Genomic DNA, 46,435 nt, shown 5'->3' on the forward strand with positions numbered 1-46,435 from the left:
GGTGGATCTGGAGGTGGTGGAGGAATATTAGACACTTCACCTTTTTTTACTTTTGTATTATACCACTTATTGTATTCGTCAATTGTTTTTTGATATTTAACCTTTTCTTCTGGAGTTGCATCTGCTGGAATTGGAGGAGGTGGAGGAGGCATGTCTTGATTCATTTGTATCTCAGGGGCTTTTGGTGGTGTTGGAGGAGGTGGAATGTCACTTTTTTCACCTTTTTTTACAATTGGAGAATGTGAGTAATTCTCATCGTTTTTATCTGCCAATTGAATTAAAATGGGCATTTTAATATGTGAGTTCGTGGTTTTTATATTAAAAATCTGAATCATTTTATCAGATTCATTTTCATTCAATAAAGCAATGGCTTTCTTGTTTAGTTTGTTGCCAGAAACAGAAACCGTTGGTTTACCAATAAATTTAATCATAAAGTCAGTTATGGCTTCTCCTGTATTGGTTCCTAAAATCAATTGTTCGATGGCATCTTTTGTTAAATTCACCTTGCAGCCGTTGCAAATAATGCCATTTATGGTGGCTAAAGGTTGTTGTGATAGTGTTGTGTTTTCATTTTTTGTTGCAGTGTTTCTTTCAACTTCTTTTTTAGAGCTAAAACTATAAATTAATATAGCTAATAATGGGAGAAGCACTAGACTTCTTATCCAAATTCTTGTTTTTGATGATGATGTTTTCATAACTGTAAATCGTTTTTTGATGGATGAATAATTAATGGCTGTTGCCAATTGTGGTTCTAAGGCATTTGATGAGAATGCCAATAACATTTGTTGATATTTTGAGAGTGTAACTCCTTTTTTAATCACTTCTTGGTCGGCCAAGAACTCATGATTTAACTTGATGCTTTTTTTTAGGATGTAGATAAGTGGATTAAACCAAAATATAATCTGAAATAATTCAATATATAAAATGTCTAGCGAGTGTTTTTGTATGACATGTGCTTCTTCATGAATCAATACTTCTGCTGGAATTTTCCGGGTTTCGAAATGTGTTTTATTTAAAAAAATATAACTTAAAAATGTATGTGGAACTATTAATTCTTCTAATAAAACATGAATAGATTTTTGAGTTTTCAACTTTGGATTTTGTTTTATTTTTTTCAAAATTTTAGATAAATTGAAAATGAATTTAAGGCTAAAAACGACAACGCCTAAAACATAGATACTCCAAAGAATTAAGGGAAAATTATTAATAGATTCCTCTTGGATAGTTGTTGGATTAGTTGAGTTACTTATAATAAAATCATTCGGTTTAACTGGAACTTCAATAAATTGTGTGAAAGTGATAAAAGGAATCCCAATAGAAATCAATAAGGATATCAATAAGTAAAACCGCTTGAAAACATGCATGCTTTCCTTTTCTAAAAACAGTTTATAGAAAAGCATAAAAACAGCCAGACAAGCACTGGATTTTATAAGATAGTCTACCATGGTTACTTGTTTTTGATTTCCTTATCTATTAATCTTTTTAAATCCTCCAGTTCTTCTTTTGTTAGGTTGGTTTCTTTTGTAAAAAAAGAGGCGAATTGTGATGCACTATCATTAAAGAAATTTTTTATGAGTCCGTTTACATGCTTGGAAAAATAATCCTTCTTTTTCACCAAAGGAAAATATTCCCTGGACTTTCCGTACAATTTATAATCTACGAATCCTTTTTCTGTCATGCGTTTTAATAAGGTTGCAACAGTAGTGGTTGCAGGTTTAGGATCTGGATAAGCATCCAGTAAATCTTTCATAAAAGCTTTTTCAAGTTTCCATAAATAATTCATCAAATCTTCTTCGGTTTTGGATAAACTTTGCATTGTTCTACAGATTTAGAGATTGCTCTACAAATGTAGAATAAATTTAGCATAATCAAAATAGTTTCACAATATTTTTTTAAAAAACCTATCTTTGCATCTAATTTACCACACTTAATTATAGATGAAAAAACTTATTATCCTTGCATTTGTGTTGCTTTCCGTAAGCTCTTTTGCTCAAACCGTTCAAGAGCTCATGAACCAAATAGATGTTGATAGACTGGAAACAACAGTTAGCGAATTTTCTGGCGAACAACCTACTATGGTATACGGAACTGAAGTAACCATTATTAACCGTCAGCATGCTAACAACGATTTGGCAGCAGATTATATTAAAGAGAAACTTGAGCAATTTAACAACCTAACGATTGAAGAGCAACTTTTTAATACTACAGGCAAAAACATTATAGCTACACAATTGGGCAATACCAATCCAAACAATATTTATTTGGTAAGTGCCCATTATGACGCCATTGCAGATTACTGTGCAGACGATAACGCAACTGGTGTTGCAGCCATATTGGAAATTGCCAGAGTGCTTTCAACTCAATGTATGGAAAACACTATTGTTTATGCTTTTTGGGATGAAGAAGAAATTGGATTGCGTGGTTCCAGACACTATGCCAATTTAGCCAATGCCGATAATTTAAACATTCTTGGTGTTGTTAATTTGGACATGATGGGTTACGATGGAGATGAACCTGGACAACCAGGTGATAACGATTTTGATATTGATGTAAGGGATTTACATGGTTCCTTAACCATTAAGGACGATTTGTTAAACCTGTTAAATACTTATACTTTTAACTTGAATCCCATAACTGTAAATCCAGGAACTTCAGCAAGCGACCATGCCTCTTTTTGGGTTAACAGTTTTCCAGCTGTTTTGGTTGGGGAATCCTGGGAAACCAACGATGAAACACCATTTTACCACTCCTCTGCAGATAGGTTAAGCACTTTGGACTTGCCGTATTTTCAAGAAATCACAAAATTGGTGACAGCCTATTTGCTTACAAAAGGAAATTTGCAGGCCATAGACAACACTTTAACAAGTACAGCAGCCTATTTAGAGGCCAATCAAAATGGTGCCAACTATCAATGGTATAATTGCGATACAAATACTTTAATTGCAGGAGCAGTAAACCAAACGTATTATCCAGCAACCATTGGGTCTTATGCTGTTGAAATAACTGTGGGTTCCTGTGTGGAAATGAGCGATTGTATTTTATTTACAAATTTAAGTATTGAGGAATCCAATGCTGAGCATTTTAAGATTACTCCAAATCCGGTTACATCTACCTTGCAAATCGATTCAGATCTAGAAACTGCTTTTGCTATTCAATTATATAACGTCTCCGGACAATTAATTTTGGAAACCACTTCAAAAACAAAGCAACTAAAAATAGACATGTCTGATTATCAATCAGGAATCTATTATTTAAAAATAAAAGGCACTCAAAAATCGGGCGCCTTTAAAGTGGTGAAACAATAAGTTTATTCTAATGAAAATCTCATCTTGAGCGCAGTCAAAATGCAGTTAAAAATTAAAATTTACATTTTTTGACTGCGCTTAAAATGATAAGATGATTTTTTTTTCAGACAGTTTTATTAGTTTCGTTATTCACTCAATTCAGTGAAATACTTATAAAACAAAGGAATGGTTTCTATGCCTTTGTAATAATTGAACAAGCCATAATGTTCGTTAGGAGAATGAATGGCATCACTATCCAAACCAAAGCCCATTAAAATGGTTTTGCTTTTTAATTCCTGTTCAAATAAAGAGACAATTGGAATACTTCCTCCACTACGTTGTGGAATAGGTGTTTTGCCAAAAGAATCAAAATATGCCTTGCTTGCTGCTTGATACCCTATACTGTCTATAGGAGTAACATAACCTTGTCCACCATGATGGGGTTTTACTTCTACCTTTACACCCTTTGGAGCGATACTTTCAAAATGAGTTTTAAAAAGTTGCGTAATGTTTTCCCAATCTTGATGAGGTACCAGCCTCATGGAAATTTTGGCATAGGCTTTACTGGCAATAACCGTTTTGGCCCCTTCGCCAGTGTATCCTCCCCAAATGCCATTTACATCTAGTGTTGGGCGAATGGAATTTCGTTCGTTGGTGGTATAGCCTGCTTCGCCATAAACGGCATCAATATCCAAGGATTTTTTATAGGCTTCAAGAGAAAAAGGCGCTTTGGCCATTTCGGCACGTTCTTCTTTTGAAAGTTCTTCCACTTTGTCATAAAAACCTGGAATGGTAATATGGTTGTTTTCATCGTGCAGGGAAGCAATCATCTTAGCTAAAACGTTTATAGGATTGGCGACGGCTCCACCATATAAACCTGAATGTAGATCCCTATTGGGACCAGTAACTTCCACTTCCACATAGCTCAAACCACGTAAGCCTGTTGTAATGGACGGAACATCCTTGGCTATCATGCCTGTATCAGAAATTAAGATCACGTCGTTTTTTAATTTCTCTTGATTTTCTTTAACAAAAATGGCCAAATTGGAACTTCCTACTTCTTCTTCACCTTCAATCATGAATTTTACATTACAAGGCAACTGGTTGGTCTTGGTCATAAACTCCAGGGCCTTAACATGCATGTACATTTGTCCTTTGTCATCGCAAGCACCACGAGCAAAAATGGCGCCTTCTGGATGCAGTTCGGTTTTCTTGATTACAGGTTCAAAAGGAGGTGAATTCCATAAATTTAAAGGGTCTGGTGGCTGTACATCGTAATGTCCATAAACCAAAACAGTTGGTAAATCCTTATCAATTATTTTTTCGCCATAAACTATTGGGTAGCCAGCTGTTTCACATATTTCTACATGGTCGCAACCAGCTTCCTCCAATCTGGTTTTTACAACTTCGGCTGTGTGCAAGACATCTTTTTTATAGGCAGAGTCTGCACTTATGGATGGAATTTTTAGTAAATCTATAAGTTCCTCTAAGAACCGATCTTTATGTTGATTAACGTAAGTGGATATGTTTTTCATAAGATATATTTGAATTTCCTCAAAAATACAAAAACATGAAGAATTTTTTATGATAAGATGCGTTTGTATATTAAAACTAATTTTTATATTTGCACTCCTTATTGCGGGTGTGGTGGAATTGGTAGACACGCCAGACTTAGGATCTGGTGCCGCGAGGTGTGGGAGTTCGAGTCTCCCCACCCGCACGAAATAAGTAGAAGCTTCAACATTATGTTGGAGCTTTTTTGTTTTCAGTAGCTTTGTTTTGTAAGTCAAAATGATATTTTACGACAAACAAAAGCTAATAAGCATGATATGTTAAACAAAAAAGAAAGAACCATTAAAATGCTAACTTGGAAAGATGTTATTGATTATTCGGTAAATGGTAATCCTGCTCCAGATAAACGTGTTGAAAAGTCTGAAGCGGAATGGCAAACCCTTTTAACACCAGAACAATATAGGATTACCAGACAGAAAGGAACCGAGCGTCCACATAGTGGAGCTCTTTGTAAAGCTCATGATGCTGGAAAATATAATTGTGTGTGTTGCCATACACAATTGTTTGACTCTACCATAAAATTTGAGTCCAATTCCGGTTGGCCAAGTTTTACACAACCCATTCAGCCAAACGCCATTAAGTATGAAAAAGACACCTCTTTTGGAATGGTTCGTGTGGAAGTGATGTGCAATACCTGCGATGCGCATTTAGGGCATGTGTTTCCAGATGGTCCTGAACCAAGTGGGTTGAGGTATTGTGTAAATTCTGAATCCATTATTTTAGAAAAGGAAGTATAAATGACTGATAAAAATTTACAATTAGCCACTTTTGGAGGTGGTTGCTTTTGGTGTACGGAAGCTGTTTTTCAAGAGGTTAAAGGTGTGGAAAAAGTGGTTTCGGGTTATTCTGGAGGAACGGTTCCAGGTAAACCTACTTATCGGGAAGTATGTTCTGGCTTAACAGGTCATGCCGAAGTGATTCAAGTCACTTTCAACCCTAATGTTATTTCCTATAAAGAGATTCTAATCATTTTTATGACAACGCATGATCCAACAACTTTAAATCGTCAGGGAGGAGACACAGGTACTCAATATCGTTCGGTTATTTATTATCACAGCAGTACTCAAAAAGAAGTGGCCGAACAAGTGCTTAAAGAAGTGGCTTCTTACTACGAAGATAAGATTGTGACCGAGATAAGCCAGTTGGATGTGTTTTATGAAGCAGAAGACTATCATCAAGATTATTATAAAAACAATAAAGAACAAGGATATTGCAGTTTTGTAATTACGCCAAAATTGGCGAAACTGCGAAAACTACATGCAAACAAGTTGAAATAATTTTTTGTGAAGGTTAGTCAATTTCAATCCTGTAAATATTGCCTCCAATAAACCATACGCGTTCGTCTGTAACATAAATGGTATGATTGTCTTTGAAACAAATACCTTCTTTTTGGGAAAAATGATTGAATGACCTGTTTTCAATGGTTGCTTCACAAAAGTTATCTGAGTGAAATTCTGTTATTTTCCATAGCATGCTTTTATTGAGGAGCACAATGGTTTTATTGTCTTGACTTATGGCTGCAGAGGTAATTTTGGTGTCTTCACAATCCAAATCAAAAGAACACACAAATTCGGCTGTATGGTTTCCAATAGTGTTGGGCACCTTAAACATTTTGGTTTCTTTATTGGCTTTGTTGATGATGTAAAAATGATGTTGATAAATAAAAAAAGCTTCAAAATTCATTGGTTTGAAATTAGGCGGGAGCTTAAATGTAATGACATCTGCCATGGTGGAATGTTCAATAGCCATTGGGTCTGTTACTTTGTAAATGGTAAAATGGTCTCTTTCTTTTTTATTGTTGCCAAAGTCACCTATGTAAATGTTTCCATAAGTGTCACTGGTTAAATCTTCCCAATCTATGTTTTTGGCATTGCTAATTTCTATTTCCTTGATAAGGGTTCCATGCTCATTTACACCATAAAGCACATTCCGGTTCCTGGAATCCTCAATGGTCCAAATAAGTGAAGAGCCAGGAATCATTTCAGCAGCAGAAGCTTCCTTAAGGGATAAAGGAAAACTGGCTACTTTTTTTAAACCTCCTTTCCTACAAGATGTTATTGTAAAAAGCAATAAGACGATATACAGTGTTTTACGAATCATAAAAGGTAGAAAACAGGTTTTTTTCAAAACTAATTATAAAAATAAGACCAACCCAAAAATGATTTTAATAGTTTTGATAAATTAAAGAATAGAATTCCATTTTTATGACATCTGTAAACGATTTATTAGATATTTTAATTTTAGAACAACTTTCTGAAAACGAGTTTGAAGGCACAAGCGAAACAGTTGGCAGCCCCAATGTTTTTGGAGGTCAGGTTTTGGCTCAAGCCATAAATGCAGCTTATAGGACCATTACAAACAATAGAGTGTTGCATTCCATGCATTCCTATTTTTTGGAAGCTGGAAATTTATCCTTGCCTATACGCTATCAAGTAAGCATTATGCGAGATGGAGGCAGTTTTTCTGTAAGACGTGTTACGGCAAGCCAAAATGGTACCGTTATATTTATTTTATCGGCATCCTTTCATAAAGACGAAAAAGGTTACGAACATCAAATCCAGATGGAACCAAATGTGGCACAACCAGAGGATTTAATGAGTTGGAGCGACTTACTTGAGCAATTTGGTGAGATGTTGCCTAAAAAAACAAAAACATTTTTAGAAATACCCAGACCTGTAGAATTTAAGCCTACCCAAATACCAAATCCTTTTGAAAAGAAGAATTTACCTCCTTATGCAGACATCTGGTTTAAATTGAAAGGTGACACTTCAAGCCTGGATTTGCCTACCAAGCAAAAAATCCTGACCTATATTTCAGATTACAATATTTTATCGGTTGCCATTCAGCCACATGCCAGTGAGGCGCATTGGGGAAATTTGCAAACAGCCAGTTTGGACCATTCCATGTGGTATTTTAGGGACTTTGATCTTGACGATTGGCTCCTTTTTTCATTGGAGTCGCCAAGCACATCAAATGCCAGAGGCTTTGCCAAAGGACATATTTTTACGCGTGATGGCAAATTGGTGGCTTCGGTTGCTCAAGAGGGTTTAATGCGTCCCATAGTTTAAAAAACCAAATTTTTTAATTCATTTAAATATGAATAATCCCTTTTTAAAAATAGGCCATCGTGGTGCCAAGGGCTATGTTCCCGAGAATACCTTGGAATCTATTCAAAAAGCATTGGAACAACAGGTTGATGGCATTGAAATAGATGTCCATGTTTGTGCCACTGGAGAACTGGTTGTGTTTCATGATTTTACCTTGGATAGGATGACAAATGGCACAGGGGAAATAGGGAAAACAAGTCTTTCAGAATTAAAACAATTGAAAGTAAACAATCGGTTTTCAATTCCAACTTTGGAAGAAGTTCTTGATGTGATTGATAAAACATGTATTTTAAACATAGAATTAAAAGGAAGGAATACGGCTTTGGCATGTTGTGAAGTTATTCAAAAATATATCAAAGAAAAAAAATGGGACTACAGTCATTTTATAGTGTCCAGTTTTCAGCATCATGAATTGGAAGCCATTTACAAATTGGATAAACAAATACCGTTGGGAGTGTTAACCAAGGCCAGTGTGACTGAAGCCATGGAATTTGCCAAAACCATTAATGCCATGGCCATTCATCCAAATTTTGCCCTGTTAACTTCAGAAAATGTAAAAATGGCTCAAGCCAATGGCTATAAAGTGTATACCTGGACAGTAAACGACAGGAAAACCATAAAACGCATGAAACGCTATGGAGTAGATGGTATAATTTCAGATGTCCCAGATAGATTATGATACAAAAAGACGTGATAATAGTTGGAGGTGGAGCAGCCGGTTTTTTTGCAGCAATAAATATCGCTGAACAAAACCCGAACTTGACCATTGCCATTTTGGAACGTGGAAAAGAAGGCTTGCAAAAAGTTAAAATTTCTGGAGGTGGACGCTGTAATGTTACACATGCCGAATTTATTCCACAGGAATTGGTTTTGAATTATCCTCGAGGGGAAAAAGAGTTGTTGGGACCTTTTCATCAGTTTATGACTGGAGATACCATAGCGTGGTTTGAAAACAAAGGTGTTCCTTTAAAAGTTGAAGCAGATGGTAGGATGTTTCCAGAGTCAGACAGCTCACAAACCATCATAGATTGTTTTTTAAACGAAGCCAAAAAACACAAGATTGAGGTGATGTACAATCATGTGGTAAAAGCATTTGAAAAAGAAGGTGTTTCTTGGTACATTAAAACAACCGAAGGAGAATTTACAACCGGAAAATTAGTAATAGCCTCAGGAAGCAACCCAAAAATCTGGAAACTACTCGAAAACTTAGGGCACAACATTTTAAATCCAGTGCCTTCGCTTTTTACTTTTGACATTAAAGATGAGCGTATTCAAGATATTCCTGGAGTTGTGGCTCAGCATGTTACCATTAAAGTTTTAGATACTGATTTATGTAGTGAAGGTCCATTGCTTATTACACATGTTGGGATGAGTGCACCTTCAATCTTAAAATTGTCTGCTTTTGGTGCCATTGAATTAGCTGAACGCGATTATAAATTTGAAATTGAAATTAATTTTATAAACCATTCGTTTCAAGATTGTTTCAACATGTTAAAGGAATTCAAACATAACCTGGCTAAAAAAACAGTTTTTAAATCCACACAGTTTGATTTGCCAAAACGATTATGGCAAAAACTGGTTTTAGCTTCAGAAATGAATTCAAATACGCGTTGGGCAGATTTAAACAAGCAGCAACTGGAAAATTTAAGTTCGCAATTAACCCAAGCAGTTTTCAAGGTAGATGGAAAAAGTACCTTTAAAGAAGAGTTTGTTACGGCTGGAGGTGTTGATTTAAAAGAAATCAATTTTAAAACTTTTGAAAGCAAGCTTCATAAAAACCTATATTTTGCCGGCGAAGTTATCAATGTAGATGCCATTACAGGAGGTTTTAATTTTCAAAATGCCTGGACAGGAGCTTATATTGTTTCTAAATCCATTTTAGAATGAAGACATACATTGTATTGTTAAAAGGCATTAATGTTGGTGGACATAAAAAAGTGCCTATGGCAGACTTGAGGGGCTTGTTAAGCAAATCAGGTTTTGAAAATGTGCAAACGTATATTCAAAGTGGGAATGTGATTTTGGAATCTTCTGAAAATGCAAATTCTATAGAAAACAAGATCCAAAAAGCCATTTTGGCTCAATTTGGTTTTGAAGTTTTGGTGATGGCAAAAACAAGACCAGATCTCGAACGTATGTTTGCCAATTGTCCATTTTCAGAAGATAAAAAGAAAGCCAGTTATTTTTTGATGCTTCACCAAACTCCAAAAGATGATTTGGTAAAAACAGCTTCGGAAATAGTATATCAAGCTGATGAATACCAAATAATTGACGACTGTCTTTACCTGTTTTGCGATAAAGGTTTAGGAAAATCCAAATTCAATGTTAATTATTTTGAACGTACACTTAAAACATTTGCAACGGCAAGAAACTACAATACCATGCTAAAGTTATTATCTTTGTCACAATAAACTGCAATAATGACAGAACAAGATTTTATTCCAAAACCATATCGCACAAAGTTGGAAAGTGGAACAGTTACATGGGAATCCCCAAGTAATATAGCATTGGTAAAGTATTGGGGAAAAAAAGAGCATCAAATTCCTGCAAATCCATCCATTAGCTTTACTTTAAATAACTGCAAAACAACCACCACACTTACATTTTCCAAAAAAGAGAACACGCAGCATTTTTCTTTTGAAGTGTTTTTGGATGGAGAAAAAAAGGAGGAATTTAAACCAAAAATTGAAACGTTTTTTAAACGTATAGAAAGCTATTTGCCCTTTTTAAAAGACTATCATTTTAAAATTGAAACGTCCAACACGTTTCCACATAGTTCCGGAATAGCATCTTCGGCTTCTGGAATGAGTGCTTTGGCTTTGTGCTTAATGAGTGTTGAGAAAGAACTTAGTGCCATTCAGGGCGATAGTGTAGAATCTCAAAAATATTTCAACCAGAAGGCATCATTTTTAGCGCGTTTAGGCTCTGGATCTGCTTGCAGAAGTATTGAAGGCGATTTAATTGTTTGGGGAGACAGTACAACGGTTGAGGGCAGCACAGATTTATTTGGGGTTAAATACCCTTATCAAGTCCACGATAATTTTAAAGATTACCAAGACACCATTTTATTGGTTGATAAAGGCGAAAAACAGGTGAGCAGTACTGTTGGCCATAATTTAATGTACATGCATCCTTATGCCGAAAACCGATTTAAACAAGCACACGAAAATCTTGAAAAATTAAAGCCTATTTTCAAGTCTGGAGATTTAGATGCGTTTATTGCCATTATTGAAAGCGAAGCTTTAACACTACACGCCATGATGATGACCAGCATGCCTTATTTTATTTTAATGAAACCCAATACGCTTAAAATAATCAATAAAATATGGCGTTTTAGACAAGATACTGGGTTGCATATCTGTTTTACCCTGGATGCTGGAGCTAATGTTCACGTGCTTTATCCAAAAAAAGAAAGTAAAGTTATTTTGGATTTCATTAAGAATGAATTGGTGGCATATTGTCAAAACGGACAATTTATTTGTGACCAAGTAGGTTTTGGAGCTAAACTATTAAGTAGTTAAAAGTTAAAAATGAATAATTATAAAGGGCGACTTTAAAAAAGTTTAACCAAAATTATTCAGCATATAACCAAATATTATAGAAAAGAGGTTCCATTTTGCACTGGATATCTTAATCTAAATCAAGATTTAGCATACAATAAAAAAGGATGTGCGATGTTAATACAACTCTTAAAATCCTGAATTCTAAAGGGGCTAATTTGTGAGAAATTGAATTTGCTTAAACTAATTCCGGTTTTACAAACAAAATGTCGATTAGCTTAAAAATTGCTATCGAAAGCGAGTTTTGGATTGATTTGCTTCATGCTACAGGTTTTTTAAATGAGGAGGAATTTGAAAAATTTAAGCTTAAATCGCAGAAAATGTTGCGATTATTAGTTAGTATTGTAAAAACATCTAAAGATTAATTATTAACTTTGCATTATTAATTGTTCATTAAGAAAATGAAAGGACCACTTTTTTATTCGAAAATCTTACTCTTTGGAGAATATGGAATTATCAAAGATTCCAAAGGCTTGTCTATACCTTATAATTTTTATAATGGTGCGTTGAAGATGAACAATGATGCTTCTGAAACAGCCATTAAATCCAATGAAAGTTTAAAACGTTTTGAAGCGTATCTTCATACCATAGATGCTTCATTGGTAACTTTCGATTTTAAAAAATTACAACAGGACTTGGAAGCAGGTATGTATTTTGATTCCTCTATTCCTCAAGGTTATGGCGTAGGAAGCAGTGGAGCTTTGGTTGCTGCCATTTACGATAAATATGCCTTTGATAAAATTACGGTTTTGGAAAATTTAACAAGGGAAAAGCTTTTAAAGTTAAAAGCCATTTTTTCTGCCATGGAATCTTTTTTCCATGGTAAATCGTCTGGATTAGATCCCTTGAACAGTTATTTGAGCATTCCTATCCTTATCAACTCCAAGGACAACATAGAAGCTACAGGTATTCCTTCGCAAAATACAGAAGGCAAGAATGCCGTTTTTTTAATAGATAGTGGTGTTATAGGAGAGACTGCTCCCATGGTTAGTATTTTCATGGAAAGCATGAAGCAGGAAGGCTTTAGGAAAATGCTTAAAAATCAGTTTATAAAGCATACAGATGCCTGTGTGGACGATTTTTTAAAAGGCGATATCAAATCTTTGTTTGGGAACACCAAAAAGCTTTCCAAAGTAGTGCTGAACCATTTTAAACCAATGATCCCACAACAGTTTCATGAACTCTGGAAAAAGGGTATTGAAACCAACGAGTATTATTTGAAACTCTGTGGTTCTGGAGGTGGAGGTTATATTCTTGGGTTCACCGAAGATATTGACAAGGCTAAACAATCCCTTAAAGATTATAATTTGGAAGTGGTTTATAACTTCTAAACCCTATTTTGTACAGAGCCTGTTCAAAAAAACCTAAAAATAGTTTATGTTAACCAGAAGACAGAAACACATTCTACTTAAGTTTTTTAGCATGTTTTCTGTGGTAAGGGGCTACAACATATTAATTGTTGTTATTGCCCAATATTTAACATCCATCTACATTCTTGCACACGACCTGCCTTTAAGGGAAGTGGTGTTGGATTTGAATCTTTTAATGTTGGTTTTGGCATCTGCAGCTACCATAGCAGGAGGTTATATCATTAACAATTTCTACGATTCTGAAAAAGATTTGATTAACAGGCCCAATAAATCCAGGTTGGACAGATTGGTGAGTCAGAATACCAAGCTTTCTTTTTATTTTGTACTTAATTTCATGGCTGTGATTATGGCAAGCTATGTGTCTTTTAGAGCAGTAATTTTCTTTTCATTATATATTTTTGGTATTTGGTTTTACTCCCACAAGTTAAAAAAACTGCCTTTTGTAGGAAACTTAACATCAGCCATTTTAACCATCACACCTTTTTTTGCCATTTTCATGTATTACAAAAATTTTGAGCATGTTATTTTTGTTCATGCTGCATTTTTATTTTTAATTATATCCATGAGGGAACTTACCAAGGACTTGGAAAACATAAAAGGCGATTTGGTTTTAAATTACCATACCATTCCTATTGTGTATGGCGAGAATGTATCTAAAATCATGCTTACCATTTTAGCGCTTTTAACAACCGTTCCTGCTTATTTTCTATTATTTCATTTTCATGTTGGACAAATGGTATATTTCTTTTATTTAAGTGTGGTTTTGTTGTTTGTGTTTGTTTTGTTGTTATGGGCTTCAAAAACCAAAACACATTATTTAATATTGCATAACATCCTAAAGTTTATAATTTTAGCAGGTGTTTTCAGCATCATGCTTATAAACACCAATTTACTTCTTAATAGAATATAAGATTTGTTTGTTAGATGCTTGAAAGCAATTGCTCTTTCTGTATCTTTGCAAAAAAAATAACGAATTATGAGCAGACATCAAGGTAGCAGTAGCAAGGGGAAATCATCTGGTAGAGGACAGCAAAAGTCGGGAGCTAACCAATCGAGTCGTGGAGGTAGTTCGCAACAGGGTAAAAGTTATGCCAGAGGAAATTCGCCTTTAAGAAAGAATTCATTTTCTGCATCCAAACCACAAGTGGAGAAAAAAGCAGCTCCAAAAAAATCCAATCCAAATGAGATTCGCTTAAATAAATACATCGCTAATTCTGGAATTTGTTCACGTAGAGAGGCAGATGAGCACATTGCCATAGGCCTGGTTTCCGTTAATGGGCAAGTGGTAACCGAAATGGGTTACAAGGTAAAGTTGGAAGATGAGGTACGTTATGATGGCAGACGTGTCAATCCTGAAAAAAAAGCATACGTATTGCTTAATAAACCAAAAGGTTTTGCCACTACAACAGCCGAAGGTAAAGGCAGAACCGTTATGGATTTAGTGGCTAACGCAACCTCTTCAAGGATAAAGCCCATAGGACGTTTGGGAAGAAACTCCAAAGGGTTGTTGTTGTTTACCAACGATGAAGCCATTGTAAAAAAATTCACCAATTCCAAACATGGTGTACCACGTTTGTTTCATGTGGAATTAAATAAAAATTTAAAGATAGACGACCTAAAAAAAATTAGGGATGGCTTTAAGGTAGATGGTAAATTAATAGCTGTTGAAGAAATAAGCTATATTGATGGAGCTTCCAAAAAAGAAATAGGTTTAAAAATTAAAAACACGGGAAATACCATTATTAGGACTATTTTTGACGAGTTGAAATACGATATTATTAGTTTGGATTGTGTGGCTATAGGTCACTTGACCAAGAAAGATATTCCTCGTGGCCATTGGAAACACTTGACAGAGCAAGAATTGAACACGCTAAAAATGCTATAAAAAACCACTAAAAAAGCCATCAATTTATTTATTGATGGCTTTTTTTTAAATAGCGGGCTTTAAAGCTCACTGCTATCTCCAATAATTGTTGGCAGCTGCAATGGTAGCAAATTCCGTAGCTACGGTTTGGCCCACAGCAATAAGCAGACCAGCATCCTCTGCATATTCTGGTCGTAATTTCTCCCTAATCTCTGCATCTGGTTGTGTTACCTTAATAATTAGTCGCGCCATCTTTACGGCCAACTGTCTTCCTTCTTCAGGAGTTTTAGTGATTAAGGAATTATTTGGTACTAATTGAACTTGATCTGACATATTTAATAATTTTAAAAGTTTTACAAAAATCTTCTGTCTACACAAGATACTAATAATAGCACAAAGAATAAAATAATACCAAATTCGATTAAGTTTTAAAACTTGCGTTTGTATATATTTTAATGGCCATAAACAGCTAAAAATAAAGCTGTAATTTTAAGATTAAAAAATAATTTAAAACCAGTTGTATTTTTAAAAAAAAGTATTTCTTTTGCACAGTATTTAGCTGAACAAATTGAATTATGTTTTTATGTTCGGGCTTTTGAATATTAGGAAGTTACAATCAAAAGCAGCTTACAGATTAAGCAACCGGATTTTAAAGCTCACTTCCATGTTAACCATATATGCCAGTCAGCATCAATATGGCTTTGTTCCAACAACACAAAGTCAAATTCAAATTTGATTTGTACTCATTATTGTTTACTTTTAAACATTTCGTTTTAAAAAATTAAATTATTTACATTTTAAAAACACATAATGAATACAAAATACATTGATTTAATCAATCAAACTTTTTATTTTCCACAAGAAGAATTTAAGCTGGAAGACAAACACCTTCAATTTCACGATATAGATTTAATGGGCTTGGTAGAAGAATATGGAACCCCTTTAAAATTCACTTATCTGCCTCAAATTTCCAATAATATTGGTCGTGCCAAGGAATGGTTTGCAAAAGCCATTAAAAAACATAAATACAAGGGCAAATACCATTATTGTTATTGCACAAAAAGCTCTCATTTTAAACATGTTTTAAACGAAGCTTTAAAAAACGATATTCATATTGAAACCTCTTCGGCTTTCGATATCGATATTGTGGAAAGCTTAAAGGCCGAAGGGAAAATTACAGATAAAACCTATGTTATAAGCAATGGGTTCAAGCGTTCTCAATATGTTACAAATATTGCCAGGCTAATCAATAATGGTCATAAAAACTGTATTCCCATTATTGATAATTACGAAGAAATAGATTTGCTGTCTCAAGAAATAAAAGGCAAATACAATATAGGGATCCGAATAGCTTCTGAAGAAGAACCTAAATTTGAATTTTATACCTCACGCTTGGGTATTGGTTACAAAAACATAGTACCTTTTTACAACAGACAGATAAAAGACAATAAAAAAGTGAAACTTAAAATGCTTCACTTCTTTATCAATACGGGAATTAGGGACAATGCCTATTATTGGAACGAACTTTCTAAATGTTTGAAGGTTTACACCAGCTTAAAACAAATTTGCCCTTCTTTGGACAGTTTGAACATTGGAGGGGGTTTTCCTATAAAAAATTCGTTGGCTTTTGATTTTGATTACGAATACATGGTGGATGAAATCATAAATCAAATCAAACTGTTTTGCGAACAAGAAGAAGTGCCTGTACCTAATATCTTTACAGAATTTGGTAGCTTTACGGTAGGTGAGAGTGGAGGAGCCATTTACGAAGTGCTTTACCAAAAACAACAAAACGACCGTGAGAAATGGAACATGATCAATTCGTCGTTTATAACAACCTTGCCAGACACTTGGGCCATAAACAAACGCTTTATCATGTTGCCAATTAACAGGTGGAACGATAGTTACGAGCGTGTGCTTCTAGGAGGTTTAACCTGCGATAGTGACGATTATTACAACAGCGAACAGCATATGAACGCCATTTATTTGCCAAAATACAATAAAGAAAAACCTTTATACCTAGGCTTTTTTAATACAGGAGCTTACCAAGAGACCATAGGTGGATTTGGAGGCTTGCAACACTGTTTGATACCGTCGCCAAAGCACATATTAATAGACAAAGACGAAGATGGAAACATCACCACAAAATTATTTAGTGAACAACAAAAAAGTGAAGACTTACTTAAAATTTTAGGTTACCATGAACAATAAAACGTATGCTGGGATTCCAGAAGAATATTCAAAATTAGATAGTTCAAAAATTGTTTTGATTCCTGTGCCTTATGATGGTACAAGTACTTGGCAAAAAGGAGCGGATAAAGGGCCAGAAGCCTTTTTGAACGCTTCTGAGAATATGGAGCTTTACGATATTGAAACCGGAACGGAAGTGTACCAGCAAGGTGTGTTTTTGGCTGATGCGGTTACAGAAAGCTCGTCGCCGGAAGCTATGGTGGATGCCGTACACCAAGTCACCAAGAAATATATTAAGCGCAATAAATTTGTGACAGCCTTTGGTGGAGAACATTCCATTTCCATAGGAACCATTAGGGCTTTTAATGAATGTTTTGACAACTTAACCGTTGTGCAATTGGACGCACATGCAGATTTACGTAAAGAATACCATGGTTCTAAGTGCAATCATGCTTGTGCTTTGTACGAAGCAAGCCAGAATACCAATTTAATACAAATAGGGATTCGTTCCATGGACGTGATGGAAACGACCGTTATGGACTCAGATAAAACTTATTTTGCCCATGAAATGGCTATAGACGATACTTGGATGGATTCTGCCATAGATCAGATGACAGACAATGTGTTTATTACCATAGACCTGGATGCTTTTGACCCTTCCATCATGCCAAGTACAGGAACCCCAGAACCTGGAGGCTTGTTATGGTACGAAACCTTGGAGTTTTTAAAACAAGTATTTGCCGAAAAAAACGTAGTTGGGTTCGATATAGTGGAGCTTTGCCCTAATGAAACTGAAAGATCTTCAGATTTCTTGGCCGCAAAATTGTATTATAAAATGTTAAGCTATAAATTTCAAAACGAAAGTGTGGATGATGAGTACGACAACTCTTTTGACAATTCATACGTAAATAAAAACAACAATTCAAAATTTAACGAAGACGATGAGTACTAAAGGAGCCATTTCAAATTTTATAGAAAAATATTATTTACACTTTAATGCGGCTGCCTTGGTAGATGCAGCAAAAGGGTATGAAGACCAGTTAAATTCTGGAGCAAAAATGCTGGTGTCTCTTGCAGGAGCCATGAGTACTGCCGAATTAGGTAAAATATTTGCAGAAATGATCCGTAAGGATAAGGTACAAATAATCTCTTGTACTGGAGCAAATTTAGAGGAGGATATTATGAATTTGGTCGCTCACTCCCATTACGAAAGAGTTCCAAATTACAGAGATTTAACCCCTCAGGAGGAATGGGATTTGTTGGAAAAAGGCCTTAACAGGGTAACCGATACCTGTATTCCGGAAGAAGAAGCTTTTAGACGTTTACAAAAACATATTGTTAAAATATGGAAAGATGCCGAAGCAAAAGGAGAGCGTTATTTTCCACATGAATTCATGTATAAATTATTGCTTTCAGGCGTTTTGGAAGAATATTATGAAATAGATATCAAAGATTCTTGGATGTATGCAGCTGCCGAAAAGAATTTGCCAATTATTGTTCCTGGCTGGGAAGACAGTACCATGGGAAATATCTTTGCAAGTTATGTGCTTAAAGGCGAGTTAAAAGCAAGCACCATGAAATCTGGTATAGAATACATGACGTTTTTGGCAGATTGGTACACAAACAATTCTAAAAACGGAATTGGGTTCTTCCAAATAGGAGGAGGTATTGCTGGCGATTTCCCAATTTGTGTGGTACCAATGCTGTATCAAGATATGGAACGTACAGATACGCCTTTCTGGAGTTATTTCTGCCAAATAAGTGACTCCACAACCAGTTATGGATCCTATTCAGGCGCTGTTCCTAACGAAAAAATTACTTGGGGGAAACTAGATATCAACACCCCAAAATTTATAATTGAAAGCGACGCAACCATCGTTGCTCCATTAATATTTGCTTATTTATTAGACATGTAACCTATTTAAAATGAAACGAGTAATAGTAGACTATCAAAAATTAAACGAAGATATATTGGATCTTCTTGTTGAAAAATTCCCTGACGGTTATGATGATGAGGATATCATTTCCTTCAGGAACATTAAAAATGAAATTGTTGAAGCTGTAGAAGTTAGGACAGAAGACACCATTTACTTGGTAAAAGTGGGCGTGAGATTGGTTCAAGCTATGGAAGATTATTCAGACGATGATAACGACGCAGATGATGACGTGGTTGTTGGGGAAGACGATGCTGTTAAAGACCTGGAATTTGATGATGCAGACGATGTGGATGATGAGGATGATGTGGAGGACGAAGCAGACGACGTAGATGTTGATGATGAAGATTAATGTGTTGTAGTGATGAGAGAAGCTGAATTTTTATCATATAAAGACGGGTATTTTACCTTCTTGTTTGAAAATGGAGAAGAACTGGTTTTCGACGAAGTTCATCCTAGAGTTTTAAAACAATTCGATTTGAAAAACGATAAAAGTTTGATTAACAAATCTTTTAAAATAACTTTTATTGAAGTTTATGAAGATAATGACGAAGATTTCGTAATTTACAGAGTAGAAAGCTTAAAACCACTTTAATCTGTAACTTTATGAATACGTCATTTCACATGTCTTTACCATGTTTAAGCGTAAAAGAAACCAAAAACTTTTACTTAAACAGGATTGGCGCAACCTCTGGCAGATTTACCCAAACTTGGGTGGATATAAATTTATTTGGTCATCAATTAACGTTTATAAAAGCCGAGAAATTTAATTTCAACAGTCCTAATTATGTGTTTGAAGGCAACATTTTACCTGCTTTCCATTTTGGGGTTATAGTAGATGAAAATACGTGGAACAACATCTATTCCAAGCTTAAGGAACTGGACATGGAATTAGTAGAAAAATCCACGTTTTTAAGTAATAAAGCAGGAGAGCACACCTCCTTCTTTATTAAAGATCCAAACGATTATATGTTGGAGTTTAAATGCTTTAAGGATTCCAATAACATCTTTAAATCATAATGTACTCCGTTGTTGCTTATCAAGTAGCAAACACTATCCAAATTAAAACCTGCAAACAACAACTGCCATGGCAGTTGTTGTTTCAAGATAGTGATGAACTTTTTTATAAAAGTTCCAAAGACAGCTTTATTTACATTTTTCATTATGGACTGGTTTGTTTTTTCAATATGGTTCCAGCCGAAATTGAAAAAGCCTTTATGGACATAAAACCTTTTTGTGATCCTTTTTTCACCCAAAAAAACTCCGAAGAGATTCCTATTTACATCCAGCCCAATACCTTAAAGGTTCAGTTTGACCATGTGGTTTTGCCAGAACTCAATCAAGAAATGATAAGGTTGGTGATGCTAAACACTTCGCAATCTGTTGCCTTAAACGGTTATTCCGAAATTACGGAAGAACTTTTAATGGAAACCAATAAACATACTAAATACCTGGAAAACAAAGGTAAGCTGGATATTTCCGGGAACAAGTTGAAACGGTTTATAGGTAAGGTTTTAAACATAAAGAACCGTATTTTAGAAAACTTGTACATTTTTGATTCTCCTGTAATTACTTGGGAAAATGAACAGCTTAACAAGCTTAATACGGATTTAAAACAAACCTTTGATTTAAAAGACAGATATAGGTTAATTCACGATAGAATTGAAATTATTAAAGAAAACCTGGAGCTTTTTAAGGACATCATGGACCACAAAGAGAGTAGCAGATTGGAATGGGTTATTATCATTCTTATTGTTATAGAAGTGGTAGATATGTTTATAGCCAAATTCCTTTTGTAAGTGCATTATGCCGACACTTTCCAAAAGTAAATGGTATTTTTGGATACGGGATTTTTTATGTTCTTCAAAAGATACAACAATAAAAAGACTGGAAGTTTAGAGTACCTGTTTTAAATCTTCGTAGTACTGTTTGGTAATATGCAAACCATTGTGTCCAGCATCTGTAATAGGATACAGTGTTATGTTGTTTGGCTGCAATGCCTGAAGTTTTTTGGCATTTGTATCCGGATGGATTAAAAAATCCCTAGTACCATAAAAAATCTTGATGGGACAAGTTACCTGCTTGACAAATTGATAGGAAGGAATGTCGTATTTTATGATAAACCCTGGAATGAGAGGAGCAATTTCTTCTGTAATCAAGGTTTTCCATGAATAATAAGGAGCGTTTAAAATAAGCATCCTCGGATTGTTTTTAGAAGCTAAATAACTGGCCAACCCAGAACCTAAAGAGAAGCCAAGGACTACAATGTCTTCTTCATGGTAACGTGTTTTTGTGTAATCGTAAACCTTTTGCATGTCGTTAAACAACTCTTCGGAATTAGAATAAGACCCATCGCTTTTTCCATAACCTCTGTAGTCCACAAATAAAATATCGTATTGATTGTTTAAATACAACGAAGCGCGTTTTCCCCATTCGTGAATGGCTCCAGCATTTCCGTGTAGATATAGGATAACGCCTTTGGGATTTTCGGTTTTAAATAGCACTGCATTTAAATTGATGTTCTCTGCAACTGGAATATTGAGTTCCTCAAAAGGTTCTTCAAACTCAAATTGGTAATCTTTTGCCAGTGTTTTTGGGTTGAAAAAGAAACGTTCTTGTTTAAAATAAACAAAAACCAACGAAAGGACATATAAAATTAAAAGCGTTGCTATAATTCTGGCAATACGCCTAAAGAGTTTTGGGAAATTTAGTTTCAACAGATTCTTTTCTTAAAATTTCGTACAAAAATACACTATAAACCACGACATATTCCAAACTCACTACCCATAAATTTTCGGTATTGTTGAAATTTGCATACGCCAAATAACTTAAAATAATTACCAAACTCCAAACCAATGGAAATTTGTATTTAGTAAAAATGGATAATATTAAAAGCGTTGCAATGTACCAAGGATGAACGGTTGTGGCTGTAAAGTAATAAAAAGTTAAAGCAAAAAGCATGGCAGAAAAAAGTTGAACCATAGTGGCATTTTTTCTAAAAAAAGCCAAGGCAATCACCATAATAAACACCAATAGCGCCATAAATTTTCCTATTATGGCAATTTCATTATAGCCTGTTATTTGGTATCCTATTTCCCTGGCAATATAATAGAGGCTTGCATTAAACTCAAAGTTTTGAAACCATAAACCAACGGTTTCAGCATAATTTAGTATGAATTGTTGTGAGTAAAATGGCGTAAATAGTAAAGCAACAAATAAACCAACAACAGCATAAAACCCTATTAATTTTATAATATAAAGCCAGACAGAAGCATCTTTTTTATTGGGTACAAACCACTGCCAAAGCAAAGGTAAAAATAGCAATGGAATAAGCTTTATGGAAACAGAACAGGCAAAGACAACAGCTGCCAAAAACCACTTATTGCATGACAATAAATACAAACTCCATAAGAAAAAGAAAATCATGACACCTTCAAAATGCAGATTGCCAGTAAGCTCAATAATTATAAACGGATTTAATACATACCAAAAAATATGATGAACAGGCAATTTTAATTGTTGCAGTAGTTTTTTCCCAAAATAAAGCGTTCCAAAATCGGCTGCTATAATTATAAGTCGAAGGCCAATAACAGAGCTTAAGATGCTTTTTCCTGGAAACAATTCGGCTAAAGCAAAACACAATTGGTTCAATGGTGGATAATTGGTATAATGATTGGCGCTTAGGCTTCCCATCCCCAAATACAGTTCTTGGGCTTGAGGAATTGGAAAATCGTTTATGGAAATAAAAAAATATGGCGTGTAAAGATAGGGGTTAAAACCCTGTAAAACCATACGTCCATCCCAGATAAACCTATAAAAATCTTGTGACAGATTTGGGATGGCCAAAATAAAAACAGCCCTAAATGCCAAAGCCAATACAGTTAAAAACAAGAGATTGCTTTTAGTAAGTTTAACCAGTTTGTAAAACACAAAAAACAAAGCAACATATAAGGTTACAAGCTTAATGGAATCGGTTCTTTGTAGGTTGTAAGCAAAGTCAAAATAGAACAGCAAGCTTGAAATAGCCAGTAATATTGGGAATTTATACAGCTTTAAAAATGTAGGGTTTAATAACATGAATCAAAGATAGCCATAATTTGTTTTTTAAAACCCAATCCATTTCCATGACAAATAAAACAGGCTTTTTTTTAATAAAGTACAAATTAGATGTTATCTTACATGCTGTTTTTTAAACATAGGACGCTTATGAAAACATGGAAAAAAATTGGATTGGGTTTGTTGGCCATACTTATTGTATTTGGTATTTGGTTTTATCCAAAATACAAAATGCTAAACTTAACCATGCATCTTTTTGATGAAGACCAGATTGTAAGTAATTTTAGGTCATTTGATTCCGTTTGGCCAGTGGCCGTTTTGGAAGCTCCAGAGAATAAATTGGCATATCCAAAAGCTACTAGCATCAAGCTACCGGAAAGCTTTCAATTCAATGGCAAAAAGTACCAGACAGAGTCTTTTTTAGAAGATTCCTGGACCACTGGATTTTTAGTGATTCAGCAGGACAGTTTGGTGTTTGAAAATTATTATTTGGGAAATACCCAATCCACAAGAAACATTTCGTGGTCCATGGCAAAATCGGTTATATCAGCTTTAATGGGAATTGCAGTCCATGAAGGTTATATTAAGAGCATTGACGAAACTGTTGAAGTTTATGTTCCAGAACTGAAAGGATCTGCTTATGAAGGTGTAAAGATTAAAGACGTCCTTCAAATGTCCACAGGAGTGAAATTTAATGAAGATTATGCCGATTTTTTTAGCGATATCAATCGTTGGGGCAGAGGTTTTGCCATGGGGAATTCCCAAGACGCCTTTGCTGCCAGTTTAGATCGCGAATTGGAACCTGGAACCGTATGCCATTATGTAAGTATAAACACGCATGTACTGGGTATGATTTTAAAAAGGGCCACAGGAAAAACCATTACAGCATACATGCAAGAAAAATTATACAATCCTTTGGGCATGGAATATGATGGTTATTGGTTGTTGGATGGAGAACAGATGGAAATGGTATTAGGAGGTTTAAATTTAACACTTAGGGATTTTGCCAAAATGGGCACCTTGTTTTTAAACAAAGGAGTGGTTCAAGGCAAGCAAGTAGTGCCAAAACAGTGGGTTGAAGCCTCCACACATCCAGATGCACCACATGTTCAACCTAGCGAAACCCATTTTGGATATGGCTATCAATGGTGGATTCCAGAAAGTAAGCAAGGGGAATTTATGGCTATGGGTGTTTACGGACAATATATTTATGTAAACCCAACAACAAAAACCGTAGTTGTTAAACTTTCAGCAAATCCAAAATATAACGATAAGGACTATGTTCCTAGTAACGACTTTGCCCATTTGGAACTGTTTCGAGCCATAGCTCTTTCATCTAAAAGTTTATTAGAGGAAAATGCAGCTTATGCAGCTGTTCTTGAAGAAATAAAATAAGTAACAACCTTAAGCAAGATATATGATTATAGATGTACATACCCATATCAACAATTATCACGAAGATAGAGTGGTGTCGCTAAACGAATGTTTAAACCGGTTAACAGAAACCATGTTGGAAAATAAGGTAGCATATTCATTGGTATTATCATCTTATAAGGTTAATGAGCATAGACCAAGCACCAAACAGGTAGTTGAAGCCATTAAAGACAGGAATAACTTGGGAGCTGTGTCTGGAATCAGTTACCTGAATTACAATCATAGGGATATTAGGGAAATAGGGGAGTATCTTGAAAACGGGTTGATTAAAGGTTTGAAATTTTATCCTGGTTACGAACCCTTTTATCCTAATGACACCAGATTGAAAGTATGGTACGAAATGGCTATAGAGTACAATGTACCTGTGATGTTTCATTCTGGAGACACCTATGCACCAACTGGAAAAGTAAAGTATTCACATCCTTTACATATAGACGATTTAGCAGTGGATTACCCAGACCTAAAAATTGTTATTTGCCATGTAGGAAACCCTTGGATTAAGGATTGTATGGAGGTGGTCTATAAAAACAAAAACGTTTATGCCGATATTTCTGGATTGGTGCTTGGAGATTTTTCCGAAAAGTTTGAGCGTTATATGAAAAAGGAAATCGAAGAAATGATTACCTATGCTGGCGATCCAAACTATTTGCTTTATGGAACAGATTGGCCTATTTCCAATATGAAATCCTATTTGAAATTTATGGACCAACTGGAACTGGCAGATGAAAAAAAAGAACTGATTCTATGGAAAAATGCTGCTGAACTGTTTCGAATAGATGTTTCAAAACTTTAAGCACTTGATGTTACGGATTTAAAAAAAACATAGCCAAACCCTAGAAATAGCATGAGGTGAAACGGGAAAAGACCAAAATCGCCACCTTGATTTCCCACTACAAAAGCCGAATACATACCGAACCCAAAATAGAGCGTCAATAGCCCTTCAAAAAGCACATAAATTGGAATTTTCTTAGAAAGGTATTTGTTGTTTTTCCAGCTTTCTGATAATGAATTTATGTTGAATTTAGGGGTTCTTACAAAATCACTGCGTTTTCCAAAATGTCCTTCCAGGACAGCTACGGAATTATGCAGCGAAAAACCCATAGCTATTGAGAAAAAGGTAAAAAACATACCTAGGTACTCTATAAAGTCTTTTAAGCTGTTGCCGTATATTTTTTTGTACATAAACCAATAACAAACAAAGAAAATTATCGAGCTCACCACAAAAAAGCTCATGACATAAAAGTAAGGTTTTAAAGATTCATATTCGTTTTTAATATAAAGCATGGGAATGCTTAAAACGGCCACAATAAAGATGTTTAAAAACATGGTGGAATTTAATAAGTGCAGTAATCCATGAGTTTTTGTTTTTGCTGATATATGTTTGTTCTTAATGAGTTTCCAAGCCATTTTCCTAAAGTTTTCTGCGCCACCTTTGTTCCATCTAAACTGTTGTGAACGTGCAGCACTTATTGCCATAGGAAGTTCGGCTGGGGTTTCAACGTCTTCCAGGTACTTAAATTTCCAGTTTTTCAATTGGGCTCTGTAGCTTAAATCCAAGTCCTCCGTTAGGGTGTCTCCTTCCCAATTTCCAGCTTCCAGAATACAGGTTTTTCGCCATACACCAGCTGTTCCATTAAAATTTATAAAATGGGATTTACTGTTTCTGCCTACTTGTTCCAGGGTAAAATGGGCATCCAGCGCAAACGCTTGGATTTTTGTTAAAACGGAATGGTTCCTGTTTAGATGGCTCCAACGGGTTTGTACAACACCAATATTTTCATCTTTAAAGTAAGGGATGGTTTCCTTTAACCAGTTTGGCCTTGGAAGGAAATCGGCATCAAAAATGGCTATAAATTCCCCTTTAGCAACTTTCAGTCCTTCTTTTAATGCACCTGCCTTAAACCCAGTCCTTTTTGTTCTGTGAATATGCACTATGTTAACGCCTGAAAGTTTCAATTGTTTTACCAATTTTTGGGTAAGTTCCAAGCTTTCGTCTGTGGAATCGTCCAGAACCTGAATCTCCAATTTGTCTTTTGGATAATCCATTTTGGAAATATTTTCAAGCAAACGTTCCATCACATACATTTCGTTATACACAGGAAGTTGAATGCTGACAAAAGGAATGTTATTTGGATTTGAAAAGTCAAATTTAACAGCTTGAGATTGTTTTTTTTGAGCCTTTAAATAATTTGAAAGCAAGTTGAGCTGCGCCAACGCATAGATAAATATCAGCGTAAGGGCAATGGTGTATACAACTATGATGATACTAAGCAAATACATCATTTGAAACTGTATTTAAAAATCCAACCTAAAATTTTAATACCAGCCATAATGGCTCCGTTTAAGGTGCCAGAGACTTTTGAAACTCCAATTCGGTTTCTATAGCTCACAGGAATTTCAATGTAAGATAGTTTTTGTTTCAAGGCTTTTAATTGCATTTCCACAGTCCATCCATAGGTTTTGTCTTCCATCTTCAAAGCCAGTAGTTTTTGGTACTTAATGGCTCTAAAAGGCCCTAGGTCTGTAAAATTTGAACCAAACATGGTACGCATTAAAAAGGTGGCTAGCCAATTCCCAAAAATTTGAGGTTGGGTCATGGAGCCAGGTTCTCTAAGTCGTTTTACACGGGCTCCAATTACAAAATCGATGTTATCTTCAATAATTGGCTGAACTATTTTAGTTAATTCTTCTGGAAAATCGCTATAATCGCCATCAAGAAAGACCACAATATCCGGTTTTATTTTTTGTTTGGACACATAAGCCATACCTTTTAGGCAGGCATAGCCATATCCTTTTCTGGACTCCGTTAAAACGGTTGCTCCTGCTTGTTTGGCATTGACTTCAGTAGCATCGGTGGAATTGTTGTTCACTACAATAATTTCGTTTACCGTTTTAGGGATATCATGAATGACCTTCGCAATAGAATCAGCTTCGTTATATGCAGGAATAATAACTTTTAGTATTGGCATGAATGATTTGGCTAAATTCTATTTTTTTAAGTTATTAAGTTATAAGGCATCTTTTTCCATGAATTTCTGGATATAATTTTTCAAATAGAAAAAACACTTACTCCTGAAGTTCCATTTGCTTGTATTCTTCTTGTTGGGCAGGAACAATATGTTCATCAAAATACCAAGAAGACCATTTTTCTAATGACAAAAAGATGCCAAGCCCCAAAATAACGGTAATAAGGATCATTAAAATAAGGTTTTTCTTTTTTCTTTTAGGATCCATGGAACATTGATTTTGCTTTTTTCGGTAAAGATAAATTCCATACACACCAATTATTACTGCGAGACCTCTAAGAATCCACGAGCCTGTTCCAATGGAACCGTCTTCGGCATAAAAGAAATCGGCAAAGGAAATGGCATAAATGCCTCCCATGAGTCCAAACATGAATAAGACGGCTGGAGCCACGCAGCATATAATACCTGCTATTCCGGCTGTGGCAGCATATTTAAATGCCCATTTAAAGAAATTAGGTTCTTCTTGTGTTTCAAGGTTGTCAGGTTTCATACAGTTTGTTTTGCTGTTTTGTCCATAAAAATAAGAAGACCTTTCAGTTTTTGATGTTAATTTTATTCTAAACGAATTACCAAATCTTCTGAATTTACCATGACTCCAGGATTTAAAACCAATTGTTTTACTGTGGCAGCTTCGTTGGCAGTGATGGTAGTTTCCATTTTCATGGCTTCAATTATAAACAAAGGTTGGTTTTTGGTCACTTTGTCTCCTTTCTTGACCAAAATGGTAGATAACAAACCTTGTAAAGGAGCGCCAATCTCTTTGGTATTGGCTTTGTCTGCCTTTAGGTGTTCCACTTTATCAATTTTAATCGATTCGTCTTTTATTTGAACCGATCGGCCTTGTCCGTTTACTTTAAAATAAACGGTTACCATACCATCTTCATTAGGTTTTCCTACCGAATCCAAAGTAATAAGAAGTGTTTTGCCTTTGTCCAATTCCACAATGATTTCCTCACCTATTTCCATACCATAAAAGAAATTTTTGGTCGGTAGATTCATCAGGTTGTCATACTTCAAATGTTTGTTGTAAGAATCCGTAAAAACTTTTGGATAGAGTTTGTAGGATAGGAAATCGGTTATTTTTAAAGGTCTGCTTAGATCTTTTTCGAAAATCTTTCTAAAAGCCTCGTATTCCTTTTCAAAATCTATGGGTTCCAAATGGGCATTTGGTCTATCTGTATAAGGTTTTTCGTCTTTTAAAATTAATTTCTGAAGGTCTTTAGGAAAGCCACCAACAGGTTGGCCTAGGTCGCCTTTAAAGAAGCTCACTACAGATTGTGGAAACGAAATGGTGTCTCCTCGTTCCAATACATCTTGAACGGTAAGATTGTTGCTTACCAAATATTGAGCCATATCTCCAACAACTTTGGAACTTGGAGTCACTTTTACAATGTCTCCAAAAAGCTGATTGACATCTGCATACATGGCTGTAATTTCGTGGAAACGGTCTTCCAGACCCAATGCTTGAGCTTGTGGTTTTAAATTGGAATATTGACCTCCAGGAATTTCATGTTTGAATACTTCCCCAGAACCAGCTTTTAAACCAGATTCAAAAGGGTAATAATACTCCCTTACCGTTTCCCAATAGTTGGAATACTCGTTTAGGGAGTCGATGTTTAGTGAATTTTCTCGTGGGTTGAATTTCATCATTTCCACAACCGAATTAAAATTTGGTTGCGAGGTTAAACCCGATAAGCCTCCTAGTGCCACATCTACCACGTCCACACCAGCTTCAATGGCTTTTAAGTAAGTAGCCGATTGGATGGAAGAGGTATCATGCGTGTGCAGGTGAACAGGAATGTTCAATTCTTGTTTTAAGGCAGAAACCAATTCGAAGGCAGCATAAGGTTTCAACAGTCCAGCCATGTCTTTAATGGCCAAAATATGGGCTCCAGCATTTTCAATGTCTTTTGCTAAAGTTGTGTAATATTTAAGGTTGTATTTGGTGTTTTTAGGATTTAAAATATCACCTGTATAGCAGATGGAACCTTCAGCCAAACCTTGGGTTCTGTTTCTTACATGTTCGATACAAGGCGCAATGGATTTCATCCAGTTAAGCGAATCGAAAATCCTAAAAAGATCCACGCCATTTTCCCAGGATTGCTCCACAAATTTTTCAATTAGGTTGTCTGGATAAGCTGTATAGCCAACCCCATTCGATCCCCTAATCAACATTTGAAGTAGGATGTTTGGCATGGCTTTACGCAAAAGTTGCAAGCGTTCCCATGGATTTTCCTGCAAAAAACGGAAACAAACGTCAAAGGTAGCTCCTCCCCAAACTTCCATGCTAAAAATGTCAGGATTGTTTTTAGCATAGCCTTCAGCTACTTTCAGCATGTCGTAGGTTCGCATTCTGGTAGCCAATAAACTTTGATGCGCATCGCGCATGGTGGTGTCTGTAAAGTGAATTTTCTTTTCGGCTTTTAGCCATTGGGCAAATTTATCTGGCCCTAAGGTTGTGAGTAAGTCCTTGGTCCCTTGAGGATAGCTGCCATTTGGATTGAATTTAGGAACAACAGGCTTTACAAAGGTTTTGGTTGGATCTGTTTTTTTAACATCAGGATTTCCATTGACTATCACATCCCCTAAATATGTTACTAATTTGGTGGCTCTGTTTCTTGGGGCTTTAAAGACAAATAAATCGGGGTTTTGCTTGATGAAATTTACGGTTACATCACCTCTTCTAAAGGTTTCGTGTTTTAAAATATTATCCAGGAACGGCATGTTTGTTTTTACGCCTCGAATTCTAAATTCGGCCAGAGCACGACGTACTTTTCTACAGGCACCATCTAACGTTCTACTGTTGGCAGTCACTTTTACCAACATGGAATCGAAAAAAGGTGACACAATGGCTCCTTGATACACAGAACCAGCATCTAAACGTATCCCGAAACCGGAAGCACTTCTATACGTGGTTATTTCTCCATAATCTGGTTTGAAATCGTTTTGGGGATCTTCGGTGGTAATCCTGCATTGTAAGGCATACCCTGTTACTTTTATGGCTTCCTGGTTTGGTATTTTTATTTGTTGGTCTGATAATTTATAGCCACCAGCAATAAAAAGTTGTGTTTTAACCAAATCGATGTTTGTTACCACTTCGGTTACTGTGTGTTCTACCTGGATTCTAGGGTTGACTTCAATAAAGTAGATGGAGCCGTCATCATCCACTAAAAACTCCACGGTTCCTATGTTGTTATAATCAACAGCCTTACAAATATTAATGGCATACTTATAAAGGGCATCCTTGGTTTCTTGATTCAAATCGTATGAAGGAGCAAATTCAATGACTTTCTGGTAACGACGTTGCACCGAACAATCGCGTTCAAATAAATGAACCGTATTTCCATAGTTATCTGCTACAATTTGAATTTCTATGTGTTTTGGGTTTTCAACAAACTTTTCCAAAAACACGGTATCGTCTCCAAAAGCATTCAAGGCTTCACGCTTGCTTTCGTTAAAAGCCCCTTTTAGTTCTTCGGGTTGTCGTATGACGCGCATGCCACGACCACCACCACCAGAAGCAGCCTTTAACATAATGGGATAGCCAATGTTTTTAGCTTCAGACAGTGCTGTGTCAATGTCTTTAAGAGGTTTTTGGTTACTTTGGATGATAGGGATGTTATTGGCCACAGCCACTTCTTTAGCCGTAATTTTATCACCTAAAGATTTTAAAACGGATACTTTAGGGCCAATAAATATGATGTTATTTTCTTCGCATTTTTGCGCAAATTGTGCATTTTCAGACAAAAAACCATAACCAGGATGAATGGCATTGGCACCACATTCCAAAGCTACTTTTATAATTTCATCAATATCCAGATAGGGTTTTAATGGATCGTTGTCCTCCCCAATTTGATACGATTCATCAGCTTTATATCTGTGTAGGGAATATCTGTCTTCAAAGGTGTAAATACCAACGGTTCTTACATTGATTTCTGTACAAGCCCTAAAAATTCTAATGGCAATTTCCCCTCTGTTGGCAACAAGTACTTTCGTGATTTTCATGGTTGGTTGTGTGTTTTAATTGATTTTAGCGAATGTTCGCTACAAATGTAGCAAACGGAAATTAAATGGACAACGATTTTTCAATCAGAAAGTTAGGGGTTATCAACAGGTTTTAAGCAATGTGTTTTTTATAATATTTGTAAAGTTCTTCGGGAGAAGCGCCAAACCATTTTTTAACATAAATGGCCCAAAAATGATATTGAAGTTTCCAAATGCCATGGGTTTGATAACGTCTGGCAGAGGTTTTTAGTTTTTTGTTAATGACTTTAAACTGCTTGCGTTTGTAGAGCTGGTTAATTAGGATGTTGTCTTCGTAAATGATATAGCGTTCATTATATCCTCCAATTTCCTGAAACAATTTCTTGGTGATAAACTGACTTTGGTCGCCACCTCTACAGGCTCTCCAGTGAAATTGGGTAAGCCAACTTGCCAAGCGCAGCCACCAATGTTTGTGGTTGAATTGCATTCTAAAACAACCAGCCAGATGGTCGTTTTTGACTTCATTTATAATGTATTGATCGAAGTTTTTGGGAGGAAAGGAATCGGCATGCAAAAAGTAAAGGATGTTGCCTTGCGCTGTTTTTGCTCCTAGGTTCATTTGCTTGGCCCTTCCTTTAGGGGACTTTAAAAGTTTTATGTTTGTTTTTGATGCACTAGAGCCGATAAAGGTTTTAATTTGTTCCTGGGAGTTATCTGTACTGCCTCCATCAACTATTATTAGTTCTGCAATATTTTCTTCCTTGGAGTTGCACATGAGGTGCTGGAGCAGGTTTTGGATATTTTCTGCTTCGTTTAAAATTGGGATGATGATGGAGATTTTATTCATTTAAGTCCCAATTGTAATCCAAGTAACTTTTTTTTGCATTTTGAGAGATTTCAATGGAAGCATACAGGTTTAAAAAATCGATTAGACTGCCATTGGTTGTAAAATCTTCAGAAAACCATTTAAATATTTTAGAGATTTGGATGTTGTTTGCAGCTAGATTGTTTTTGGTTTCATCCGAAAGAAATTCTTCAGTCGCAAGCGTTAATTGTAGATCTAATTTTGAAGGAGTATAGGCTTCATTCAATAACTTAGGACAGGATTTTGAAGCGCAAACTATGGCAAAATGGATTCTGGGTTCTTTCATCTTTCTTAAGATATCATGCTCTATTTGGTTTAAAGACATGAGTTGTTTACCAATTGGTATGAATTCTTGATCCCAAGGATTTTTGAGGTCTTTGATGCTATTTATTGGGTAATTATCAATAATTAATTTGATGGTAAACGCATTATACGCATTGATCCAATAAGCTAAACGTTCTTCCTGGGACCAAGATTTGTTGGGTTGGGTTTTTGTAAACCCTTCCAAACTGGCCTGCAATAATTGAGGGTCTGTTTTTATGGCTTGGTAATTCACCTCACCAAAACTATTGACATGTTTTTGAAGCAGCTTGTTATAGGCATGATAGTTTAGGTTTTGGGCTTTTGTGGGAAGTGATACAGCCAATACAGCCAATAAAACAATCAATATGTAGGCTTTAGTCTTCATTTTTAGGTTTAAATTTTAATGGATATAGTTCCTGGTTTACAAAATCTTTAGGAAAGGTTTCGTCCCCAGAAAAGCCCAATTCAATATCCCGACCATCTTCAGGAACGTAATTGGTTTTAAAAAGGTAATCCCAAATGCTAAGTGTTAGTCCGTAATTTACCCCAAACCTTGCATGTTTGGGAAGCTTTTTGGCATGATGCCAAATATGCATTTTTGGGTTGTTGAAAATGTATTTCAATTTGCCATAGTCCCAACCAAGGTTGGCATGGTTTAAATGGCCTATGGTAATGTTAAAGAAGTGTACCAAGGCAACATCTTGAGCCTCAAAACCACCAATTATGGCCAATGGAATGTATAAAATGGATTTGTAAACCACAGGTTCCATCCAATGATAGCGTAAGTGAGCAGCAAAGCCCATTTCTTTAACGGAATGGTGCACTTTGTGGAAATTCCAGAGAAAAGGCACACGATGTAACAATCTGTGTGTGTTCCATTGCACAAAATCGGCCACTATAAAAAAGATGAAAAGTCCCGAGGGTTTAGGTAGCTTATTCACTTCAAACAATTGAAAGCTGGAAAGCGATAGTCCTACAAGTCCTAGGATATCATTAAAAATTTCGGCTACTGTATTGGATAGGGCAATAAAGACAATCAAGTTCAACAAGAAGAAATTAAAGAACATGTAAAAGGTGTCCAGCCAAAAATCCTTTCTAAAAAGCGCTTGGTTTTTTCTCCACGGAAACAAGATTTCCAGTATCCAAACAGCTAAGGAGATGATGATGAGACCATAGAAATAATTATCCCAATAACTGAAAGACGTTATCTCTTTTATGAGATAATTCCAATAGCCAGTATAGGCGTTTTTTATTATTTCCAGGTATTTTTCCATGACATCTGTTTTAAAGCCTGCAAGGTTTTTTGAAGCCTTGCAGGAGATAATTTGATTACAATTTAGAGTGTCTTTATCAATTCCTTAAACAAGGTAATCATTTGGGGTTCGGCTTTGCCGGCCATTTCAATAATCTCACTGATGTTTACAGGTTTTAGGTTGTCTGGATCGCATTCATCAGTTAAGACAGAAACGGCAGCAGCTTTTAAATTTAAATGATTGGCCACTATAATTTCTGGAACCGTACTCATGCCAACGGCATCAGCCCCTATAATTTTCAGCATTCTGTATTCGGCCCTTGTTTCCAGTTGTGGACCAGCCACACTGGCATACACCCCTTCGTGCAAGGTGATGTTTTGTGATTTGGCAATGTGTTTAAAGGTATTGTTTAAAGCTTTGTTGTAAGGTTCGCTCATGTCTGTAAAGCGTTCCCCTAAAAGTTCCACTCCTTTAAAGGCCAAGGGAGAACTGCCTTGGAGGTTGATATGGTCGTCCAGAAGCATGAGTTCCCCTTTTTTAAAGTTTTTATTGATGGCACCAGAAGCATTGGATACCAAAAGTGTTTTAATGCCCAATTTTTCCATAACGCGAACGGGATAGGTAACATCCTGTAAGGAGTAGCCCTCATAGATATGAAAACGACCTTGCATGACTACCACTTTTTTCCCTTCCAAGTTTCCATAAATCAATTTTCCTTTGTGAAACTCCACAGTTGCAGTGGGAAAATTAGGAATGTGGTTGTAGCTAACTTCGGCGAGGACCTCGATATCGTTAATCAATTTTTCCAATCCTGTGCCAAGAATAATGCCTATTTCTGGATTTAAAAAGCCTTTTTCTTCTAAATATTCGGCTGTTTCCATTATGTATTTAATCATGAGTCACTAATTTTTTAAGTATTTTATTGTTATTAACATCTTCAAAGGTATCTATATCGTTTAATTCTTCTAAAAGAAAGAGGTTTTGGTTTTGTAAATTTTTTATGGTTTCCTTTAAAACGGTAGCTGTGCCCCAGGTTTTGTTTTTAAAAATATCAGGAAGTAGTTGTTTCATTCCCAATAAATAATAGCCACCATCTTGAGCAGGACCAATTACTGCATCGTGTGTGTCCAATTTAATAAAAGCATCTGAAATATGCTTGGTGTTCAAGTCTAAAATATCGCTGCCAACAATCATGATTTTTTCATAGCCCGTATTAAAAAGTTCGGTAAAGGCATTTTGCATTCTTAGGCCCAAATCTGCGCCTTCTTGCAGTTTTTTTCTGAAGATGGTATCGTCCCAAATATCATTTTCAAGAATGTTTTCAGAATAGAAAACAAACTTATCTGCCGAAACAGGTGCTGTTATGATTGCTGTATGCTGTAGTAGGTATTTATAAATGGTTAAAGCGGCTTCGTCCCCAATGCTTTTAGCCAAACGGGTTTTGCATTTTCCCAATTCCGGGTTTCTGGTAAAGATGATTAGGGCTTTTTTGGAAGTAGGGAAATGAAAACTGAAAGCCAATTCCTTGTTGTTATTGGTGTCTTTGGTATTTAAAATGCCCATGATTTGTTAATTAAAAACTTTATTCCCTTTTTTAAGCCATTTGCTCCATTCAGGAGAAAAAGCATGGATGTTATTGGTTTTATTGCCTTTGCTGTCATACACATCAAACCCATTGTTAACCCATTCAAATATACCTCCATATAAATTGTAGACATTGGTATAGCCAGCTTTTAATAAGCGATTGGAAATTGTTTCGGAACGGATCCCTAAGGAGCAATAGACTACAATAGGCTGTTGTTTGTTGTTGATTAATAAGGCTGTTTGCTCTAAATTGAAGGTGTTGTAACCAACAAAAACAGCATTTTTGATATGACTTACTTGGTATTCTTGAAACTCACGAGCATCCAAAATCAAGGCTTGGGTATTAGGCATTGCCAACTCTTCCACAGAGATATATGGGATTTTCGAGGTATGGTGTTTTTTGAGTAAGCCATCCAAGCTTTCCTGAGCAAATCCAGTGTATGCAGCTACAAAGAATAAGCATATGATTGAGAGATTATGTTTCATGGTTAGGTGACTTGTGCTTAGGTTGTGTTTTATGTTTTATGAGCATGAGATTTTTGATTTCTAAGGAATTAGGTTTCCTTGACAGCTGCTGCCAGCGCCAGCAGTGCAACCATAGCAATGTTGTGAGGTGATAATGTTTCTGTTTTGCAATGTTTCTTCGTTGTATTCACTAATATGTTTTAGGTTGCTGTTTACAGGGAGTTCCAGCATTTGGTTAAAATCGCAATCGTATAAAAACCCATCCCAACCCACAGAAATGGTATTGGTACACATGAGGTTTTTAACGGTTTCTGGATTGTAGGCCTCTACAAGCGCGTACATGTAGTCTTCGTAATTTTCAGAGGCAATGAGGTAATCCAAAAACCTACTGATGGGTAAATTTGTAATGGTAAAAAGGTTATGAAACTGGATGCCAAAATCTTCCAGCAGTGCTTTTTTAAACTCTTTTTCCAAAGCCACCTGATTTCCCGGTAAAAAAGCACCAGAAGGGTTATACACCAGATCCAGTTTTAGGTGGCTGTTTGGCATGCCATAACCTATGGCATTGAGTTCCTGAAGTGCTTTAATGGACTTATCGAAAACACCAGAACCACGTTGTTTATCGGTTTTGCCTTTGGTCCAATGAGGCATGGAGGACACCACATGAATGTTGTGTTTTTTAAAAAAACCCGGGAGGCTGTAATATTTTTTATTCGCCCTTAATATGGTTAGGTTGGAGCGCACAATAACATCCTTTATGCCAATTTTGGTTGCTTCTTCCACAAACCATTTAAAATGGGGATTCATTTCTGGGGCACCACCAGTAAGGTCCAGGGTGTGAGCTTGCGTGTTTTTTATCACCTTTAAGCATTGTAACATGGTGTCTTTTGTCATAATTTCCTTTCGGTCTGGACCAGCATCTACATGGCAATGTTCACAAACCTGATTACACATGTAGCCCAAGTTAATTTGAAGGACTTCCAGTTTTTTTGGTTGTAACGGAAACTGATTGGTTTCAGCAATTTTACTGTTGAAAGTTGCCAGTTCGCCATTTTTAAATATGCCATTGGATAGAAACTCTAATTGTTTGTTGCTATTTGCTAATTCACTTTGACGTTTATGTAGGGAATCGATCATTTTATGATTTTAAATTGCGGTCTTGACCGCGTTTGTCCAGAGCTTAAAGGTCTAATTTATTCACTTTATTCATCATTTGTACGCCATGAACCAAAGAAGCGCCACCACGAATAGCAGCAGCCACATGTAGGGCTTCCATCATTTCTTCTTTAGTGATGCCGCGTTGCAGGCCATCTCCTGTATAGGCATCAATGCAATAAGGACATTGTATGGTGTGAGCCACAGCTAAAGCAATGAGTGATTTTTCCCTTTCAGAAAGCGTTCCTTCTTTAAAAACGGCATTGTAATAATCGAAGAACTTAGAACCGAGTTCTTCATTCCAATCGGATATTTTGCCAAATTTTTTAAGGTCTGCTGGGTCGTAATAGGTTTTTTGCATGGTTTTTTTGTTTTGAACATGAATGTACCCATTTAAGTCGGAGTTGCTTATTAAAGTTTACTTAAAATTGGCGAAAAATTACAAACAACCCCTAGAATAAGTGTCTAAATCGTTCCCTTTTGATTGGGTGCCTTAAGGGGATGTTATAAAAAAAAGCAAAGAAGGGCTAAGGTGTACCGTAAGTTTTTAAAGCTCTTCTTTGGACCATTGAGCCCTTTTGGTTAGGTCGCTATCATTAGGTAAATAAGAAAGCCCCTTAGAGTAAATGTCGTAAGCAGGTTGATACTGGTCTTTGTAGTAATAGTAATTCCCTGCTTTAACATACAGTTCTGATAGCAACATTTTGCTCACTTCGTTCAAGACCTCATTATGGTCCAGGACCTCTTCTAATTTTTGTAGGTATTTATGGCCTACTTCAATGTCTTTGTTTTTGAAACTGTTCAATGAAATACTTCCGTATAAATGAGATAGAGCAATATAATAGCGTTTGTTTTCCTTTAAGAAAGGATACGTCTTGCAGTTTTCTTCAAACTCTTTTAATGCCTCTATATTAAATGCAGATAGGGCTACTTTTTTAAAACAAACATATTCAATGATTTTCTGGGCCATTTTACTGTTTGGGTTTAGCTCTAAAATGTAGTTGCTGTATTTTAAGGCTTCATCTAAATTTTCGTCCGTTCCAGCTTGTTTGGCCAGGTATTCATATAGAAATTCCAATGCTGTGTTTCTAACTTTTTCATTCTGGATGGTTTTAAACTTTTCGATGGCGGCTTCTATAAACTCCTTGTCGTTATCGTCGTGCTCAATTATTTTATATAAGCTGGATTCGACATTTCCCAGAGAATAATCGTCAGGGTAGTTGGCAATGGCAATTAATTCTAACAGGTACTCAATATCCTCAAGGGTGTTGAACTCCAAATGATTGACCCTATCAAACATGATGCTCTTGACTATGGGTTTGATTAGAGGAGAAGAAAAAAACACTTTGGCTTTGTTTAAACTGTTTATGGCTTTATCATCTTCTTCGGTATCTAGATAGCTCAAACCTTGGTTGTAATACTGCATGCCTATTAAGGCGCTTTTATCAATAAATTCATTTCCATAATAAAAATCCTCATAAAACTTCATGAAGCCTCCTTTGGCGACCACTTCTTCTTCAGTGATTAATTTATAGCTTATCAGCTCATCAATTATCTTTTTTACTTCATCTTCTTTAGGGATTATAAATCCGTATTCTCCTGGAACCGTTGTTTCCAAATAGATTTTATAGGTTTTTGGGTATGCAATTAAAAACACGTGAGAGGGTGTTTCCTTTACATGGTATGGGATGTTTAATTCATCGAATACGTAAGCGTACAAGGCTGATGCCGTTACACAGTTGTATGTGCCGTCTTCAAAGAGGTTGTTGAAATAAGCGTTTAGATTGTATTTTTTAAAAAAAGTGTCATGAAGTCTATCGTAAATTAATTTAACTCTTTTTTGTTCTTTTTTTTCTTTGCTTTCTCTTTCTGGAAATGTTTTTATCAATGATGTTACCATTTCTTGGTATGTTAAAATGGTGCTGTTGCTTGCAAGCGAATCAATTGCAAACATGCTTTCAAAGAAATTATATTGGATAGAGTCTTTTTTATAGGCTTCAAAAATTCCTTCTTCAAATGAAGAGGAATAAGATTGTCCGTAGGTAGAGGCAATACAGAGGCAAGTAATAAAAATTAGGGGTTTGATACGTTTAATCATAAGTGGAGCTGTAAGGAATCTAAAACAACCCAATATAAAAATTTATATACATATAAACAGCTATGTTTTACCTTTTTTATTGAGCCTGAAATAAAAAACACCTTGAAAACAAATAAAATAAGTCTTCCAGTGAGGTCTGTATCAAATAACAGGTTCACTTGAAAATTTAATCCGTAAGGTCAAAAATTTATTCTTTGTATATGGTTAATGACACTTGCGTTTGGGGCACAAGCCAAACAGGAGTGCTAAAAAGGGTTGCAAACATCCGTCTGTTATTAATTGTGGAGCAATTACCAGAAGTCTATTTGTTGAATGTTTCGGGAAACCAAGTGTTGCTTCAAGATGTTTTAAAGGAAAATCTTATACGAGTCTATTAGGTATGTAGCACGACATAAGCACGGCATAAGCACGACATAAGCACGACATAAATATAATGGAAATATTTAGTATCTTTATGGTAGTTAGGGGGTTAAGGGGAGTGGGGTGTTGAGTACTGAGTATTAAGTATTAAGTATTAAGTATTAAGTATTGAGTATTAAGAGGGGTTAGGGTTTTGATTTTGCTTCCCTGTCTGTTCAAGTAGGATTTTTGACAGTTATTTAAAAGGTAAAGAGATCGAATTATTCATTTAAAAAAACAGAAATTATGGCAAAGTACAAGAGTTTATTTACCATTATTGGTACAATTTGGGGCATTAACTTTTATGAGTTATTAGGTAAGCCTGTAAGCCGCAAAGCTGGCGGTGGATTTACCAGGGAGGCTATTAAAACCAAAGCGAGTATGGTACGGGTTAGGGAGAACAATAGTGAATTTGGACATTGTTCCCGATTGAATAAGGTTTTTAGACAGGCCTTAAGACCGTTTTACGTTCAACATAAGTTTCCTTTATTTCACAGTAGGTTGATGACTTTATTTACGGGTTTGAAGGCTTTGGATCCTGTGAATGGGCGTGGAAATCGTTTGGTTTATAGAGGACTTGAATTTGAAGAGGGCAAGCGAAAACTGGTCCATTTTAATTATACACCAGATTGTAAACCAGAAACCGTATTGCCTTTTGATTTTGAGATGGATTGGGACACTTACACATTGGCCATTCCGAAGTTTCAAATGAAACAAGTTTCTTTTATTTCGGGAGCTACCCATATTGCCTTACAGTTTGGGGTTTTGGATTTTAATTTTAAGACTTTGGATTATAAATTGCATTTGGCGGACAGTTTGGTATTGGCCAAAGATTTTGCAGGAGATTCCTTAAGTTTTGCTGTTGCCGAAACACCTGCTGGTCTGGGATTGGAACTGGGAGTTATAGGCATCCGTTATTATCAAGACATAGATGGGGAGCTGTATTTGTTGAAAGCGAAGGAAGGGGTTGGAATTTCGGTTTTGTCTGTTAAGGATTAGGGAATTGTTTGTCTGTTCTATGGGTTGCTTATTTTAGTAGAAAAAAAAATAATTTTGCTCAGTTTTGCTTGTCAATATTGAGCAATGGGTTTATTTTTTCAATAAGTTTTTGGGCATAGCCACTTGCATCACTCATTTTTGAGGCACCCGTTATTCCATCCAATTCCTTCATTTTCAGGTTTCCATAAAAAGAGGTGCTAAAGCTGACTATGTTTCCCAGGCAGTTATGATGCTTGTGTACAAATCCTTCCACTTCAGGAGGAGGTTTCCAGGTGTACCATGAGTGGAATATTACTATGGCGTGATACTCTTTGGGTTCTATTTGAGATAAGGCACTTAGGGGAATAATTTTAATGTTTACGGGTTTAGAGCTGTAATGTTTTGTTAATACGCTAACTACGGAATCTTTGAAATGGCTTCCTTCATTTGCAATTAAGAGTTGGTACTTGTTGTCCAGATTGGTTTTTTTGTGGCTGTAATTGCAGGGGTTGTAAGCCCACAGCATATAAAGCAACAGGGCCAACAAACCGAAGGCCGAAATTAGGGTCACTTTTTTTACAACAGACATAAGCAAGGTTTTTCATACCCAAACAGATTTTTTTACAAATGCATAAAGCCTTAATGGGATGGTGCCATAAAGGTAGGCGAAGACTTTATCAATTAAAATGATGAATGTCACCTATGGGATGTTTGTTTTAGAAGAAAGAGGCTTATGGATTTGAATGTTAAGTCTTTTTAGTCATTCATTTTGCTTGACATTTTTGGCAATTGAATTTTTTAGTAAGGAAGACCTTACTTTTGGTAAGGTTTTAAAACAGACCTAATTATACCCTAGGAATGATATCGTCATTAATAGCGTTCCCGCGAGGTGACAAGTATAATTAAATTTAGGAAGTTCATTTGATGCTAGATCTAGATTATTGGTGAAAATTATGGAAACCCGTATCCCTTTATTCGGTAAATGTTATATTTTTAAACTTTAGTATAAAATAATAGACATTTAGAATCAATGGCCAATAGCAAGCACGCCCATTTGAGATATAATATTTTGGACTATTGCTTTCGCAATAAATCGTATGGTTTTGATGAGTTGTTAAGAACTCTTAATGAAGGTATTTCGGAATTATATCCTGGAGAAGAAATTTCAGAAAGAACCTTACGTGACGATATTAAAGTTTTTAGAGATAAAAAAGAAGGCTTTGGTGCACCACTACCAGAAGGAATAAGGGAGTATAAATACTCTGATGCTCATTTTACTATTGCAAAACGACCTTTACAAAAATACGAACAATACCTAATTGAAGCTGCACAACAGTTATTGTCACGTTTTGAAAATCAACCCAAATATGATAAACTAGCAGAAGCCTTAATAAAGTTTCAAGATGCAGAGGAGCAAGAACACGATGCATCAAGGATTTTGTTTTATGATCATAACGAAGAATACAAGGGTATAAATCATCTTAAGCCGTTGTATCTAGCTATCAAGAAAAAGGAAGTTTTACAGGTAATTTACAAAGGTTTTAAAGATAAGGAATCATCCATTTTTGAATTTCACCCACATGTTTTAAAACAATATAATAGACGATGGTTTGTCTTTGGGTATAATAAAACTAAAGATGTTAAAGCATGGAGTATTCCATTAGATGAAAGGCTCATTGGTTTTAAAACCCTTGAAGACGTCAATTATTTAGATTCAGACAACGATTGGGAACTGTTTTTCAGAACCATGGTTGGTGTGACTAGAATAAACGAAAATGTAGAGCGCGTTGTTGTGCGTTTCCATAATGGAAGGGAAAACTATTTTAAAACAAAACCATTTCAACCAGATTACGAAGAGTTTTTTGAAGCAGAAAAACAAGACCAAGTTTGGTTTGAAACCATAATAAATAAAGAATTAGTACAACAGTTGTTGTCTTACGGAAAAGATGTAGAGGTGTTAGAGCCAGAGTCATTAAAAGCCCAAATGAGAGAACATTCAAATACAATGCAACAGTTTTATGAAGCGTAACTGTGCAGTTATTTTGCATATATTAAGTTTAGTTTTGTGCTATAACTTATAAAAATGAAAACCATGAAACCTATTAGAGAACACCTTGCCAACTTTAATTTAGCCGGTTTTAGCTATTATGAAGGCGCTACATGTTTTAAGCAACTTGAGATTGGGACCCAAGTTGATGTGGTTCTGGAGGAGGACAACAAATACGACCCTCGCGCCATTGCCGTTTATTTTAAAGATTATAAACTCGGTTTTGTACCAAGACAAGAGAATCGCATCCTTTATAAACTGCTAAAAGTGGGTTTAAAAACCCATATTGAAATGCGCATCCAGAAAATAGACCCAACCGATCACCCAGAATCTCAAATCCATATTGTGGCCCATTTAATTGCCACCAGCCAAAAATAGTTTAGCTATGAGCACCAATACCAACGTAAAATGCCCTAACTGTCAAGAAGTTTTTAAAGTAGACGATTCTATATATACTGATATTGTTAAGCAAGTTCGGGATCAGCAGTTTCAAGATGAAATTAACAACCGATTAGAAATTGCAGAAAAGCAAAAGGCAGATGCGCTACAATTAAAAGAATCTCAATTACTCAATGACTTTCAGCAGAAGTTGGCTGAAAAACAGCGCGAAATAGATTCGCTTCGCGAGAAAAGTAAAACAGAACTTATTCAAGAAGTAGCTAAAAAAGACAATGCCATAAAAGATTTAGAATCGAAACTACAACAAGCAGAAACTCAAAAACAATTGGAGCTCCAGCAAGCTGTAAATGCTTTGGAAAAGGAAAAAGATCAACTTGAAAATAGTCTTAAGGCAAAAGATACGGAAAAGGCCTTGTTAGAAAAATCATTACGCGACGATTTTAGGAGAGAGCTAGATACTAAGGACCAGGTCATAAAGTATCGTGATGAAGAAATTGAACGATTAAAAGACTACAAGCAAAAACTCTCTACCAAAATGGTTGGTGAAACTTTGGAGCAACATTGCGAAATAGAGTTTAATAAAATTAGACCAACAGCATTTCCAAATGCTTTTTTTGAAAAGGATAATGATGCTACCGGAGGAACCAAAGGCGATTTTATTTTTAAGGATATGGATGCTAATGGTAATGAGATAGTATCCATTATGTTTGAGATGAAAAACGAGAACGACCAAACGGCTACCAAAAAGAAGAATGAAGACTTTTTTGCCAAGTTAGATAAAGATCGAAAAGAAAAAGGTTGTGAATATGCTGTTCTGGTATCTTTGTTAGAAGCTGATAATGATTTGTACAATACCGGCATTGTAGATGTTTCTTATAAATATGAAAAAATGTATGTCATTCGTCCACAGTTTTTTGTTCCTATGATTACCTTATTAAGAAATGCAGGTATGAAATCTTTAGAATACAAGCAAGAGCTAAGTATTATGAGAAATCAGAATATCGATATTACAAACTTTGAGGATAAAATAGAGGAGTTTAAAACCGGTTTTGCCCGTAATTATGACTTAGCTAGTCGTAAATTTATGACCGCTATTAGTGAAATAGATAAAACCATTTCTCACCTTGAAAAGACTAAAGCCGCCTTATTATCTTCTGAAAACAACTTACGTTTAGCTAATAACAAAGCAGAGGATTTAACTATAAAGAAGCTAACTTATAATAACCCAACCATGAAACAAAAATTTGACGATTTAAAGTAGTTTAATTAACAATTTTTATTAGCATTTTATGAAATACGAATCAGTTGATGAAGTAGCACAATGGCAATGGAATATTATTGAATTGTTCGATGGTAAAAGTCCAATAGAAGATAATGTTTTGGTAGTACTCTTTTTAAATACTTTAAAGTATAAAAACATTGCGTTTAAAATTAAGAAGGATCAATTTTTGGTATTAGATCAAGATTTTCCTCAATTAGACTTCCTAAAGTTTTGTGAGCTTCAAATCAATGCTATTTTGAGGTTATGGAATATTTATGATTCTAAAGGGATCCTGAAATTGTTGGATAAAAAATATGATGCTGATAAGGTTTTGATAGAAGAGAATTTCGGGGAATTGTTTGAAATATTGTTAAATAAAACTCATCTATCTCGTGGAAGACGTTCTGGAGAGGATACATTGCCGAATGAAATCAGTGAGCTTGCTGCTAAATTAGTTGATTTGGATAATAACTCTAAAGTATATAACCCTTTTGCTGGGTATGCTTCATTTGGTGTGCATTTAAAAAATAATGTTAGCTATTTGGGGCAGGAACTATTACCAAACAATGTTATTATTGGAGGTTTGCGTTTGATGGCTCATGACAAAAGTACTGAACAGTTTCACGTTGAGATGGAGGACTCTATTAGTAATTGGAATTCAAATGGTGATACCTTTGATTTAATAATAGCAAATCCACCTTTCGGTTATAAACTCTCTAAAAACAATTATGATGTTCGTTATGCAGTGACTGCTGAAGACTTTGTTGTTGATCGAGGTGTCGAAGCATTAAAACCAGATGGAAAGTTGATTGCCATTGTTTCCGGGAACTTTTTAAGTTCTAATACTAACAAAAGCACACGAAAGAGGCTTGTGGAAAACAATCTTTTGAGTACAGTCATTATGTTTCCTGATAATTTACTCACGAATACATCTATACCCTTTGCTATTTTAATTCTCGATAAAAACAAGCAAGATAAAAACGTTAAGATGGTTGATGCTAGGTCTTATGTGAAAATTAGTGATAGTAATTGGCTCAATAGACTTCGATTAGATTCGAAGAAACTGTTGTCGGAGGTTGAGGAAACAGAGTTATCGGATAAAATCACCTTGGTTTCCAATGCTGATGTAAAAAAGCAGGATTACAACTTTACTGTTAGACGGTACTTCTCGTTAGATTTTGAAGGTGTTGCTTTAAGTGAGTTATTGACTCCTATTAAAAGCAATATTCAACATGTTAATAAAAAGGAGTCCTTTAATGATAAAGTGAAATACATTGGAGTTAAACAGTTAAAAGAAGACCCCTTAAATTATTTTTTAAATGCAGATCAGCTGTCTTTGACTAAGCACCCTAACCAAATGAGACTGATTAATGAGCCTTGTTTGTTGTTGGTAAATAGGAATAATCAATTGAAACCTACTTACGTAAATACAACAAAAACCGGTTTTTTTATTTCTCTTTTTGTATCTGCTTTTAGGGTAGATTTTAAAAAGGTAGATTTGGATTATTTGATTAATCAGCTCCACGCCGATTATGTTAAAAAGCAATTATCAGGTCTTTATTCGAGTCTTTATATATTGTCAAAGAAAGACATGTTGACCATTAAGATAAAGCTTCCAGACTTGGAAACCCAGCGATCTGAAGTAAAAGGGTTTAAGGAAGCTTATTCCCAAGAGCAAAAACGAGAATTAGATTTGTTTAATAAGATTCATGGTTTAGAAAGTGAGCTTGTTAATCAAAATGCGTTTTTAAGACACACACTAGCTGGTCCAGTAAGTAATATTTTAGATACAATGCAAAACTTAAATGCAATTATAAAAGAAAAGGTTGCATTAGATATACCAGATGTGCTTGATTTTAAGCGAAGTGATAAGCATATATATAATCTTGGAGATTATTTGACATTTCTTGAAGATGACATCCATAAAGTACATCAAACTATATCAAAACGTATTGATGCCGGAGCTGTGATTCAAGAAAAAGATTTGACTCCTTTTGATGTTGTTAGATTTTGTCAACAATATGTTCAGCGCATTATATCTAAAGCTGATACCGAATTTGAATTTGATCTCCAAATAGATGAGTCATCGCTAATGGATAAAAATGGAAAGCTTATTTATCCAAAGATACTGGCAAACAGGGACTTATTTAAGGATTTGTTAGATAATCTCTTGGATAATGCCAAGAAGTATGGATTTCAAAATAATGACCAGGATAAAATTGAATTTTTTATCTCAATGATTCATTA

At 35.5% G+C, this 46,435-nt stretch carries 46 protein-coding genes and 1 tRNA gene; 26 read left to right on the forward strand and 21 right to left on the reverse strand.

Features of this window, described 5'->3' with window-relative positions; all coding sequences use genetic code 11:
- Both AACY93_RS08730 and AACY93_RS08735 read right to left on the reverse strand, forming a co-directional pair.
- On the reverse strand, positions 1 to 1,325 hold a 1,325-nt coding region (locus tag AACY93_RS08730), incomplete at its 3' end, for a M56 family metallopeptidase (RefSeq protein WP_339611720.1).
- Positions 1,326 to 1,447: 122 nt separating this feature from the next.
- Positions 1,448 to 1,816: a BlaI/MecI/CopY family transcriptional regulator gene (locus AACY93_RS08735; protein WP_339611722.1), complete on the reverse strand. Its 369-nt coding sequence runs from the start codon at positions 1,814 to 1,816 to the stop codon at positions 1,448 to 1,450.
- A 121-nt stretch (positions 1,817 to 1,937) separates the two neighbouring features.
- On the opposite strand from AACY93_RS08735, the gene AACY93_RS08740 reads away from it, so the two are divergent.
- Positions 1,938 to 3,305 carry a M28 family peptidase gene (locus tag AACY93_RS08740; protein WP_339611724.1) on the forward strand — a complete coding sequence of 456 codons (1,368 nt, stop codon included), beginning with the start codon at positions 1,938 to 1,940 and terminating at the stop codon, positions 3,303 to 3,305.
- Between the two features lie 125 nt (positions 3,306 to 3,430).
- On the opposite strand, the gene AACY93_RS08745 is transcribed toward AACY93_RS08740, so the two are convergent.
- Positions 3,431 to 4,819 carry a dipeptidase gene (locus AACY93_RS08745; RefSeq protein ID WP_007648951.1) on the reverse strand — a complete coding sequence of 463 codons (1,389 nt, stop codon included), beginning with the start codon at positions 4,817 to 4,819 and terminating at the stop codon, positions 3,431 to 3,433.
- Between the two features lie 103 nt (positions 4,820 to 4,922).
- Between AACY93_RS08745 and AACY93_RS08750 the strand changes: the two genes are divergently transcribed.
- The 3 genes from AACY93_RS08750 (at position 4,923) to msrA (ending at position 6,133) form a co-directional block, all read left to right on the forward strand.
- A tRNA-Leu gene (locus tag AACY93_RS08750) sits at positions 4,923 to 5,004 on the forward strand.
- Between the two features lie 139 nt (positions 5,005 to 5,143).
- Positions 5,144 to 5,593 (forward strand): peptide-methionine (R)-S-oxide reductase MsrB, encoded by a 450-nt coding sequence (gene msrB / locus AACY93_RS08755; RefSeq protein WP_287005647.1) that lies wholly within the window; start codon positions 5,144 to 5,146, stop codon positions 5,591 to 5,593.
- Positions 5,594 to 6,133, forward strand: coding sequence for a peptide-methionine (S)-S-oxide reductase MsrA (gene msrA, locus AACY93_RS08760; RefSeq protein WP_286853808.1), 540 nt, complete (start codon positions 5,594 to 5,596; stop codon positions 6,131 to 6,133).
- Between the two features lie 13 nt (positions 6,134 to 6,146).
- On the opposite strand, the gene AACY93_RS08765 is transcribed toward msrA, so the two are convergent.
- Positions 6,147 to 6,956 carry a hypothetical protein gene (locus tag AACY93_RS08765; protein ID WP_286853806.1) on the reverse strand — a complete coding sequence of 270 codons (810 nt, stop codon included), beginning with the start codon at positions 6,954 to 6,956 and terminating at the stop codon, positions 6,147 to 6,149.
- 104 nt (positions 6,957 to 7,060) lie between these two features.
- Here AACY93_RS08765 and AACY93_RS08770 point away from each other — a divergent pair, with 104 nt between their 5' ends.
- The 8 genes from AACY93_RS08770 (at position 7,061) to AACY93_RS08805 (ending at position 14,778) form a co-directional block, all read left to right on the forward strand.
- Positions 7,061 to 7,924, forward strand: a complete 864-nt coding sequence (locus tag AACY93_RS08770; protein WP_286853804.1) for an acyl-CoA thioesterase II — start codon at positions 7,061 to 7,063, stop codon at positions 7,922 to 7,924.
- A 28-nt stretch (positions 7,925 to 7,952) separates the two neighbouring features.
- A complete protein-coding gene (locus AACY93_RS08775) occupies positions 7,953 to 8,642 on the forward strand; it encodes a glycerophosphodiester phosphodiesterase family protein (RefSeq protein ID WP_286853802.1) in 690 nt (229 codons plus the stop codon).
- Positions 8,639 to 9,850 (forward strand): NAD(P)/FAD-dependent oxidoreductase, encoded by a 1,212-nt coding sequence (locus tag AACY93_RS08780; RefSeq protein WP_286853801.1) that lies wholly within the window; start codon positions 8,639 to 8,641, stop codon positions 9,848 to 9,850. Before AACY93_RS08775 ends, AACY93_RS08780 begins: the two co-directional genes overlap by 4 nt.
- The gene (locus tag AACY93_RS08785) at positions 9,847 to 10,374 is read left to right on the forward strand and encodes a DUF1697 domain-containing protein (protein WP_286853799.1); all 528 of its coding nucleotides are present in this window, start codon (positions 9,847 to 9,849) and stop codon (positions 10,372 to 10,374) included. Before AACY93_RS08780 ends, AACY93_RS08785 begins: the two co-directional genes overlap by 4 nt.
- Before the next feature lie 9 nt (positions 10,375 to 10,383).
- Positions 10,384 to 11,484, forward strand: coding sequence for a diphosphomevalonate decarboxylase (locus AACY93_RS08790; RefSeq protein ID WP_286853797.1), 1,101 nt, complete (start codon positions 10,384 to 10,386; stop codon positions 11,482 to 11,484).
- A 440-nt stretch (positions 11,485 to 11,924) separates the two neighbouring features.
- On the forward strand, positions 11,925 to 12,854 hold the full coding sequence (locus AACY93_RS08795; RefSeq protein WP_286853795.1) for a mevalonate kinase: 930 nt from the start codon (positions 11,925 to 11,927) through the stop codon (positions 12,852 to 12,854).
- A 46-nt stretch (positions 12,855 to 12,900) separates the two neighbouring features.
- On the forward strand, positions 12,901 to 13,803 hold the full coding sequence (locus tag AACY93_RS08800; protein WP_286853794.1) for a geranylgeranylglycerol-phosphate geranylgeranyltransferase: 903 nt from the start codon (positions 12,901 to 12,903) through the stop codon (positions 13,801 to 13,803).
- A gap of 66 nt (positions 13,804 to 13,869) precedes the next feature.
- Positions 13,870 to 14,778 carry a pseudouridine synthase gene (locus tag AACY93_RS08805; protein ID WP_286853792.1) on the forward strand — a complete coding sequence of 303 codons (909 nt, stop codon included), beginning with the start codon at positions 13,870 to 13,872 and terminating at the stop codon, positions 14,776 to 14,778.
- A 72-nt stretch (positions 14,779 to 14,850) separates the two neighbouring features.
- On the opposite strand, the gene AACY93_RS08810 is transcribed toward AACY93_RS08805, so the two are convergent.
- Positions 14,851 to 15,090 carry a hexameric tyrosine-coordinated heme protein gene (locus AACY93_RS08810; protein ID WP_007648929.1) on the reverse strand — a complete coding sequence of 80 codons (240 nt, stop codon included), beginning with the start codon at positions 15,088 to 15,090 and terminating at the stop codon, positions 14,851 to 14,853.
- Between the two features lie 477 nt (positions 15,091 to 15,567).
- On the opposite strand from AACY93_RS08810, the gene AACY93_RS08815 reads away from it, so the two are divergent.
- Genes AACY93_RS08815 through AACY93_RS08845 form a run of 7 tightly spaced genes read left to right on the forward strand, consistent with a single transcriptional unit; the run spans position 15,568 to position 20,680 of the window.
- A complete protein-coding gene (locus AACY93_RS08815; RefSeq protein WP_286853790.1) occupies positions 15,568 to 16,968 on the forward strand; it encodes an arginine decarboxylase in 1,401 nt (466 codons plus the stop codon).
- Positions 16,958 to 17,899 carry an agmatinase gene (speB, locus tag AACY93_RS08820; protein WP_286853787.1) on the forward strand — a complete coding sequence of 314 codons (942 nt, stop codon included), beginning with the start codon at positions 16,958 to 16,960 and terminating at the stop codon, positions 17,897 to 17,899. Before AACY93_RS08815 ends, speB begins: the two co-directional genes overlap by 11 nt.
- Entirely contained in the window at positions 17,889 to 18,863 is a 975-nt protein-coding gene (locus AACY93_RS08825; protein ID WP_286853785.1) for a deoxyhypusine synthase family protein, read from the forward strand. Before speB ends, AACY93_RS08825 begins: the two co-directional genes overlap by 11 nt.
- A 10-nt stretch (positions 18,864 to 18,873) precedes the next feature.
- Entirely contained in the window at positions 18,874 to 19,233 is a 360-nt protein-coding gene (locus tag AACY93_RS08830) for a hypothetical protein (RefSeq protein WP_286853783.1), read from the forward strand.
- 12 nt (positions 19,234 to 19,245) lie between these two features.
- Complete coding sequence (locus AACY93_RS08835; RefSeq protein WP_007648922.1) at positions 19,246 to 19,476, forward strand: hypothetical protein; 231 nt, start codon at positions 19,246 to 19,248, stop codon at positions 19,474 to 19,476.
- Positions 19,477 to 19,487: 11 nt separating this feature from the next.
- Positions 19,488 to 19,901, forward strand: a complete 414-nt coding sequence (locus AACY93_RS08840) for a bleomycin resistance protein (protein WP_286853782.1) — start codon at positions 19,488 to 19,490, stop codon at positions 19,899 to 19,901.
- On the forward strand, positions 19,901 to 20,680 hold the full coding sequence (locus tag AACY93_RS08845) for an RMD1 family protein (RefSeq protein ID WP_286853779.1): 780 nt from the start codon (positions 19,901 to 19,903) through the stop codon (positions 20,678 to 20,680). The genes AACY93_RS08840 and AACY93_RS08845 overlap by 1 nt, the downstream gene beginning before the upstream one ends.
- Before the next feature lie 96 nt (positions 20,681 to 20,776).
- Here AACY93_RS08845 and AACY93_RS08850 read toward each other — a convergent pair whose 3' ends face one another.
- Together AACY93_RS08850 and AACY93_RS08855 are read right to left on the reverse strand one after the other, a co-directional pair.
- A complete protein-coding gene (locus AACY93_RS08850) occupies positions 20,777 to 21,598 on the reverse strand; it encodes an alpha/beta fold hydrolase (protein ID WP_286853777.1) in 822 nt (273 codons plus the stop codon).
- Positions 21,570 to 22,958, reverse strand: a complete 1,389-nt coding sequence (locus AACY93_RS08855) for a mannosyltransferase (RefSeq protein WP_286853776.1) — start codon at positions 22,956 to 22,958, stop codon at positions 21,570 to 21,572. Before AACY93_RS08855 ends, AACY93_RS08850 begins: the two co-directional genes overlap by 29 nt.
- A 129-nt stretch (positions 22,959 to 23,087) precedes the next feature.
- Between AACY93_RS08855 and AACY93_RS08860 the strand changes: the two genes are divergently transcribed.
- The gene (locus AACY93_RS08860) at positions 23,088 to 24,332 is read left to right on the forward strand and encodes a serine hydrolase (RefSeq protein WP_286853774.1); all 1,245 of its coding nucleotides are present in this window, start codon (positions 23,088 to 23,090) and stop codon (positions 24,330 to 24,332) included.
- A gap of 22 nt (positions 24,333 to 24,354) precedes the next feature.
- Positions 24,355 to 25,164, forward strand: coding sequence for an amidohydrolase family protein (locus AACY93_RS08865; protein ID WP_286853772.1), 810 nt, complete (start codon positions 24,355 to 24,357; stop codon positions 25,162 to 25,164).
- Here AACY93_RS08865 and AACY93_RS08870 read toward each other — a convergent pair.
- From AACY93_RS08870 to AACY93_RS08930, 13 genes are all read right to left on the reverse strand, one after another.
- Entirely contained in the window at positions 25,161 to 26,651 is a 1,491-nt protein-coding gene (locus tag AACY93_RS08870; RefSeq protein WP_286853888.1) for a cellulose synthase family protein, read from the reverse strand. The genes AACY93_RS08865 and AACY93_RS08870 overlap by 4 nt on opposite strands.
- Positions 26,651 to 27,340 (reverse strand): glycosyltransferase family 2 protein, encoded by a 690-nt coding sequence (locus AACY93_RS08875; protein ID WP_286853770.1) that lies wholly within the window; start codon positions 27,338 to 27,340, stop codon positions 26,651 to 26,653. Before AACY93_RS08875 ends, AACY93_RS08870 begins: the two co-directional genes overlap by 1 nt.
- 97 nt (positions 27,341 to 27,437) lie before the next feature.
- Positions 27,438 to 27,887, reverse strand: a complete 450-nt coding sequence (locus tag AACY93_RS08880; protein WP_286853768.1) for a hypothetical protein — start codon at positions 27,885 to 27,887, stop codon at positions 27,438 to 27,440.
- 62 nt (positions 27,888 to 27,949) lie between these two features.
- On the reverse strand, positions 27,950 to 31,402 hold the full coding sequence (locus tag AACY93_RS08885) for a pyruvate carboxylase (RefSeq protein ID WP_286853766.1): 3,453 nt from the start codon (positions 31,400 to 31,402) through the stop codon (positions 27,950 to 27,952).
- A gap of 112 nt (positions 31,403 to 31,514) precedes the next feature.
- Positions 31,515 to 32,228: a TIGR04283 family arsenosugar biosynthesis glycosyltransferase gene (locus AACY93_RS08890; RefSeq protein ID WP_286853765.1), complete on the reverse strand. Its 714-nt coding sequence runs from the start codon at positions 32,226 to 32,228 to the stop codon at positions 31,515 to 31,517.
- The gene (locus AACY93_RS08895; protein WP_286853763.1) at positions 32,221 to 32,934 is read right to left on the reverse strand and encodes a DUF547 domain-containing protein; all 714 of its coding nucleotides are present in this window, start codon (positions 32,932 to 32,934) and stop codon (positions 32,221 to 32,223) included. The genes AACY93_RS08890 and AACY93_RS08895 overlap by 8 nt, the downstream gene beginning before the upstream one ends.
- Complete coding sequence (locus AACY93_RS08900) at positions 32,924 to 33,823, reverse strand: sterol desaturase family protein (RefSeq protein WP_286853761.1); 900 nt, start codon at positions 33,821 to 33,823, stop codon at positions 32,924 to 32,926. The genes AACY93_RS08895 and AACY93_RS08900 overlap by 11 nt, the downstream gene beginning before the upstream one ends.
- A 62-nt stretch (positions 33,824 to 33,885) precedes the next feature.
- Positions 33,886 to 34,698: a purine-nucleoside phosphorylase gene (locus AACY93_RS08905; protein ID WP_286853759.1), complete on the reverse strand. Its 813-nt coding sequence runs from the start codon at positions 34,696 to 34,698 to the stop codon at positions 33,886 to 33,888.
- Positions 34,691 to 35,365: a TIGR04282 family arsenosugar biosynthesis glycosyltransferase gene (locus AACY93_RS08910; protein ID WP_286853757.1), complete on the reverse strand. Its 675-nt coding sequence runs from the start codon at positions 35,363 to 35,365 to the stop codon at positions 34,691 to 34,693. Before AACY93_RS08910 ends, AACY93_RS08905 begins: the two co-directional genes overlap by 8 nt.
- A 6-nt stretch (positions 35,366 to 35,371) precedes the next feature.
- The gene (locus AACY93_RS08915) at positions 35,372 to 35,872 is read right to left on the reverse strand and encodes a rhodanese-like domain-containing protein (protein ID WP_286853755.1); all 501 of its coding nucleotides are present in this window, start codon (positions 35,870 to 35,872) and stop codon (positions 35,372 to 35,374) included.
- Positions 35,873 to 35,932: 60 nt separating this feature from the next.
- Positions 35,933 to 36,988, reverse strand: coding sequence for an arsenosugar biosynthesis radical SAM (seleno)protein ArsS (arsS, locus tag AACY93_RS08920; protein WP_286853753.1), 1,056 nt, complete (start codon positions 36,986 to 36,988; stop codon positions 35,933 to 35,935).
- A 43-nt stretch (positions 36,989 to 37,031) separates the two neighbouring features.
- Entirely contained in the window at positions 37,032 to 37,367 is a 336-nt protein-coding gene (locus AACY93_RS08925) for an arsenosugar biosynthesis-associated peroxidase-like protein (RefSeq protein ID WP_286853752.1), read from the reverse strand.
- Between the two features lie 186 nt (positions 37,368 to 37,553).
- On the reverse strand, positions 37,554 to 39,104 hold the full coding sequence (locus tag AACY93_RS08930; protein WP_286853751.1) for a hypothetical protein: 1,551 nt from the start codon (positions 39,102 to 39,104) through the stop codon (positions 37,554 to 37,556).
- 645 nt (positions 39,105 to 39,749) lie between these two features.
- Between AACY93_RS08930 and AACY93_RS08935 the strand changes: the two genes are divergently transcribed.
- Entirely contained in the window at positions 39,750 to 40,502 is a 753-nt protein-coding gene (locus AACY93_RS08935) for a hypothetical protein (protein WP_286853747.1), read from the forward strand.
- A 58-nt stretch (positions 40,503 to 40,560) separates the two neighbouring features.
- On the opposite strand, the gene AACY93_RS08940 is transcribed toward AACY93_RS08935, so the two are convergent.
- Positions 40,561 to 41,070 (reverse strand): hypothetical protein, encoded by a 510-nt coding sequence (locus AACY93_RS08940; protein ID WP_286853746.1) that lies wholly within the window; start codon positions 41,068 to 41,070, stop codon positions 40,561 to 40,563.
- Positions 41,071 to 41,550: 480 nt separating this feature from the next.
- Here AACY93_RS08940 and AACY93_RS08945 point away from each other — a divergent pair, with 480 nt between their 5' ends.
- From AACY93_RS08945 to AACY93_RS08960, 4 genes are all read left to right on the forward strand, one after another.
- A complete protein-coding gene (locus AACY93_RS08945) occupies positions 41,551 to 42,510 on the forward strand; it encodes a WYL domain-containing protein (protein ID WP_339611746.1) in 960 nt (319 codons plus the stop codon).
- Between the two features lie 63 nt (positions 42,511 to 42,573).
- A complete protein-coding gene (locus AACY93_RS08950) occupies positions 42,574 to 42,906 on the forward strand; it encodes an HIRAN domain-containing protein (RefSeq protein WP_286853743.1) in 333 nt (110 codons plus the stop codon).
- 7 nt (positions 42,907 to 42,913) lie between these two features.
- A complete protein-coding gene (locus AACY93_RS08955; RefSeq protein ID WP_286853741.1) occupies positions 42,914 to 44,188 on the forward strand; it encodes a DUF2130 domain-containing protein in 1,275 nt (424 codons plus the stop codon).
- A gap of 28 nt (positions 44,189 to 44,216) precedes the next feature.
- The coding region (locus AACY93_RS08960) for an N-6 DNA methylase (protein ID WP_339611748.1) at positions 44,217 to 46,435 on the forward strand (2,219 nt) is incomplete at its 3' end.

This window comes from uncultured Xanthomarina sp. (assembly GCF_963971605.1).
GTDB lineage: Bacteria > Bacteroidota > Bacteroidia > Flavobacteriales > Flavobacteriaceae > Xanthomarina > Xanthomarina gelatinilytica.

Excerpts from the sequence above, each read along its gene's own strand:
- AACY93_RS08735 (WP_339611722.1), bottom strand. The coding sequence starts at position 1,816 with ATGCAAAGTTTATCCAAAACCGAAGAAGATTTGATGAATTATTTATGG.
- AACY93_RS08740 (WP_339611724.1), top strand. The coding sequence starts at position 1,938 with ATGAAAAAACTTATTATCCTTGCATTTGTGTTGCTTTCCGTAAGCTCT.
- msrB (WP_287005647.1), top strand. The coding sequence starts at position 5,144 with ATGCTAACTTGGAAAGATGTTATTGATTATTCGGTAAATGGTAATCCT.
- AACY93_RS08860 (WP_286853774.1), top strand. The coding sequence starts at position 23,088 with ATGAAAACATGGAAAAAAATTGGATTGGGTTTGTTGGCCATACTTATT.
- AACY93_RS08885 (WP_286853766.1), bottom strand. The coding sequence starts at position 31,402 with ATGAAAATCACGAAAGTACTTGTTGCCAACAGAGGGGAAATTGCCATT.
- AACY93_RS08940 (WP_286853746.1), bottom strand. The coding sequence starts at position 41,070 with ATGTCTGTTGTAAAAAAAGTGACCCTAATTTCGGCCTTCGGTTTGTTG.
- arsS (WP_286853753.1), bottom strand. The coding sequence starts at position 36,988 with ATGATCGATTCCCTACATAAACGTCAAAGTGAATTAGCAAATAGCAAC.
- AACY93_RS08895 (WP_286853763.1), bottom strand. The coding sequence starts at position 32,934 with ATGAAGACTAAAGCCTACATATTGATTGTTTTATTGGCTGTATTGGCT.
- AACY93_RS08815 (WP_286853790.1), top strand. The coding sequence starts at position 15,568 with ATGAATACAAAATACATTGATTTAATCAATCAAACTTTTTATTTTCCA.
- AACY93_RS08805 (WP_286853792.1), top strand. The coding sequence starts at position 13,870 with ATGAGCAGACATCAAGGTAGCAGTAGCAAGGGGAAATCATCTGGTAGA.
- AACY93_RS08915 (WP_286853755.1), bottom strand. The coding sequence starts at position 35,872 with ATGAAACATAATCTCTCAATCATATGCTTATTCTTTGTAGCTGCATAC.
- AACY93_RS08825 (WP_286853785.1), top strand. The coding sequence starts at position 17,889 with ATGAGTACTAAAGGAGCCATTTCAAATTTTATAGAAAAATATTATTTA.
- AACY93_RS08775 (WP_286853802.1), top strand. The coding sequence starts at position 7,953 with ATGAATAATCCCTTTTTAAAAATAGGCCATCGTGGTGCCAAGGGCTAT.
- AACY93_RS08835 (WP_007648922.1), top strand. The coding sequence starts at position 19,246 with ATGAGAGAAGCTGAATTTTTATCATATAAAGACGGGTATTTTACCTTC.
- AACY93_RS08875 (WP_286853770.1), bottom strand. The coding sequence starts at position 27,340 with ATGCCAATACTAAAAGTTATTATTCCTGCATATAACGAAGCTGATTCT.
- AACY93_RS08845 (WP_286853779.1), top strand. The coding sequence starts at position 19,901 with ATGTACTCCGTTGTTGCTTATCAAGTAGCAAACACTATCCAAATTAAA.
- AACY93_RS08880 (WP_286853768.1), bottom strand. The coding sequence starts at position 27,887 with ATGAAACCTGACAACCTTGAAACACAAGAAGAACCTAATTTCTTTAAA.
- AACY93_RS08905 (WP_286853759.1), bottom strand. The coding sequence starts at position 34,698 with ATGATTAAATACATAATGGAAACAGCCGAATATTTAGAAGAAAAAGGC.
- speB (WP_286853787.1), top strand. The coding sequence starts at position 16,958 with ATGAACAATAAAACGTATGCTGGGATTCCAGAAGAATATTCAAAATTA.
- AACY93_RS08935 (WP_286853747.1), top strand. The coding sequence starts at position 39,750 with ATGGCAAAGTACAAGAGTTTATTTACCATTATTGGTACAATTTGGGGC.
- AACY93_RS08900 (WP_286853761.1), bottom strand. The coding sequence starts at position 33,823 with ATGGAAAAATACCTGGAAATAATAAAAAACGCCTATACTGGCTATTGG.
- AACY93_RS08930 (WP_286853751.1), bottom strand. The coding sequence starts at position 39,104 with ATGATTAAACGTATCAAACCCCTAATTTTTATTACTTGCCTCTGTATT.
- AACY93_RS08795 (WP_286853795.1), top strand. The coding sequence starts at position 11,925 with ATGAAAGGACCACTTTTTTATTCGAAAATCTTACTCTTTGGAGAATAT.
- AACY93_RS08800 (WP_286853794.1), top strand. The coding sequence starts at position 12,901 with ATGTTAACCAGAAGACAGAAACACATTCTACTTAAGTTTTTTAGCATG.
- AACY93_RS08910 (WP_286853757.1), bottom strand. The coding sequence starts at position 35,365 with ATGGGCATTTTAAATACCAAAGACACCAATAACAACAAGGAATTGGCT.
- AACY93_RS08925 (WP_286853752.1), bottom strand. The coding sequence starts at position 37,367 with ATGCAAAAAACCTATTACGACCCAGCAGACCTTAAAAAATTTGGCAAA.
- AACY93_RS08765 (WP_286853806.1), bottom strand. The coding sequence starts at position 6,956 with ATGATTCGTAAAACACTGTATATCGTCTTATTGCTTTTTACAATAACA.
- AACY93_RS08810 (WP_007648929.1), bottom strand. The coding sequence starts at position 15,090 with ATGTCAGATCAAGTTCAATTAGTACCAAATAATTCCTTAATCACTAAA.
- AACY93_RS08890 (WP_286853765.1), bottom strand. The coding sequence starts at position 32,228 with ATGAATAAAATCTCCATCATCATCCCAATTTTAAACGAAGCAGAAAAT.
- AACY93_RS08770 (WP_286853804.1), top strand. The coding sequence starts at position 7,061 with ATGACATCTGTAAACGATTTATTAGATATTTTAATTTTAGAACAACTT.
- msrA (WP_286853808.1), top strand. The coding sequence starts at position 5,594 with ATGACTGATAAAAATTTACAATTAGCCACTTTTGGAGGTGGTTGCTTT.
- AACY93_RS08870 (WP_286853888.1), bottom strand. The coding sequence starts at position 26,651 with ATGTATTTGCTTAGTATCATCATAGTTGTATACACCATTGCCCTTACG.
- AACY93_RS08830 (WP_286853783.1), top strand. The coding sequence starts at position 18,874 with ATGAAACGAGTAATAGTAGACTATCAAAAATTAAACGAAGATATATTG.
- AACY93_RS08855 (WP_286853776.1), bottom strand. The coding sequence starts at position 22,958 with ATGTTATTAAACCCTACATTTTTAAAGCTGTATAAATTCCCAATATTA.
- AACY93_RS08955 (WP_286853741.1), top strand. The coding sequence starts at position 42,914 with ATGAGCACCAATACCAACGTAAAATGCCCTAACTGTCAAGAAGTTTTT.
- AACY93_RS08865 (WP_286853772.1), top strand. The coding sequence starts at position 24,355 with ATGATTATAGATGTACATACCCATATCAACAATTATCACGAAGATAGA.
- AACY93_RS08950 (WP_286853743.1), top strand. The coding sequence starts at position 42,574 with ATGAAACCTATTAGAGAACACCTTGCCAACTTTAATTTAGCCGGTTTT.
- AACY93_RS08790 (WP_286853797.1), top strand. The coding sequence starts at position 10,384 with ATGACAGAACAAGATTTTATTCCAAAACCATATCGCACAAAGTTGGAA.
- AACY93_RS08840 (WP_286853782.1), top strand. The coding sequence starts at position 19,488 with ATGAATACGTCATTTCACATGTCTTTACCATGTTTAAGCGTAAAAGAA.
- AACY93_RS08745 (WP_007648951.1), bottom strand. The coding sequence starts at position 4,819 with ATGAAAAACATATCCACTTACGTTAATCAACATAAAGATCGGTTCTTA.
- AACY93_RS08785 (WP_286853799.1), top strand. The coding sequence starts at position 9,847 with ATGAAGACATACATTGTATTGTTAAAAGGCATTAATGTTGGTGGACAT.
- AACY93_RS08780 (WP_286853801.1), top strand. The coding sequence starts at position 8,639 with ATGATACAAAAAGACGTGATAATAGTTGGAGGTGGAGCAGCCGGTTTT.